Source organism: Azospirillum sp. CT11-132, assembly GCF_047302835.1.
Classification (GTDB): Bacteria; Pseudomonadota; Alphaproteobacteria; order Azospirillales; family Azospirillaceae; genus Azospirillum.
Genome location: NZ_JBGLZA010000001.1, coordinates 167,266 through 224,936 on the forward strand (window position 1 = coordinate 167,266; position 57,671 = coordinate 224,936).

The window sequence follows — 57,671 nt, forward strand, 5'->3', positions numbered from 1 at the left end:
GCGGGGCCAGCCGCCGGTTCGCCTCCGCCCCGATCACGCCGGGCTGCAGGGTGACGGTGGCCGCCCCCGGACCGATGCTGCAGCCACGCCAGCCGTCCCCCAGCACCACCAGCACGCTGTCGCTGACCGCCTGCCCCGACAGGCTGGTGCCGGCGGCGCGGAAGGTCACCGGCACCGTGTGGCCGCGGGTGATGCGCAGCAACCGCACCACCTCCTCCTCCGTCTCCACCAGCGCGACGATCTTCGGGATCAGCCGGTAGAAGCTGGCGTCGGTGCCGTAGGCCAGCGTGCGCAGCGGGTCTGTCACCAGCCGGGCTTCGGGAATGACGGCCTGAAGCTCGGCCAGCACGCGGTCGTAGGGGGCGGCCAGGGGGAGGGACGGCATCGGCAGCGCTTCCTGCTGGTGGTGGGGGAGGTGGCGGGAGGAACCGGCCTCAGCGGCCGATCACCATCTGGGTGAAGGGCCACAGATAGGCCTGGGCCATGATCAGCAGGCCGACCAGCGCCGTCAGCGCCAGCGAGTGCCAGATGACGAAGCGCAGGATCTTGCCCTCATGCCCATGCCACTTGGTGGCGACGGCGGCGACGACGATGCTCTGGGCGTCGATCATCTTGCCCATCACGCCACCCGAGCTGTTGGCGGCGGCCATCAGCACCGGCGGCAGGCCCAACTGCTCCGACGACACCTTCTGCAGGCTGCCGAACAGCACGTTGGACGCCGTGTCCGACCCGGTCAGCGCCACGCCCAGCCAGCCCAGGAAGGTGCCGAAGAACGGGTAGAGGAAGCCGGAGTTGGCGAAGGCGAGGCCCAGCGTGGTGTCCAGACCCGAATAGCGGGTGGTGTAGCCCAGCGCCAGCATCGCCGAGATCGTCAGCAGCGAGTTGCGGATGGCGTAGAGGGTGCGGCCGTAGGTCTTCACCATCTCGACCGGCGAATAGCCCATCAGGAAGCCGGAGATGACGGCGGCGATGAAGATGCCGGTGCCGGTCGCCGACAGCCAGTTCAGGACGTAGACGGCGGCCTCCGGATGGGGCTTGGCCACCACCGGCGGAACGCGCATCACCATGTTGTGCAGGCCGTCGATCGGGAACTTGAAGATCGATACGCCGTCGAGGAAGGTCTTGACCTCCGGGATGCCCCACAGGAAGACCAGGATGCTGAGGATCGCCCAGGGCATCCAGGCGCGGCGGACCTCGGCGGCGCTGTAGCCGTGGCTGCGGCGCGCCTCGCCCTCGACCACGGCGGCGCCGACACCCTGCGTGAGCGCGGACGCTCCGCCGGCGGTGTGCCAGATGGTTTTCGGGTGCCAGACCTTCAGGAACAGGGTGAGCGAGACCAGCGAGACGATGGCGGCGGCGACGTCCACCAGCCAGGGGCCGTGATAGTTCGACACCACAAACTGCGGGACGGCGAAGGATACGCCGGCGACCAGGATGGCCGGCCAGATCTGGATCATGCCGCGCCAGCCGGCGAAGGCGACGATCAGCCAGAACGGCACCAGGACGGAGAAGAAGGGCAGCTGCCGGCCGATCATCGCCGACAGGTCCAGCAGTGGCAGGCCGGTGACGGCCGCCAGCGCCAGCACCGGCGTGCCGAGTGCGCCATAGGCGACCGGGGCGGTGTTGGCGATCAGCGACAGGCCGGACGCCGCCAGCGGGGTGAAGCCCAGCCCGATCAGCATGGCGCCGGTCACGGCGACCGGCGTGCCGAAGCCGGCCGCTCCCTCGAAGAAGGCGCCGAAGCAGAAGGCGATCAGCAGAAGCTGGAGCCGGCGGTCATTGGTGATGCCGGTGATGCTTTCCTGCAGGATCTTGAACTGCCCGCGCTGCTCGGTCAGGTGATAGAGGAAGATGATGTTGACGACGATCCAGCCGATCGGCAGCAGGCCGTAAGCCGCACCCATCAGCGCGGTCTTTCCTGCCATCGCCACCGGCATGCCGAACACGGCGACGGCCACCGCCAGCGCGGTCGCCAGGCCCAGCAGGGCCGCGCGGTGCGCCTTCATGTGGAAGATGCCGAGACCGCCCAGCATCACCAGGACCGGCAGCGACGCGAACAGCGTCGACAGCCAGATGTTGTTCATAGGGTCGTAGACTTGCGACCAGGTCATCCTCGGGGGTCTCCTTCTCGGGGAGTGATGTCGGTCCGAACGGTGTCCCGGGAGAAGGCTGGCCGCATTTGGCTGCACCCGGCCTGCCCGCACCCTGACGGGAGGAGCGGGTGGAAGGCCGGACGTTCGGCAAAGCGGAGGCGTTCACCGCCGCCGGGGTCTTGCGGCCCCGATGCTCGCGGTGCGGATGCGCCCTTGTGGGGCCTGGTCCGTCCTGTCCCGGTACGTGTGGATGCACCTTCCGCCCCGGTTAAGCTTGGGGAAGACCCCTTGCCATTCGGGAAGCGGTGGACATCTCTTATCCATACGGTGGAACTTGGATAAAATATTTTACCAGACTGTGCAACGGCTGAATCGTTTGCCAAGCGGCCCACTTTGGTAGGGGGGTGCGACGTTGCCGGCCAGCCACTGCTCTGGACGCCTGTTCCGTCCATCGGTATTGAAGAGGATCAAGACGTGCAGGGAGAGGCCGCCTACCCAATGCAGGGGACGATCAAACCGGCCAAGCTGGCCGATGCCATTGCCGAGCATCTGGAGCGGTTGATCCTGGAAGGCGCATTGCGCCCCGGCGAGAAGCTGCTGGCTGAACGCGAACTGGCGGTGAAGCTGGACGTGTCGCGCCCGTCGCTGCGCGACGCCATCGCCAAGCTGGAGGAGCGCGGCCTGCTGGTCACCGGGCGCAGCGGCACCCATGTCGCCACCTTCCTGGCGCAGATCGCCGATCCGCTGATGACGCTGATGCGCAACAAGCCGGACGCGTCCTTCGACTATCTGGAGTTCCGCCGCTCCATCGAAGTGGCGGCGGCCGGGTTGGCGGCCCAGCGGGCGACCGACCTCGACCGCGACAGCATCCGCAGCATCGTCGCCCGCATGCAGACCGCCCATGGCAAGGACGACAGCTCGGAGGAGGCGGACTCGGACGCCGACCTGCATCTGGCGATCTACGAGGCGGCGCACAACGTCGTCATGCTGCACATCATGCGGACGCTGTCCGACCTGCTGCGCAACGACGTGTTCTACAACCGCACCGACCTCTACTCCCGGCCGGGCGTGCGTGAGCTGCTGCTGCAACAGCATCTCGCCATCGCCAATGCGGTTCTGGCCGGCGACGCGGCGGCGGCCAGTGCGGCGGCCGAGGCCCATGTGGAATTCACGCTGCAGACCCTGCGCGAGATCCGCGAGCACAACGCCCGTGTCCAGGTCTCGTTGCGGCGGATCGGACGCACCGACCTGATCGACAGCGGAGCTTGAAGGGGGTGGGGCGCCTCCTGCCGGCGTTCTCCGTCAAAAGTCATATGCAGGTAGGCTCAGCCCGACTGGCGGCAGAGCCTTGGCCGGGTTACACTGCGCGGGCAATCTTGCCTGATCGACGCCCATTCACCGACCGTCAGAGTGCCGCCCCGTGTCCTCTCCCAAGAAGCGCCGCATCCTGCTGATCGAGGATACGGTCCCGCTCGCCAAGCTCTACATCGAGTTCCTGCGCGCGGACGCCCATGAGGTCGTGCATTGCACCCGCGGGGGGGAGGCGCTGGACGCGGCGGCGGCATCGCCGCCCGATGCGGTGATCCTGGACCTGAAGCTGCCGGACATGGATGGGCTGGAGGTTCTGCAGGCGCTGCATGCCCGCGATCCCAGCGTTTCTGTGGTCATCATCACCGCCCACGGCTCCATCGATCTGGCGGTGGAGGCGATGAAGCTCGGCGCCTTCGACTTCATCGTGAAGCCCTTCAACGCCGACCGGCTGAACCTGACCCTGCGCAACGCGCTGGAACGGCGGACGCTGGCGCGGATGGTGGAGGGATACCGCAAGGATCTGGACCGCGGGCGCTTCCATGGCTTCATCGGCAGCTCGCCGGAAATGCAGGCGGTCTACCGGACCATCGAAAGCGTGGCCGCCAGCCGCGCCAACGTCTTCATCACCGGGGAGAGCGGGACCGGCAAGGAGGTCGCTGCCCAGGCCATCCACCGCGCCAGTCCGCGGCGCGACGGCGCCTTCGTCGCGCTGAACTGTGCCGCCATCCCGAAGGATCTGCTGGAATCGGAGATCTTCGGCCATGTGAAGGGCGCCTTCACCGGGGCGGCGGGCGACCGGCCGGGGGCGGCGCTGCTCGCCGACGGCGGCACGCTGTTCCTGGACGAGATCTGCGAGATGCCGTTCGACCTGCAGAGCAAGCTTCTGCGTTTCGTCCAGACCGGCACGGTCAGCCCGGTCGGCAGCGGGCGGGAGGAGCGGGTGGACGTGCGCTTCGTCGCCGCCACCAACCGTGATCCGCTGGCCGAGGTGCAGGCCGGCCGTTTCCGCGAGGATCTCTATTACCGTCTGCACGTCATCCCGCTGGCCCTGCCGCCGTTGCGTGACCGCGGCGACGATGTGATCGAGATCGCCCGCTCCTTCCTGATCGACTATGCGCGGGAGGAGGGCAAGTCGCTGTCGGCCTTCGCCCCGGAGGTGGAGGCGCGGCTGCGCGCCCATGACTGGCCGGGCAACGTGCGGCAATTGCAGAATGTCGTCCGCAACGTCGTGGTGCTGAACGACGGGCCGCGGGTCACGCTGGACATGCTGCCGCCGATGGGCGGTCCGGCAATCAGCAGTCCAGACGCCGGCGCCTCCCCGTGCGCCGCCTGCGGTTCGCCGGCCGCCGATGCGCCGGAGGAGGATGGCGCCGTGCAGCCGCTGTGGCGGGTCGAGAAGGACATGATCCAGAAGGCGTTGCGGCTGACCGGCGACGATGTGCCGCGCGCCGCCCTGATGCTGGAGATCAGCCCGTCCACCATCTACCGAAAGCTTCAGCAGTGGCGCGTCGCCGACGCCCGCGGCACCGGGGAGAGTGCCGCTTGAGCGCGGGGGCGGTGCCGGCCGCTCTGCCCCCTGATGAGAGCCGGCGGCAGAGCGTTCTGGACTCCTACTGCATCCTCGACTCCGCGCCTGAATCGGGCTTCGACAACATCACCCGGCTGGCCGGGCATTTCTTCGGCACGCGCATCGCGCTGGTCTCGCTGATCGACCGCGAGCGCCAATGGTTCAAGAGCCGGGTCGGGCTGGAGGCGACGGAGACCCACCGCGATCTGGCCTTCTGCGCCCACGCCATCCTGGACGATGGCGTGCTGGTTGTGCCGGACGCGACCAAGGACCCGCGCTTCGCCGGCAATCCGCTGGTCACCGGAGCGCCGAACATCCGCTTCTATGCCGGCGCGCCGCTGGTGGCGGATGGGCAGAAGCTGGGAACGCTCTGCGTCATCGACGACGTGCCCCGCGCCGGCTTCGACGACCGGGAGGCGGAGACCCTGGCGCAGCTCGCCCGGCTGGTGGTGGACGAGATGACGCTTCGCCGCGAGGTGGCCCGGCGCGAGCGGGCGGAAGCGGAGTTGCGCGACCGTTCGCGCCTGCTGAACCTCGCCGAGGAGATCGGCCAGTTCGGCCACTGGTACATCGATTTCGTCACCGACGCCCGCCGCTGGTCGGACGAGGTCTACCGCATCATGGGCCTGCCGCCGCAGCAGGAGCAGCCGACGATCGAGCTGTCGCGCGCCTGCTACCACCCTGACGACCGGTCGCATCTCGCCGGTCTGGTCGAGCGGGCGCGGACGACCGGCGAAGGGTTCTCGGTCGAGGCGCGGGTCATCCGGCCGGACGGGTCGCTGCGCCATGTCTTCATCCGCGGCATGGCCGAATGCGGGGCCGACGGCCGGCCGGTCGGCCTGCTTGGCGTCGTCCAGGACATCACCGACTCCAAGCGGGAAGAGGCGGAACTGCGGTCGAACCGCGAGCTTCTGGACCTGACCGTCCAGGCGACGCGGGACGGCATCTGGGACTGGAACCTGGAAGGCGGCGGGATCTGGTTCTCCCCCACCTGGAAGGAGCAACTCGGCTATCGCGACGGCGAGCTGGAAAACAGCCTGGACATGTGGGCTGGCCTGATCTTCGAGGAGGACCGGATCGCCGCGCTGGAGATGGTCCGCGCCTACAATGCCGGGCTGATCCCGAAATTCGAGGCGGTTCAGCGCTTCCGCCACAAGCAGGGTCATACCGTCTACATCCTCAGCCGCGCCATCCACATCCGCGATGCCAATGGCCGGGTCGTGCGCATGGTCGGCGCCCATACCGACATCACGCGCGAAAAGCTGGCGGAGGAGGAACTGCGGCTCGCCAAGCAGACGCTGGACGACGCGATCGAGGCGGTGCCGGAGGGGCTGGCCTATTTCGACGCCGACGACCGGCTGATCCTGTGCAACGAGCGCTACCGCGAAGCCCATCCGCTGACGGCGCCGCTGCTGACCGCCGGCCGTCCGTTCGAGGACATCCTGCGCGCCGCCATCGCCAATGGCGAGTTCGCGGGCAATCCGGATGGCCCGAGCGACGAAGCCTGGATCCGGGCCGAGCTGGCCCAGCACCGCAACCCCGGCGCGCCGTTCGAGCGGGAGTTGCCCGACGGCCGCTGGATAGTGGTGGCGGAGAACCGGACCAGCAACGGTTCGCTGGTCTGCACCCGCACCGACATCACCGAGCGCAAGCGCTTCGAAGCGGAATTGCAGCGTCAGGCCGCCGACATGTGCGCGCTGGCCGAAGGGCTCGACGCCGCCCGCGAGGAGGCCGACGCCCTGCGCGCCCGCGCCGAGGCGGCGACGCAGGCGAAGTCGGAATTCCTGGCGGCGATGAGCCACGAGATCCGCACGCCGATGAACGGCATCATGGGCATGACGGAGCTGCTGTTCGACACCGCCCTGACCCCCGAGCAGCACCAGTTCGCCCAGGCCATCCGCAGCTCGTCCAACGCGTTGCTGACCATCATCAACGACATCCTCGACATCTCCAAGCTGGAGGCCGGCCGCGTCACCATCGAGACGCTGCCTTTCGACGCCGCCGATCTGGTGGAAGGGGTGGTGGAACTGCTGACCCCGCGCGCGCACGAGAAGGGGATCGAGATCGGCTTCTACATCGACCCGCTGCTGCGCCGCACGCTGCTGGGCGATCCGACGCGCATCCGGCAGATTCTGGTCAATCTGGTCGGCAACGCGGTGAAATTCACCGACGAAGGGTCCGTTGCGGTGGAGTTGGAGGCGCTGGACGCCACCGATTCCCATCTGGTGCTGCGCATCACTGTGACCGACACCGGCATCGGCATCGCGGCAGAGGCGCTGCCAACCCTGTTCAACAAGTTCCAGCAGGTCGACGGGTCGATCACCCGCAAGTTCGGCGGCACCGGCCTGGGGCTGGCGATCTGCCGCCAGCTGTCGGAACTGATGGGCGGCAGCATCGCGGTGGAGAGCAGCCCGGGTTCCGGCAGCCGTTTCCTGGTCGACCTGCCGCTGGCCCTGTCGGACGAGGCCCTGCCGCCGGCCGAACGGCCGCTGGCCGGGCGCCGCGCGCTGGTGGTGGACGATCTGGCGGTGAACCGCCGGGTGCTGGCGTCGATGCTCGACAGCCTGGGCGCCATGCCTGTCACGGTGGAAAACGGACCCGACGCGCTGGAGGCGTTGCGGCGTGCGGTGGCCGGCGGCCGGCCCTTCGACGTGGTGCTCGCCGACCAGACCATGCCCGGCATGGGCGGCGACGCGCTGCTGGCGGCGGTTGCCGGCGAGCCGGCGCTGGCGGTGACGCGGCGCGTTCTGATCGTCACGCTTGGGCCGGCCGCGCGCACCGATGGCGTGCCCCAGGGGCTGGCCCACGCCACGCTGAACCGGCCGCTGCGCCAGAGTTCGCTGGCCGGCTGCCTGACCGGACTGCTGGCTGCGGCAACCCCCGCCGCTGCCGCCACTGCCGCTCCGGCCAAGGACGCCGGGGCGGAGGAGGCGCCGCGCCGCGGCCGCATCCTGCTGGCGGAGGACAACCGCACCAACCAGCTGTTCGCCACCACCCTGCTGCGCAAGCTGGGCTATACGGTCGAGGTTGCGGAGGACGGGGAGCAGGCGGTCGCGGCGGCCTGCCGCGGTGGCCTCGATCTGGTGCTGATGGACGTCCAGATGCCGGGGATGGACGGGCTGGAGGCGGCGCAGGCGATCCGGGCGCGCGGCGGCGCCCTGGCCAGCCTGCCGATCATCGCCCTGACCGCCGACGCCATGCCGGGCACGCGCGAACTGTGCCTGCGCGCGGGCATGAGCGATTACCTGACCAAGCCGATCAGCCGCACCGGCCTGCTGGCCGCGCTGGACTGCTGGATCGGAGCGTCGGAAACCCGGGCCGGGTCCGCCGGTGTCCCGGCCGATCCGGGTGACGGGAGCGGCGGTGACGGGACCGGCGACGCGCTGGACGAGGCGGTGCTGGCCGATCTGGTGGAGACGGTGGGTGCCGACAATCTGGCGCTGATCGTCGACAGCTTCCTCGACGACGTGTCGCGCCGGCTCGAACGGCTGTCCGCGATGGCGGAGTCCGTTCTGGCCGGCACCGCCGACCTGCGGGCGCTGGCGGGGGAGGCGCACGACCTGTCCAGCCTCGCCGGCAGCTTCGGCGGGATGACGGTCATGCACCACGCCTGGCGCATGGAAGTCCTCTGCCGCAATGGCGACAGGGATCAGGCGGGCCAACTCCTGCCGGTGCTGCTGCACGAGTCCGCCCGGCTGGAGCGCTCCTTGCGCGAGCGCACCGGCGTGCAGCGGCCGGCGGCCTGAGTCTCCCGCCGGCCTTCCGGATTGCGGTCAGCCGGTGCCCGGCTGGGTCGAGCCGTCGGCATCCTCCGCCCGCTCCCGCAGCTCTTTCGACGACAGGCCGGCCGGCGTGGCGTCCTGCAACGTTCCGTCGCCCGGCGTCTTGGTCATGTCCTCCCGTGGGGAACGTTCGCCGGCCGGGGTCTGGTCGTGGGTGTTGGCGCCGGATTTCCGCGGCTGGGCCATTCCTTCGGAGGGGGTGCGTGTTTGAGGCGTGTCGGTCATGATGTCCTCTGCTATCTTCTGGAGGAGTCAACGACCAGGAAGGGTGGGGGTTCCGCTCCCGGCCGATCCTTGCGTCAGACCGGGAGAAGACGGCGCGGCGCCGCAAGGGGCGAACGAGCGCGCGATACAAGCGCGCCGCCCATGCGCGCCGAAGACGGGCCAACCACCAAGGTCCGGCAGCGGAGGCCGCGAGCCGCCGCCCGGCCGGCCAGCAAGGAGTGTGAGAAGGTCATGGAATCGAGCAAGCACACGCCGCACGGCGATGTGAACCAGGTCGGCACCGTCACGCTGACAGACGACGCCACCGGCAAGACCTTGAAGCTGCCGGTGCTCAGCGGGTCGACCGGTCCCAACGTGATCGACATCCGCAAGCTCTACGCCGAGACCGGCTATTTCACCTACGATCCGGGCTTCACCTCCACCGCCGCCTGCGATTCGGCCATCACCTACATCGACGGCGACCAGGGCGTCCTGCTGCACCGCGGCTATGCCATCGCCGATCTGGCCGAGAATTGCGACTTCCTGGAGGTCTGCCACCTGCTGCTGAACGGCGAACTGCCCAACCCGCAGCAGAAGGCCGATTTCGAGCGCACCATCACCTATCACACGATGGTGCATGAACAGCTCGCCAAGTTCTACAGCGGCTTCCGCCGTGACGCCCACCCGATGGCGATCATGTGCGGCGTCGTCGGCGCCCTGTCGGCCTTCTATCACGACTCCACCGACATCTTCGATCCGGTGCAGCGCAAGATCGCCGCGCACCGCCTGATCGCCAAGATGCCGACCATGGCCGCCATGGCCTACAAGTACACGGTCGGCGAGCCCTTCATGTATCCGCGCAACGACCTGTCCTTCGCGGAAAACTTCCTCTACATGACCTTCGGCACGCCGTGCGAGGAATGGAAGGTCGATCCGGTCCTGTCGGAGGCGATGGAGAAGATCTTCATCCTGCATGCCGATCACGAGCAGAACGCCTCGACCTCCACCGTCCGTCTCGCCGGTTCGTCGCACGCCAACCCGTTCGCCTGCATCGCGTCGGGCATCGCGGCGCTGTGGGGTCCGGCCCATGGCGGCGCCAACGAGGCCGTGCTGAAGATGCTGGAGGAGATCGGCTCGGTCGAGCGTATCCCCGAGTTCGTCCGCCGCGCCAAGGACAAGAACGACAGCTTCCGCCTGATGGGCTTCGGCCACCGGGTCTACAAGAACTACGACCCGCGCGCCAAGATCATGCGCGAGACCTGCTATCAGGTTCTCGACCGGCTTGGCATTCAGGACGAACCGCATCTGTCCATCGCGATGGAGCTGGAGAAAATCGCCCTGTCGGACGAGTATTTCGTCGAGAAGAAGCTTTATCCGAACGTCGACTTCTACTCGGGCATCATCCTGAAGGCGATGGGCTTCCCGACCAGCATGTTCACCGTGCTGTTCGCCGTGGCCCGCACCGTCGGCTGGATCAGCCAGTGGAAGGAGATGATCGAGGACCCGGCCCAGAAGATCGGCCGCCCCCGCCAGCTCTTCACCGGCCACGCCGCCCGTCCCTTCGTCCCGCTGGACAAGCGTTGATCGGTCGAATTACGGCGTCCCCTCTCCAAAAGGAGAGGGGCGCCCTGTGACCCAGCCTCTCCAACTCGGCCTGTCGGTCGCCATCGTTGCGGTGACCGGCGGGACGCCGCGCGTCGTGACGGTGCGCAGCGGCTTTTCCGTGCCGGAAGACCACCGGCGCGGAGACGAGCCGTTGCCGCATCGTGACGCGCTGCCCGGCGCGCCCTTCGAGCCCGACCGCTTCCGCACCCTGCAGGACGGCGTGCGCGCGGTGGCGGAAGGACTCTCGGGTTTGGCGCTGCGCTATGTCGAGCAGCTCTATACCTTCGGTGACCGCTACCGCGATCCGCACGAGCTGTTCGGCGGTCCGCGCTCCGTCGTGGTCGGCTATCTGGCCCTGGTCCGCGACGGTCCGCTGGGCGGCGAGGCCTCGGCCGAATGGCGCGACCTCTACGATCATTTCCCGTGGGAGGATTGGCGCGACCAGCGCCCGCCGCTGCTGGACGCCGTGATCGCACCAGCGCTCGGCGGCTGGATCGCCTCGGCGCCTGACGAGGGCACCCGACTGCGAAGGGCCGAGCGTGCCCAAATGGCCTTCGGTTTGGACGGTGCCGACTGGGACATGGAGCGCGTGCTGGAGCGCTTCGAACTGCTCTACGAGGCCGGGCTGGTGGTGGAGGCCTTCCGCGACCGTGACCTCGCCGCACGGGTCGACCCGTCGGTGCGGGCCAGTGGGCCGATGCCGCGGGCGCTCGGCCGGCCGATGGCGCGCGACGGCCGGCGCATCCTGGCAACCGCGCTGGAGCGGCTGCGCGGCAAGCTGCGCTATCGCCCCATCGTCTTCGAACTGCTGCCGCCGACCTTCACCCTGCATCAACTGCAGCTGGTGGTGGAGGCGCTGTCCGGTGAGCGGGTGCACAAGCAGAATTTCCGCCGCCTGATGATCTCCGGCGGCTTCGTCGAGCCCACCGGCCAGTACGAAAGCCAGACCGGCGGCCGGCCCGCCGAGTTGTACCGCTTCCGCCGCCAAGCCATCCACGAACGCACCAGCGCCGGTGCCATCCCATCCGCGGACGGATAAGGGTAAAATCCATCGGAAACTTCGACGCGCGGCATTGGGCGCAGTTGTCAACGGGCGGCTGCAAGCGGATACTGGTGGAACGGTTTTAAACCCGGACTGTCCATAGCCGGAAAGTTTCAAGAAGGCCGATGTCGCACCGCATCCTGATCGCCGACGACCACCCGCTGATGCGCACTGCATTGACCCAGACCATCGGTCAGGCGATTCCCGGCGCCGTGATTTTGGAAGCGTCGCGGTTCGACCATATCAAGCCGCTTCTCGATACCGGGGAGCCGCCGGACATCATCCTGCTGGACCTGCACATGCCGGGGATGAGCGGACTGATCGGGCTGATGATGCTGCGCTCCGAACATCCGGCGATTCCGGTGATCGTGGTGTCGGCGTCGGAGGATCCGGTGACGATCCAACGCTCCATCGACTATGGCGCCTCCGGATTCGTCCCGAAATCCGCCCCCAACACCCAGATCGTCGAGGCGATCCATGCCGTGCTCGACGGCGAGCTTTGGTTGCCGGAGATCAATGGCGGCCCCGAAACCGATGCCCCCGACCCCGCCCAACGCGCCGCCACCCTGACCCCCCAGCAACTCCGCGTCCTCGCCGGCATCGCCGAAGGCAAACTGAACAAGCAGATCGCCTACGAGATGAACGTCGCCGAGACGACGGTGAAGGCCCACGTCACCACGATTCTGCGCAAGCTGGGCGTGCTGACCCGAACCCAGGCCGCGGTGCTGGCGAGCCAGCTGGCGCTGTCCGCGGCACCGCCGCCGCCGGTGGAGTGAAGCAGGCATTGTCCCCTTCCCATCCCTCCCCCGCTAACGCGGGAGAGAGGACTGCCGCCGCTTTGCACAAGGCACCATCTCCCTCGAAGAGGGGGAGGGTTGCGGAGGGGGCACAGTGCGTCAATCGCTCGCCATCCGCTGCCCCTCCGCCAGCAACTGTCCCAGCAGCGCCCTTAGCGCACCCGGACGCACCGGCTTGTAGAGCAGCCGGCAGCCCGCGGCTTCGATGTCCTCCCGCACGGCGGCGTCGCGGTCGGCGGTGACGACCGCCGCGGGGATGTCGCTGCCCAGCCGGGCGCGCAATGTCCGCAGGGCCTCCACGCCGGTCAGGCTGCGGTCGAGGTGGTAGTCGGTCAGGATCACGTCGGGCGTGCGGCCCTCCAGCTTCTCCAGGGCAAGGTCGGGGGCGGCCGCGGTGACGACGCGGCAGGACCAGCTGGACAACAGATCCTCGGTGGCGCGGGCGATGGCTGGCTCGTTTTCCAGGCAGAGCACCAGCACGCCGCGCAGGTCGCGGCCGCGCGGGCGGACCACCACGGCGCGGGCGGCGACCGGCTCGTCGGTCAACGGCACCAGCACGGAGAAGGCACTGCCCCGACCAACCTTTGAGCGCACCTGAACCGTATGGCCGAGGATGCCGGCCAGACGCTCGACGATGGCGAGGCCGAGTCCCAACCCCTTGCCGCGGTCGTCGCCGTCATTGTCCAACTGCCGGAACTCCATGAAGATTTCCGGCACCTTGTGTTCGGGGATGCCCGGCCCGGTGTCCCACACCTCGATCGACAGGAAATGTCCCCGCCTGCGGCAGCCCAGCAGGATGCGGCCGGTGCGGGTGTAGCGCACAGCGTTGGCGAGGTAATTCTGCAGGATGCGTCGCAGCAGCGTCGGGTCGCTGCGCACCGTGGCCGAACAGTCGACCACGCGCAGCCCCAGCCCGTGGCGGCTGGCCAGCACGGTGAACTCCTCGCCCAGCGGCTTCAGCAGTTCCTCGATGCGCATCGGCACCGGGTTCGGCTTCACCACGCCGCTGTCGATCTTTGAAACGTCCAGCAAATCGCCCAGGATCTGCTCCACCGACCGCAGCGAAGCGTCGATCTGGCGGATGGCGCTGTCGCCGTTGCGTTCCGACAGGGCCGACAGGAACAGCCGGGCGGCGTGCAGCGGCTGAAGCAGATCGTGGCTGGCGGCGGCCAGGAAGCGGGTCTTGCCACGGTTGGCGCGCTCGGCCTCCGCCTTGGCTTCCGACAGGGCGTGTGTGCGCTCCTCGATCCGTCGTTCCAGCGACTCGTTGGCTTCGCGCAGGGCAGCGGCGGCGCGGTGGCGCTCCGTGACGTCGGTGTAGACGGCGACGAAGCCGCCGCCCCCTGGCTTTGAACTGGGCATCGGGTTGGTGGCGATCTCCAGCACCGTCCCGTCGGGCCGCACCCGTTCATAGACGTCGGGCCTGTTGCGGCGGCGCGGGTCGGAACGCCGCTCCAGCAGGGTCTCGATTTCGCCATTGCGGCCATATTCGCCGCGCCGCGCGATCAGCCCGACGATGTCCTGCAGCGAGGTGCCGACCTGCACGAAGCCGTCCGGAAGGTCCAGCAGGACCAGGAACTGGTTGTTCCAGGTGGCGACGCGCCAGTCCTCGTCGAACACCGCGATGCCTTGGGGCACGTTCTCGACCGTGGCGCGCAATAGCTCGTGCTGTTTCAGGATGGCGCGCGACGCCTCGTCGATGATCGACCGCGCGTCGGTGCGCGACAGCCGGCGGTCCGACAGCAGCCCGGCCACCACCACGCGGGCCGACGCCGAACCGACCGCACCGGCCAAGAGCCGTTCGGTCAGCTGGATCGCCTCCCCGTCGGTGCGTGTCAGCAACGCGGTGCGTAGATCGCCCTCGGCCACCCCGGTGAACCGGCGGAAGGCGGCGTCGGCGCGCGGCTGCCCGACATAGCGTACCGCCAGATCGTGCAGGTCGGCCAGCGTGGCGCCGCGCGGCCCGTGCGGTTCGCCGTCGGAGGCGCGGCGCAGGCTCATGAAACGGGCGGCCTGCTGGCGCTCCAGCGTCGACGGACGGGTCAGCAGCGACACCACGACGAACAGCAGGATGTTCGGACCCAGGCTCCACAGGGCGGCGTTGGTCAGCGGGTCGATGCCGGCGATGCCGGCCAGCGCCACCGGGCTGAGGCCGGTCAGGCCGAACGGACCCTCGCGCAGCGCGCTGGAGGCCAGCCAGCCGGCATCGGCGAAGGACGGCAACAGCATGGTGTAGGCCCAGCCCAGGAATCCGGCGCAGATGCCGGCGAAGGCGCCGCTGCGGCTGGCCCGGCTCCAGATCAGGCCGCCCAGCAGGGCGGGGGCGAACTGCGCCACCGCGGTGAAGCTCATCATGCCGATGGTCGCCAGCGGAAAAGCGGGGCCGATCAGCCGGTAGCAGCCATAGGACAGCAGAACCAGCACGATCACCGCCGACCGCCGCACCAGCAGCAGGATCCCCGCCGGATCGTCGCGCAGCCGCCGGTCGTCGGGGCGCAGCGCCATCAGCAGCGGAACGGCGATGTCGTTGCAGATCATGGTGCTGAGCGCCACCATCTCCACCAGGATCATGCTGGTGGCGGCGGAAAGCCCGCCGATGAAGGCCGCCAGCGCCAGCCACGGCCGGCCCTGGCTCAGCGGGATGGACACCATGAAGGTGTCGGCGTTGGTCGTGCCGTCGGGAAGCAGCATTAGCCCGGCCAGCGCCACCGGCAGGACGAACAGGTTGATGGCGACCAGATAGGCGGGGAACAGCTTGGCCGACGACCGCACGTCGCCGGCATGGGTGTTCTCCACCACCGCGACGTGGAACTGGCGCGGCAGGCACAGGATCGCCAGGCCGGACAGCAGGCAGGCCACCCACCAGTCGGTGCCGATGCTGTCCAGCCTGATCAGTTCGAGGAATCCGGGATGGCGGACGGCGGCGTCGATGAAGGTGGCGGGGTCGCCGAAGACGGAAAAGGCGATGGCGCCGCCCACCCCCAGCGCCGCGGCCAGTTTCACCACCGATTCGGCGGCGATGGCCATCATCAGCCCGCGGTGATGTTCGTTGGCCGACACGCTGCGTACACCGAACAGGATGGCGAAGGCCGCCATCAACAGCGCCGCCATCAGCGCGGTCCCGCCCGGCATCTGGCTGAGATCGGTGCCCAGCGATGCCCCGGCCAGGATTTCGAAGCTGACGCTGATCGCCTTCAACTGCAGGGCGATGTAGGGCAGTAGTCCGATCACGGCGGCGATGGTGACCAGCGCCGCCAGACTGCGGCTCTTGCCGTAGCGGGCGGACAGGAAGTCGGAAATGGAGACGACGTTCTCCGACTTCGCCACCCGGACGATGCGGGCCAGAATCGGCCAGCCCAGCCCGATCATCAGGATCGGCCCGACATAGATCGGCAGGAAATAAAATCCCCCCGTCGCCGCCCGCCCGACCGCGCCGTAGAAGGTCCAGGAGGTGCAATAGACGCCGAAGCTCAGCGCATAGAGCCAGGGCGTGCGCCGGTCGCTGCCATGATTGCCGGTGCGGTCGCCGTACCACGCGATGGCGAACAGCGACAACAGATAGGCCAGCGATGCGGCCAGGATGAACCAGCTTTCCATGGGGCTTTGCGCATCCCGTTCTTGATTTTCACTCCCTGCGGGAGACAGCCTATCACAAGGCGCGCATGTACGCCGCGCCCGCATTTGCCACCCACCTTCGGCCGCACGCATAAGGTGGATGCCGGCCTTGGACAGGGGCAAAGGTGGCCGCCCGACCGCACCCCCGGCGAATGCGGCACTCTTCCGACCCGTCGTTGTTCTTCCTGCTGGGCTGCAAAGCCTTTGGTCGAAAACGCAAGGCTAAGGAGAGTGCGAATGGTAGCGGTCAGCGCCGGTTCCCAGACCAGCATCAACACCGACGAACTCGGGGTGACCGGCATCCAGGGCGGTACGGTCGCCGTGGCCACGCCCAACCAGCTCGTCATCAACTATGGCGATGGCCGGTCCACCGACTTCCGCGGCAATTTCACCTATGACGCGGCCAGCCAGACTCTGACCGGGGGCACCATCGCCAGCGTCACCAACGCCACGAACGGCGTTCCCGACCTGTCGGTGTCGCAGTTGAACCTGCCGGTTGCGACCGCGCTGAACTGGGCGGCGGCCGGCACAAGCGCGGAGGCGATCCGTGATGCCCTGCTGAGCGGCAACGACAGCCTGACCGGGTCGGACTTCAACGATACGATGCGCGGCTATGCCGGCGACGACACCATCAACGGCGGCCGGGGCGACGACCTGCTGGATGGCGGCAAGGGCGTGAATATCATCGACGGCAGCGACGGCATCGACACGGTGGTCCGCCACGCCTCGCGGGCCGACAGCGGTGCGGTCAAGCATGATGGCGAGATCTACGTGATCGACGCCAACGGCTATGACCGGCTGACCAATGTCGAGTTCATCCAGTACGCCGACCAGACGGTTGCCGGCGCCACCGCCCCGGTGTTCGACGGCCTGTCCTATCTCGCCGCCAACACCGACCTTGCCGCGGCCTACGGCACGGACTCCGATGCCGCCTTCGACCATTACCGGTCCTTCGGCTGGAGCGAGGGGCGCACCCTGACCTTCAATGCCGCGGGATATCTCGCCGACAATCCGGACATCTTTGCCGCCTTCGGCACCGACACCAGCGCGGCGACCCGTCACTATATCGAAATGGGGCGGCTGGAAGGCCGCCAGACCGATTTCGATTCCATGAGCTATCTTGCCGCCAACCCGGACCTGATCGCCGCCTTCGGCACGGACACGACCGCGGCGGCGCTCCATTATGCCCAGTTCGGCCGCAACGAGGGCCGGAACCTGGAGTTCGACGCCTCGTCCTATCTGGCGCGCTATCCGGATCTGCAGGCCGCCTTCGGCACAGATCTGCAGGCCGCGACCAACCATTACGTCCAGTTCGGCTACCAGGAAGGCCGCGACGCCTCGCCGCTCGCCACCGGCACCGCCTTTGCCGCGGCCGACACGACGCAGCCGCACGCGGCGCTGTCGATTGCCTGATGGGGGTCACCTGACGGCGGCCGCCTGACGGAACCCGGACGGAAAATGGGCGGAGGGAAATCCCCTCCGCCCATTTCCTTTGCCGGACCATCGCCGGTTCAGGCGAAGGCCGGCATCGTCAATCGTGCTGGTAGATGTCCACGTCCTTGGTCTCGCGGACGAACAGCAGGCCGATCACCAGGGTCGCGGCGGCGATGACGATCGGGTACCACAGGCCGGAATAGATGTCGCCGGTGGCCGCCACGATGGCGAAGGAGGTGGTCGGCAGGAAGCCGCCGAACCAGCCGTTGCCGATGTGGTAGGGCAGCGACATCGAGGTGTAGCGGATGCGGGTCGGGAACATCTCCACCAGCATGGCGGCGATCGGGCCGTAAACCATGGTCACATAGATGACCAGCACCGTCAGCAGGGCGATGACCATCACCGTGTCGATGCGGGCCGGGTCCGCCTTCGGCGGGTAGTTGGCCGCCTTCAGCGCGTCGCCCAGCCCCTTGTCGAAGGCGGCGCCCGCCGCCTTGGCGTCGGCCGGGGTGGCGGCGGTGGCCGGACCGTGGCTCAGCGACACGGTGGTGTTGGCCTGCGGCAGGGCGGAATAGCCGGGGATGACCGTGCTGCCGACCTTGATCGAGGCGACGGTACCGGCCGGCCCCGCTTCGTTGGTGTAGGGGATGCCGCGCTTCACCAGGGCGCTCTTGGCGATGTCGCAGGAACTGGTGAACTGGCTGGTGCCGACCGGGTTGAACTGGAACGAGCATTCGTTCGGATCGGCGACGACGACGACCGGCGCCGTGGCGATGGCTTCCTCAAGCGCCGGGTTGGCGTAGTGGGTGATGCCCTTGAACAGCGGGAAATAGGTCAGGCAGGCCAGCAGCAGCCCTGCCATGATGATCGGCTTGCGGCCGATCCTGTCGGCCAGCGAACCGAAGATCACGAAGAAGGGCGTGCCGATCAGCAGCGCCGCCGCGATCATCAGGTTGGCCGCCTGGGCATCGACCTTCAGCGTCTGGGTCAGGAAGAACAGGGCATAGAACTGGCCGGTGTACCAGACCACCGCCTGACCGGCGACGAGGCCGAACAGGGCGAGCAGCACGATCTTCAGGTTCTTCCACCGGCCGAAGGATTCGGTCAGCGGCGCGGTCGAATGCTTGCCCTCCTCCTTCATCTTCTTGAAGGCGGGCGATTCGTTCAGCATCAGCCGGATCCACACCGAGATGCCGAGCAGCACGATGGAGATCAGGAACGGGATGCGCCAGCCCCAGGCGTTGAAATCCTCCGGCGACATCGAGACGCGGCAGCCCAGGATGACCAGCAGCGACAGGAACAGGCCGAGCGTCGCAGTGGTCTGGATCCAAGAGGTGTAGTTGCCTCGGCGGCCATGCGGCGCATGTTCGGCGACATAGGTGGCGGCACCGCCATATTCGCCGCCGAGAGCCAGACCCTGCAGCAGGCGCAGCCCGATCAGGATGATCGGCGCGGCGATGCCGATCGAGGCATAGTTGGGCAGGATGCCGACGATGAAGGTCGACAGGCCCATGATGAGGATGGTGACAAGGAAGGTGTATTTGCGGCCGATCATGTCGCCGAGACGGCCGAAGACCAGGGCACCGAAGGGCCGGACCGCAAAGCCGGCGGCGAACGCCATCAGGGCGAAGATGAAGGCCGCGGTCGGGTTCACGCCCGAAAAGAACTGCGCGGCGATGACCGCGCTGAGCGATCCGTAGAGATAGAAGTCGTACCACTCGAAAACCGTCCCGAGCGAGGACGCGAAGATGACTTTCTTCTCCTCGCCCGTCATCGGTCGGACGGCATCAGCCGTCGAAGCCGCATAGGCCATGGTTTTCACCCTCCCAAGTGAATAAGCCAGGACTGTGGTTGGTTTTTTGTGAGCGGCACATCGTGGTCATGCCGTTGAATGACCGAGCCTGCTTCTTGGTCGTTGTGCAGATAGTTGCGTATACAAACTATCGGCGTCACCCCCGACCATGGTCGGGGGGCAACGGGGCGCGGTATTGGGTTACACTGTCCTATTGTGCGAATTCGGCCGCTTGCCAGAACAGCCCTTACTGGAAAACCGGGGCATAGAGCAGCCCGCCCTGCGTCCAGGGCCGGTTCACGCCGCGGTCCAGCTTGAAGGGGGACCGGCTGCCGAGATTGCGGTCGAAGATCTCGCCGTAATTCCCGACCTGCACCACCGCCTGATAGGCCCAGTCCGGACGCAGGCCCGCCTTGGCCGCCACTTCCGGCATGCCGGACAGCAGGCGCCGCATCTCGCTGCTGCCGGTGATGCGCTGGAAATTGGCGTTGGCGCCGGTGACGCCGGCATCGTCGGTCAGGAACAGCGCGAACATGACCCAACGCACCGCCGCCATCCACATGCGGTCGCTGTTCGGCGTCAGCGGCGCCAGCGGCTCGCGGGCGGCAACGGAAGAGGCCACGGGGGTGTCGGCGATTTCCAGCGCGTCCTGCGGCGCGTCCAACATATGCAGCGCCGTGGTCAGCAATGCCCGGTCTGCGCTGACCGCCGCGCAGTCGCGGCTGAGGAAGGCTTCGAGCGTGTCGGGCCAGCCGGGGAAGCTGCGCAGCTTCCAGGGTCGCTTGCCGCCGGCGATCAGGGACTCCAACTCGGCCTGGGTGGTGGTCCCGGCCGGAACGCAGACCGTCAGTTCACCGTCCAGCGCCGACCGGCCGTCGGGCAGCCGCCATGCGGCGATCCCCTGCACGTCGTAGAAGATCGGCGGACCGAAATCGACGGCATAGGTGGCGTCGCGCGTCAGGGTCCAGGAGGTCTGGGCGAAGGAGACGTCGACCTCGCCGGTGGCGACCGCGGCGAACTCCTGCAGCTTGGACAGCCGGCGGACCTCGATGGCGTCGGCCTTGCCCAGTACCGCAGCCGCCAGCGCCCGGCACAGATCGACCATGAAGCCCACCGGACGGCCACCGTCGTCGTTGGCGGCGAAACCGGGATTGAAGGACACCCCGCAGCGCACAACCCCACGCCGCTCGATTTCCGCCAGCACCGGCCGGTCGCCGTTGCGTGCGGCGGCGGGTTCCGGCTGTGCCGCGGTGGCTCCGGTGCCGGCTCCGGTAAAGAACTGCAGCGCCAGCAGCAGGCCGAACGCGACGGCAACAGGCTTCGACCCCATCCTTCTCCCCTTATCCCACGGATTGGCTATGATACGCTGCGATCGTTCTCGCGCAAACGATGCGGGACCGGATAAGCAGGGACAGGAATGGCGGACGGCAGCGGGTCGGGGTCTGGCGGTTCTGAACCGGGCAAGGCCGGGATGGTCAGGATCGGGGTCGGGGCGCGGCTGTTCGGCGCGCTCGCCTTCAACGGGCTGGTCGCCTTCCTGATCGGGCTGGGCGCCTACATCGCCTTCGACGGGCTGCATGCCGGCATCACCAAGGTCACGTCGGAGCAGTTCCCGGCAGTCGTTGCCTCCGCCAAGCTGGAGCGCCAGCACCAGCGCATCATGCGGACCCTGGAACAATTGGCCCTGTCCGAAGAGAATTTCGGACGCGAAACGATCAAGCAGGGGTTGGCCGACCAGTTGGACGGCTATGATCGCCTGCTGGCCGAGTTGGATTCGGCAGACGGCCGGCAGGCCCAACGGATCGCCGGGCTGAAGCTGCAGCGCGACGAAATTCTGCGGCTGCGCGATGCCATCGACCGCGGCGTCGCCGCCCGCATCACCGCCCGCCGCGCCCTGGCCGACCGCACCCGCGACGTGCGGCGGATGGCCGACGCCCTGGCCGAACCGGCGCTGCGCGGGGTGGAGGATGCCGGCGTGCAGCGCTGGCTGGCGATGGCGGAACGCCTGCTGTTCCTGATCGCCTCGGTCCATCAGGCGGAGAACAGCTTCGCGCTTGCCCGGCTGGCCGACAGCGCCGCGGCGCAATTGGCAACGTTGGACGGGTCGGTTCCGGCGGGGGGCGTGTCGGACCGGCTTGCCCGGCTGGCCGAGGGCATGCGGTCGGTGGTGGAAGGCGACCGTTCCGTCTTCCGCCAGCGGCAGGCGGAATTGCAGGCGTCGGAGATGCTGAACGGGCTAGTCGACCGCGCCAATCAGGTGTCGCTGGTCAACACCGGGCTGAACACCGGCATCTTCGTCGAACAGACCAAGGCGGCGGAGGAAAGCCGCCAGCAGGTGATCGAGGTCTCCACCACCTACACCCGCCTGTTCTTCGCCTCGGTCGGCGTGGTCGTGCTGGGGATGGTGCTGTCGGTTCTGTATGTGCGGCGCAAGGTGCTTGCCCGGCTGTGGGCGGTCAGCGAGGCGATCCGCGATCGCACCGGCGGCGGTCGGGCCGAGGTGCCGGTGACCGGCGCCGACGAGATCGGCCAGCTTGCTCGCGCGTTGCGCTTCTACATCCAGGAGACGGAAGACAAGAGCGCGGCGCTCCGCCGCAACGAGCAGTGGCTGCGCACTGTGCTGGAGGCGGCACCCGTCCCGCTGGTGATCTCCGGCCGCGCCGACGGCCAGATCCGCTTCGTCAACCGCCGCGCCGCCGACCTGTTCGAAGTGGACGAGGCCGGCGAGTTGCTCGGCCGCCCCGCCGCCAGTGTCTGGTACGTCCCGCAGGTGCGCGACGAGTTCGTCCGCGACGTCTTCACCAGCGGCATCGCGCTCGATGTGGAGACGGAGCTGGTGACCCATTCCGGTCGCCGGTTGTGGGGCCTGCTGTCCGGCATCGCCTTCGAATTCCAGGGCGAGGAGGTGCTTCTCAGTTCAGTCGTCGACATCACCCGCCGCCGCGAGGCGGAGGAGCTGCTGCGCCGGACACAGGCCTTCCTGGATGCGGTGATCGACAATGTGCCGAGCGTCCTCTACGTGCTGGACGGCGACAGCGGCCGCGTCGTCCTGTGGAACCGGGCGGCGGAGGATTGTTTCGGCACCCGCCGCGCCGACATCGAGAACCGCACCCTGGCCGAGGTGCTGGGGCCGGAAACCGGCCGGGCGCTTGCCGGCGGCGATCCCGGTTCGATGCGCTCGCTGGGGGTGGAGGAGCTGGTGCTTCCCCGCCATGGCGAGAACGCGGTCTTCGCCCTGCAGCGCCATCCCTTCGAATGGTCGGGCGACGGGCGCTGCCGCATCATCTGCGTCGCCAACGACATCACCGCCTCGCGCCGGGCGCGCGAGGAGTTGCGGCAGGCCAAGGAGCGGGCGGAGCGCGCCGACGCTGCCAAGACCGAATTCCTCGCCACCGTCAGCCACGAGATGCGCACGCCGCTGAACGGCATCCTCGGCCTGTGCCGGCTGTTGCTGACCGGGCAACTGCACGCCGGGGAGCGGCGCTATGCCATGTCGATCATGCGCTGCGGTCACGGCCTGCTCGATCAGGTCAACGACATCCTCGATCTGCGCAAGATCGAGGACGGCAAGCTGGACCTCGACCCCGCTCCCTGCGCCCTGCTGCCGGTGCTGGAGGAAGTCGTTGCGACGGTGGAAGGACTGGCGAACGAGAAGGGGATCGACCTCGACCTCGACATCGCGCCGGAGGTGCCGGAGCTGGTGGTGGTCGACCGCCAGCGGCTGCGCCAGATCCTGGTGAACCTCGTCGGCAACGCGGTGAAGTTCACCGAACGCGGCGGGGTGGACCTGCGCGTCGACATCGAACCGGCTCCGGAACGTTCCGGCTCCGGAGAGATGCTGCGTCTGGCCGTGCGCGACACCGGCATCGGCATCCCGGCGGACCGCCGCGCCGCCATCTTCGAAAAGCTGGAGCAGGCCGATCCCACCATTGCCCGGCGATTTGGCGGCAGCGGGTTGGGGCTGGCCATCGTCCGCCACCTGCTGGACGCCATGCAGGGCAGCATCCGCGTCGACAGCGCGGAGGGGCTGGGCAGCGTCTTCACCGTCACCATCCCGTTGCAGCGGGTGATCGAACCGGCGCTTCCCGCCCGGCCCGGCCGGCTTCTGCCGATCAGCCGGGTGCGCTCGCTGGCCCTGCTGCTGGTGGAGGACGACGCGATCAACCGCGAGGTGGCGCTGGGCCTGCTGTCCGACGCTGGCCACCGCATCACCGTTGCGGAGACGGGGGAAAAGGCGCTGGAGTTGGCGACGCGGCGGCGTTTCGATGCCATCCTGCTGGACATCCGCCTGCCCGACATCGACGGGCCGGAGGTGGCGCGCCGCATCCGCGCGCTTGAGGACGCCGACCGCGCGGCGGTGCCGATCGTGGCGGTGACCGCCAACGTCTTCGCCGCCGACCGCGCCCGCTACATCGCCGCCGGCATCGATGCGGTGATCGAGAAGCCGATCTTCCCGGAACGCCTGATGCACCTGCTGTCGAACGCCGTCGCCGCGCGGTCCGACGATGACGAGGAACCGGCGATCGGGATGGATCCGGCCGAGCAGCCGCCCCGTCCGCCGGTGGTGGAGGACGACGTGAATGAGGAAATTCTGGAGCGCTACATCCGCTCCCTGGGCCCGGCGCGCTTCGCCACCATCCGCGGCCTGCTGCTGGAGTCGGCGCAGGACGGGCTGCCTCGCCTGACCGCCGCCGACAGCTCCGACGAGGAGATCGAGGACATCGCCCACCGGCTTGCCGGCGCCGCCAGCCATTTCGGCCTGACCGCCTTCGTCGGCCTGATGCGTGCCGTGGAGGACGGCATGCGCGAAGGCCGCCGCGCCGAAGCGCAGGAGTTGGCAGCCACCGCGGAGTCGGCCTTCAGCCGCGGCCTCGCGGCGATGGATGCGGTGCGGGGTGTGTTGGAGGGGGTTTGAGGCAGGAGTTTGGCGTCCCGCCTCATGCCGACTTGCTCACGCCCCCTTGGCGGCGCGGTAGGCTTCCATCAGCTGGCGCCCGGCGGCGAGGATGCCCTCGCGGTCGCCGTTCTTGACCAGGGTTTCGTCGACCAGCTTGCCGCCGGCGCCGACGCAGGCCACGCCGGCCGCGACATAGGACGCCACGGTGGTGGCATCGATGCCGCCGGTGGGGACGAAGCGGACGCCGGGGAAGACCGACTTCAGCGCCTTGATGTGCGCCGGGCCGACGGTGGAGGCCGGGAAGATCTTGATGGCGTCGGCGCCCGCGGAAATCGCGGCATGCACCTCGGTCGGGGTCAGGGCGCCCATCAGGCAGGCCACGCCATGATCACGGCAGGCGGCGGCCACCTTCGGCACGACGCAGGGCGACACCACGTACTTGGCGCCGGCCTTCACCACGTCGGCGACGGCGGCCGGGGTCAGGACGGTGCCGGCGCCGATCAGGGCGCCGCCCTCGGCCGACAGCTCCTCGATCAGGCCGACCGCGCCGGGGGTGGTCATGGTGATCTCGAAGGTGCCGTAACCGGCCTCGCGCAGCCAAGTGACGGCGGTGCGCGCCAGATCGGCGGAGCTGTTGCGGATGACCGGAACGACGCCATAGGCGACGAGCTGGTCCAGGATTTCGACAGGGCTCTGGGTGGTGGACATCAGGATTCCTCGGATTTCTTCTGGATGATTGGGGATGAGGGGTTTGAAAGGGAAGCCGGCCGCTCCGGCACGCGGTGGTGCCCGGCCAGGACCGCCTTGATGCGCGCCAGACGGCGGTCGAGGCCCGGCGGGGCCTGCAGCCCAACGGCGACGGTCAGCACGTCGATCAGCGCCAGCTGTGCCAGCCGCGAGGCCATCGGGGTGTGGACGGCGGTGTCCTCGTCGACATCGACGGTCAGGCGGATGTCGGCGCGTTCGGCCAGCGGCGTCGCCGACGCGGTGATGGCGATCACCGTGGCGCCGCCGTCGCGGGCGATGGCAGCGACGTCGAAGATCTCGTCGCTGGTGCCGGTCTTTGAAATCGCCAGCAGGGCGTCGCCGGGGCCGAGCGTCGCCGCCGCCATCGCCTGCAGGTGGGCGTCGGTGCTGGCGGTGACCTGCGGCAGCAGGCGGAACAGCTTGTGGTGGGCATCCAGCGCCACCGCGCCCGACGCGCCGACGCCGACGATCTGCACCCGCCGCGCCCGTGCCAGCACCCCGGCCGCCTTTTCCAGCGCCATGCTGTCGAGCCGGCCGCGCAGGCGGACCAGCGCGTCGATGGAGCGGTTCAGCACCTTTTCCGCCGCACTGGCGACGCTGTCACCGGGGGTGAGGTCGCGCACCAGCGGGGTCGGGCGGTCGCCGACCTCCTCCCGCACGGCGGAGGCCGCCAGATGCTGGGCCAACGAGATCTTGAATTCCTGAAAGCCGCCGAAGCCGGCGGAGCGACAGAAGCGCAGGACCGACGGCTCGCTGACCCCCGCCTTACCGGCCAGCTGCGCCAGGCTGTCGCGGACCGCGGCCTCCGGATCGGCCAGAACGGTGCGGGCCACCGCAGCTTCCGCGCGGCGCAGGCTGTCGAGGGACGAGGCGATGGTGTCCAGCATGGGGGGCCAGCGTGGCTGCCGAGAAACGAATGTAGTTTTACTACAGACGCGCCGCTTTGTCGACCCATCTGTGAAGCAACGCTACATTTCGTCCGCGCACCCCCTCTATTTTCCGGGCGCCCGTTGAAGGGTTGACCCAATGCGGGGTGGTGGTCCCAGGGAACAAATTGGGGGGACAAATGAAAAGCCCCTCTCCGTCGGGAGAGGGGCTTTTCGTGTGGGTCAGGTCAGGCCGACCGCACCTGACTGAGGAAGCGGTCGATCTGTTGCTGGAGATGACCGGTCTGGGTCGAGACCTCTTGGGCGACCGACAGGACCTCCTGCGCCGACTGGCCGGTCTGGCCGGCGGCGGTGCGGACCTGACCGATGTTCTGGGAGGCCTGGGCGGTGCCGCCCGCCGCCTGCTGGACATTGCGGGCAATCTCCGAGGTGGCGGCGCCCTGCTCCTCCACCGCTGCGGCGATGCTGGCGGCGATGTCGTTCAGGCGGCCGATGGTCAGGCCGATGCTGCGGATGGCGTTCACCGCCTCGCCGGTCGCCTGCTGCATGGCGCCGATCTGGCCGGCGATCTGGTCGGTGGCCTTCGCCGTCTGGCTGGCCAACTGCTTGACCTCCTGCGCCACCACGGCGAAGCCCTTGCCGGCCTCTCCCGCCCGCGCCGCCTCGATGGTGGCGTTCAGCGCCAGCAGGTTGGTCTGGCCGGCGATGTCGGAGATCAGGTCGAGCACGGCGCCGATGCGGCTGGCGGCCTCGTTCAGTTCGCGCATGGTGCTGTCGGTGCGATCGGCCTCGTTTGCCGCCTTGGCGGCGATGGTCGCCGATTCGGTCACCTGCCGGGCGATCTCGCTGATCGACTGCGACAGCTCATGCGCGGCCGACGCGGCACCGTCGACGTTGACCGACGCGGTCTCCGCCGCCTCGGCGGCGCTGCCGGCCTGACGGGAGGTGTCGTCGGCGGTCGCCACCATGCCGGCGGCGGTCTGATGCATCTGGGTGGCGGCGGCGGATACCGTCTCCACCACAGTCTTCACGCCATTCTCGAACTGGTCGGCCAGCGACAGCATGGTCTGGCGGCGTTCTCCGGCGGCCCGCTGGCGTTCGGCCTCGGCGGCGGCGCGGGTTGTTTCCACCTCGCGCGCGGTGTCGCGGAAGACGAGCAGCGCTGCCCCCATCTCCGCGATCTCGTCATGGCCGTGCAGCGCAATCTCGGCGTCCAGGTCGCCGGCGGCGATCCGGCCCATGCCGGCTTTGAGAGCCATCATCCGACGGATGACGATGCGGCCGATATAGAGCCAGACGACCAGAATCGACACCAGAATGCTGGCGACGGCGACGGCGATCTGCGTCAGCTGGCTGTTGTCCAGCATGCGGGTGGTGGCGCCGCTGGCCTCGGCGATGTTGTGCTTCTGGCCCTCGACCAGGGTGGCGATCCCCTTGGACAGGGTGGTGGTCAGGGCGTGGTTGCTCTCCAGCAGCTGGACGAAATAGCCCTGGATCGCCAGTTCCTTCTGCCGGAGGGTGACCAGCGAGGTCTCGCCGATCGAATAATCCTTCAGCAGGTCCGCCTGCTTCGAGGCGACGGCGGCCAGCCGCTCCGGCAGCCCCCGGGCACCGTTGGACAGGCCGGCGAGCGACACGCCGACCCGCGTCTCGATGATCGCCAGCCGCTGGTCGTCGTTGGTCGTCGCCGCTTCCATCAGCATGTTGCGGATGTTGGCCGCCTCGTTCGTGACGGCAATCAGCGGCTTCTTCTGAGTCGTGATCTTGGACAGGGTGGCCGCCGCTTCGCGCATCGCGGCAGCATCGGCATCCGGCTCCGCCAGTGTCGAGCGGGCCTGTTCCTCGTCATTGTTGAGGACGGAGGTCCACGGGGCGGCGAATTTCTGGATTTCCGCCTCGGCCGCCATCACCTTCGGCAGCATCGCCGTGCGTTCGGCGGCGAGCGCTACCCGTTCGGCCGCCGCCTGGTCGAGCTGCACGAGGTTGTTGAGCAGCCCCTGCGATGCCTGCTCGATGGCGGCGAGCTGATCCCCGGCGGAGCCGGTGGCGCGCAGCCGGGACAGGCGCGTGTTGAATTCCTCTTTCGCCTCCGCAATGCGGGCGGACACCGCTTCCCGCGCGGCGGCGTCGTCGGCGGAGGTCAGGGCCGGTGCCAGCGCCACCAGCCGTTCGGCCTGCTGCGCCACCGCCATGCCCTCGGTCATCGCCGGCACCGCTTCGCCGACGATGGCGTCGATGGTGGTGCGCACATTCGCATAGCCGGTCAGCGCCACGGCGGCGGCGACCAGCGTGCCGGACAACACCACGCCGATGGCGATCATCAGCTTGGCGCGCAGCCCGGAATACCAGGCGGCGCCTTTCGCGGGCGCGCCTTGGAGCATCATGCTCCGGCTATCGTTCGACATACCGTCCTCCCCCCTTGATGCTCTCGGGCACCAGTGCTCCACACGTCACTGCGGCCGGCCGTTCCGGCTCTCGCCGCATCACCGTTTCCTCCGTCCCCTCCCCGGTACGGCCATCGGCGAGGTCACGGGAAAGGAACAGTTGCAAATAATTTGACCGTTCCGTGACTAGGAAAGCGCCAAAATCGCTAAGAAAGAAATAAGGAGAATCCACGATTCTTCCGCATTGCGTTGCGGATCATGCCGCATCGCAATGGATGGCCGGCTGCGTCGCATGAGGATTTCACCGAGAAGGAGCACACTCTGCCGGGGGCAAGTCGGAAGGGTGGCCTATGCCGCGGCAAATCACATCTGATTTAAGTGATATAACAGATTTACTCGCAGCCGCCGGACGCAAAGGCGTCAGGCGGACGGACATCGGCCGAAAAAACGCCGGCCTTTGGGGAAAGGCCGGCTTGCGAGGTTTGGAGGCAACCTTGTTCGCGTGCCGCGTCAGGCGAGTGCTTCCCGCGGGCCGAAGAACTCGTGGATGATGGCCGACTCCGGGAGGCCCAGCGCGGTCAGCGCCTTGACCACCGCTGCCATGAAGGGCTTCGGGCCGACGACATAGGCGGCCACGCCCGGCTCCTTCGGCAGCAGGTTGGCCAAACGCTGCTGGTCGAGCAGGCCGACCATGTGCGGCTGGTCGCCCGGCTGCGGCTCGGCATAGCAATAGACCGGCTTCAGCGCCTCGTTCATGGCGGCCAGCTCGTCGATCTGCTGGCGGAAGGCGTGGACCGAGCCGTTGAGCGCGGCATGCACGTAGATGACCTTGCGGCCGGCGGCCAGCGCCTGTTCGGCCAGCGGCAGGGCGGGGGTCTGGCCGACGCCACCGGTGATCAGCAGCAGCGGGCCGGCGCCCTCGCGCAGCACGAACTCGCCGGCCGGCGGATAGACGTCGATCTCGTCACCGACCTGCACGCGGTCATGCAGGAAGCCGGACACCAGACCCTGCGGCTCGCGCTTCACCGAGATGCGGTAGTCGCGGCCGTTCGGCGAGGCCGAGAGGCTGTAGTTGCGGTGGACGGTGTCCCCGGCGACGGTCAGGCGCAGGCCGAGATACTGGCCGGGATGGAAATCCATCACCCGCCCGCCATCGACCGGCGCCAGCCGGAAGGAGGTGATGACGGCGCTTTCCGGCGTCTTCTCCACGATGCGGAAGCGCCGGGCGCCGCGCCAGCCGCCGGTCAGCGCCGCCTTGCGGGCATATTCCTTTTCCTCCGCCGCGATCAGCAGGTCGGCCAGCTGCCAGTAGGCCGCGCCCCAAGCGTCGGCGACCTCGGCCGTCACCGCATCGCCCAGCACCTTGCCGATGGCTTCCATCAGGCAGGTGCCGACGATCTTGTACTGGTCGGGGGTGATGTTGAGCGAAACGTGCTTCTGCACGATGGCCTCCACCGCCGGGCCCAGAACCTCCAGCCGTTCGATGTTGGAGGCGTAGGCGATGATGGCGTTGGCCAGCGCTTCCGGCTGGGCGCTGCTGCGCTGGTGGCTCTGGTTGAAGACGGCGCGCACCTCGGGGAAGCGCTCGAACATCAGCGGATAGAAGGTGCCGGTGATCTCGTTGGCATTGGCGGCGACGGCGGGAGCCGTGGCCTTGATGACGGCGATCTGTGCAGGCGTCAGCATGAAGAGGGCAATCCTTTTACGCGTCACGTTGTCGCAACCAGATGGCAAACCCTGTGCCAAAGCGACGCAGCCAGCGATTCCGCACTGCACAGAGGGGAGCGTTGTCAAAGCGACCGCGGACGCTATGATGTCGAATGAACAACGATGTGGTCATTTCGACAACGGTGCTGCCGCTCGCAGAGGCAGGGGCGCTTTTGCGGGCGATGGACGATCCGGCGCAACTGTGGCCGCTGCTGCTCGACCTGATGGCGCGCCATCTGCCCTGCGATGCCTGTGCGCTGCTGCGTCACGACAGCCGGCCGGGGGAGGAGGGGCTGCTGGTTCCGCTGGCCACGCGCGGGCTCAGTCCCGACACGCTCGGCCGGCGTTTCGAATTGGGCGAGCATCCCCGCCTGCAGGCGATTGCCGAGGCGGAGGACGGGCCGCTGCGCTTCCCCGCCGGCTGCGAGTTGCCCGACCCCTATGACGGGCTGATCCCCGACCTGCGCGAGCGGTTGCATGTGCATGACTGCGTCGGAGCGCCGCTGAGCGTCGAGGGGCGGCCCTGGGGCGTGCTGACGCTGGACGCGCTGAACGAAGGGCGTTTCGACGGCTGGGACGGGGCCATTGCCGCCTGGGCGCAATTGACTGCAGACCTCGCGACCGCGGTGGAGCGGCGGGCGGCACAGGACGCAGCCGGGGCAGCGGATGGCGGAACGCCCCTGCGCATCCTCGACGATCCGCCGCAGGGGCTCGATTTCGACCCCGTCGGCAGCAGCCCGGCGATGGCGGCTCTGCTGACGGAGGTCGATACCGTGGCGGCCAGCGACCTCGTCGTGCTGGTGCTGGGCGAGACCGGGGTGGGGAAGGAACTGGTGGCCCGCCGGCTGCACGCCCACTCCTCCCGCGCCGCCGGGCCGCTGGTCCACGTCAATTGCGCGGCCCTGCCGGACGCGCTGGTGGAAAGCGAGCTGTTCGGCCATGTGCGCGGCGCCTTCTCCGGTGCGGTGGCCGACCGGCGCGGCAAGTTCGAACTGGCCGACGGCGGCACCCTGTTCCTGGACGAGGTCGGCGAACTGCCGCTGGCGGTGCAGGCCAAGATGCTGCGGGCGCTGCAGAACGGCGAGATCCAGCGCGTCGGCTCCGACCGCCACATCACCGTCGACGTCCGGGTGATCGCCGCCACCAACCGCGACCTCGCGGCAGAGGTGCGGGAAGGCCGCTTCCGAGCCGACGTCTATCACCGGCTCAGCGTCTATCCGTTGCGGGTGCCGCCGCTGCGCGACCGCGGCACCGACATCCTGCGGCTGGCCGGCCTGTTCCTGGAACGCAACCGGGCGCGGCTGGGCTTGCGCAACCTTCGTCTGTCGGCGGCGGCGGAGCGGCGCATGCTGGCCTACCCCTGGCCCGGCAACGTGCGCGAGCTGGAGCACGCCATCGGCCGAGGCGCCATCCGCGCCCGCGTCGCCCGTCCGCCGGACGGCGGCGTGCTGACCCTGACCCCGGTGGATTTGGGCTTGGCCGATCCGGGGCAGGAGGAGGGGAGTGCCGTGACAGCGGCGATGCCGGCGCAGCGCTCCCGCCTGCCGGAACCGCCGGACCTGCCTGAACTGCCGTTGCGCGACGCGGTGGAGGATTTCGAACGCCGGATGATCCGCGAGCATCTGGCCCGCCACGACGGCAACTGGGCGCAGACGGCGCGGTCGCTCGGCCTTGACCGCAGCAACCTGTTCCGCCTCGCCCGGCGGCTGGGATTGCGGGAATGAGCGGGGAGGGGCTGTCCTGGCGCGCGGACATCGACGCGCTGGTCTTCCGCCCGGCCGGTCACGGCGGCTGGTGCGCCGTCCACCGTCTGGCCTTCCGCGCCCTGCTCGGCCGGCGAGCCCCGACGCCGGAGGACTGCCTCGCCTACGCCGCCGCCCACCGCACCGCGTTCGAGGCCGCGGCGGCCGGCAAGATATCAGGGCGTGGCTACGGTGCCGCGGCCAGCCTGCATCTGACCAGCCGCGACATCGAACGCTTCCTCTAGAATCCCATCTGCCGCGGCATCCACAGCGCCAGATCCGGCCAGATGATCACCGCGACCACCACCAGCAGCATGGTGACCAGCGGCCACATCACCCAGCGCAGGGTGCTTTCCATCGAACAGCCGGTCATGCGGCAGGCCACCATCAGGTTGACGGCCATCGGCGGGGTGAACTGGCCGACGGCGATCATCAGGGTCAGGATGACGCCGAACCAGGTCAGGTCCCATTTGTAGGCGGTGGCGATGGGGATCAGCAGAGGCAGCAGGATGATGAAGATCGAGATGCCGTCCAGGAAGGTGCCGATGATGGTCAGCATCACCACCAGCAGCGCCATCACGCCATATTCGCCAAGGCCGGAGTGGATGATGGCGTCGGCGATGGGGTCGATCACCGACAGGGTGCTCAGCGCCCAGCCGAACACGCTGGCCAGCGCGATCACCGTCAGGATGATGGCGGAGATCTCCGCCGCCTCCACCAGCATGGAATAGAGGTCGCGGAAGCGGATGGTGCGGTAGACCACCATGCCGAGCAGCAGGCCGTAAGCCACCGCGATCACCGCCGCCTCGGTCGGGGTGAAGATGCCGAGACGCAGGCCGCCCAGGATGATGACCTTGGCGAACAGGCCGAGCGATGCGTCCCACAGGCTGCGCCAGAAGGGCGGGCGCGGCTCGTGCGACAGCTTGGCGCCGAGATTGTGTTTCCGCGCCAGCCAGAAGACCGGGATGATGAGGGCGAGGCCGGCCAGCGTGCCGGGAATGATGCCGGCGGCGAACATCGAGGTGGTCGGGGCGGCCGGCACCAGGACGCTGTAGATGATGAGGGCGACCGACGGCGGGATCAGGATGTCGGTGGCCGCCGCCGCGGCGATGACGCTGGCGATGTAGGGGCGGGGATAGCCGGCGCGGATCATGCTGGGCGCCATAACGCCGCAGACCGCCGCGGCGATGGCGGGGCCGGAACCGGAGATGCCACCCATCATCATCGCCACCACCACCGCGATGATCGCCAGTGCACCCTTGCCCTGGCCGACGATGGCGGTGGCGAAGCGCACCAGCTTCTGCGCCACGCCCGACCGGTCGAAGATGGTGCCGGCCAGCACGAACATCGGGATGGTCAGCAGCGGATATTTGGCGATGCCGGTATAGACGCTGGTCGGGACCGAAATGACGCCGAGATGGGCAAAGGCGATGGCGGCGGTGCCGGCCAGGCCAAGGGCGGCGGCAATCGGCACGCCCGCCAGCATCATGATCAGGAAGGACCCGAAGAGCAGGCTGGTGATCACGGTTCGCCCTCCGGGATATGTCCGGTTTCCAGCGGTTCGGTGCCGCGGTGGATGCGGATCATGCGGCCGATGGTGCGGGCCAGCACCACCAGCGACAGCACCGGCAGCCAGATCGTGTAGATCCACTGCGGCAGCCCCAGCGCCGGCGAGGTCACCTCGAACCGGTAATCGTCCCAAGTCGTCCAGGTGCCGTAAACCACCAGCAGCCCATACATCAGCGCGACGCAGGCCATGGCGAACTGTTCCGCCCGGCGGCGGTTGGCCGGCGACAGCTTGTCGGTGACGAAGGTGATGCGGATGTGCCGGTCCTTCACAACCGCGGCCGAGGCGCCGAGGAAGGTCAGGATCACCATCAGCGCGATCGAATATTCCTCGGTGAAGGCGAAGGAGACGTCGGTGAGGTAGCGCACCACGACGTTGGCGAAGGTGATCAGCGCCACCACCGCCATGGTGATGGCGACCAGCACCTCTTCGATGCCCAGAGGGACGCGGGGTTTCGGCACCGGCCGGACGACGGTGGGGTCGTGATCGCTCATATTGCCAGGGTCCAGATGGAGGGAGCGGGATTATTCCCTTCACCTGTCAATCAATGCAAGAAACGATCTCTCCGACGGATTAATCCGCCGACATGCCGGCCATCCCGTCTTCGCAGAGCGCGTCTTCACCGAGCGGGATCCGCAGCGTGAAGACGCTGCCCCCGCCCAATCGGCTGTCGACCGTCACCGTTCCACCATGCAGCGCCGCGATGCGGCGGACCATGTTCAGCCCGACACCGCTGCCCGCCGCCGTTCCGGTGTTGGAGGCGCGGAAGAACCGGTCGAACACCCGCTCCCGTTCGCTGTCCGGGATGCCGATGCCCTGGTCGGCCACCGACAACGCCAGTTGCGATTGCCCGTCCGGCCCTTCCTCGCCCCCGTCCTCGCTCCAGGCGCGCAGCCGGACCGGCGTGCCGGGAGGCGAGTATTTCAGCGCGTTGTTCAGCAAGTTGTGGACGCACAGCTCCAGCATCGGGCCGTCGCCGGTCATCCGGGCCGGACAACCGTCCAGCTCCAGCTCGATCCGCCGGCCGGGGGCGGCGTCGCCCTGGGCCGAAGCGGCAGCGCGCAGCAAAGCCGGCAGTTCCAGCGGATCGCGGCGCAACGCGAAAGCCGGGTCGCTCAGTCGGTCGTCGGCAAGGCAGGTATCCAGGATGTTGACCTGCCGGCGTACCGCACGGCGGATCTTCTCCAGCCGCGGCAGCATGCCGGGGGCCTTCACCTCCGCGTCCATCAGCAGAAGCTGGGCCGCGCCGTCGATGATGGCGAGCGGCGTCTTGAACTCGTGGGCCGCCATCGACAGGAAGCCGTTCAGCGCCCGCTTGGCCTCCTGCTCCGCCACCAGCCGCTCCTCCGCCTCCAGCCGGGCGAGGTCGAGGCGCCGCACCATGTCCTCCAGCCGCATTTCGGCCCGGCGGCGATGGGTGACGTCGCGCAGCATCAGCAGGCAGCCGACCTCGCGCGCCGCGGCACGCCCGCCGGCGCTGCCGGAGGTGAGCGGGACGCGGGTCGCCTCGAAGCTGCGCGCTGTGCCGTCACTCTCCAGCGTCAGCGGCACCGGAAGGGTGATGTCCCGCGGCGACAGCGCCGACAGGCCGGGGAGGTCGGCCAGCCGGCGGCCGAGCGGCGTGCCGTCGGGCACCAGCGCCAGGGCCGCCGGGTTCGCCTCCACCACCGTGCCGTCGGCATCGAGAACCAGAACGGGGTCGGGTACGGCGTCCAGCAGGGCGTCGCGGGCGACCGGCAGCAGGACGAACAGGCGCCGCCGGGTGATCAGCCAGTAGAACACCGCGCCCATCAGCAGGAAGCTGAAGGGAGTGGGGTCGAAGTCGAACAGCGTCAGGTTGTTGGTGACGTAGCCGACATTCGCCACCCACGGCACCGCCATCGCCACCAGGAAGCCCAGGTAATGGGTGCGGTAGGCCGGCGTGGCCCGGTGGATGCCGCTGGCGGTGACGACGATGCTCATCACCATGAAGGCATAGAGATAGATGGTGACGACGAAGAACAGCAGGCCGTGGCTGTAGTCCAGCGCGGCGCCAGGCGCGTCGCTGATCGGTTGGACCGCCGTATAGATCAGCCGATGGGCGTCGTTGGTCAGCGCCGCCGCCCAGGTCAGCGCGCCCACCACGACGGGCACCAGCCGCCAGCGCGCCGCCAATTCCTCCTGCGTGTAGGACCACAGGAACAGTGCCCAGAAGCTGGGGGTGCAGACGATGCCGAACCACGCCATCTCGGCCCAGAACAGCTTGTCCGCCGGGGCCGGGACGATGGTTTCGATGGCGGCGGCCGTCGTCCACCAGCAGGCGGACAGCTGCATCGCCACGAAATTGAAGCGTCCGGGAAAGGGGGGCAGAGCCCAACTGCGCCATGCCGTCCACAAGGTCGCCAGCACCGCGGCAAGCAGGAGAAGGGCCGGCAGGGTCAGCATGGCGGAACGGACGGAACGGGCAAGATGGCTCCGGAGGAGTGGCGCGGCCGCTCCGCAATGGAGCGGGAAAGCGCTACGGCACCGCAGCATGGACCGGCCGGCCGCAACTCCGCAAGAGCCTGCGGCACTGTGATCGGCCTTGCCCCGAGGGTCGCTCTAGCATTGCGGAATCCGGGCTCGGTCCCGATAACACCTGGATGCGACGATCATGAGGAGCGGCCAGGGTGACGGAACGAGCGGACGGCGGACGGCGGGGCGGAGCGGACAGGGCGGCGGTTCCCCTGGAAGGCGATGCCTTTGCCGGCAATGCCGCGTTGCTGCGCAGCCGGGCCATCCCGTCGCTGTTCGAGGCGCTGGAAACCCAGTCCGAGGGCACGGTGGCGGTCGACCGCGACGCGCGGGTGGTGTGGATCAACGAGAAATACGCCCGCATGCTCGGCATCTCCGACCCCGCCGAGGCCATCGGCCGCGAGGTGGAGGAGATCATCCCCCATTCGCAGATGCGTCAGGTTTTGGCGACCGGCCAGCCGATCCTGCTCGACCTGATGTTGTTCGGAACCCAGCGGCTGGTGGTGACGCGGTTTCCCCTGACCGACGACCGCGGCGGGATCATCGGCGCCGTCGGCTTCGTCCTCTATGACAGCCTGCACCGCCTGAAACCCCTGCTGGCCGAGTTGTCGCGGCTGGAGGCCGAACTGGCGGCGACCCGGCGCCGGCTCGACGAGGGGAGGCAGCCGCGCTACACGCTGCAAAGCTATGTCGGCGACAGCCCGGTCTGCCTGGAGGTCAAGCGCAAGGCCCGCCTCGCCGCCCGCAGCGATGCACCGATCCTGCTGCTGGGCGAGACCGGCACCGGCAAGGAGTTGATCGCCCAGGCCATCCATGGCCTGTCGGCGCGTAGCGGCCGGTCCTTCGTCGGCGTCAACGTCGCGGCGATCCCGGAAACGCTGCTGGAGGCGGAGTTCTTCGGGGCGATGCCCGGCGCCTATACCGGGATGGACCGCCGGGGCCGGGAAGGCCGCTTCAAGACCGCCGACGGCGGCACCCTGTTCCTGGACGAGATCGGCGACATGCCGCTTGGGCTGCAGGCCAAGCTGCTGCGGGCATTGCAGGAGCAGGAGATCGAACCGCTGGGCTCCGACCGTCCGGTGAAGGTCGATGTCCGGGTGATCGCGGCGACGAATGTCGATCTGGAGCAGCGGATCCGCGACGGCCGTTTCCGCTCCGACCTCTATTACCGGCTGAACGTGCTGCCGATCCGACTGCCGGCCCTGGCGGAGATGGGCGGCGGGCTGGAGGCCATCGCAGAATCCATCCTGCAGGAGATCGCCGCCCGCAGCGGCCTTCCCCTGCGCGGCCTGACCCCGGAAGCGGTCGAGGCGCTGAGCCGCCACCGCTGGCCCGGCAATGTGCGCGAGCTGCGCAATGTGCTGGAGCGCACCTGCCTGCTGACCGACAACCGCCGCCTGACCGCCGCCGACCTCGCCGAGGCGCTGCCGGATTTGGCAGGCGCCGAACCGGCAGAGATGGCGCGTCCGACACCGGCGTCGTCGCTGGTCCATGTGGAACCACAACCCCTGCCGGGCTATGACGAGGCCTTCGACGAGTTCGAGCGCGGGCTGCTCGGCCGCGCGCTCGCGGCCAGCGGTGGCCGGGCGACGGAGGCGGCGCGGGCGCTCGGCATTTCCCGCGCCGCTTTCTACAAAAAGCTCGCCCGGCTGGGGATGCGCGCCGGCGGGTAACGCCGGCGCCTCCCCACTCACATCGGCAGCTGCTTCACCGCCGCGACGGCGGTCATCACACCGCGAATTTCCGCCAGACCACGCAGGCGGCCGATCATCGGGTAGCCGGGGTGGGTCGGCTTGCCCACATCGTCCAGCAGTTCATGCCCGTGGTCGGGGCGGAAGGGCAGGCGCCAGTTGTCGTTGCCGGCGTCCTGGCGGCGCTTCTGCTCCTCCAGCAGGGTGGTGACGACCGAAACCATATCCACGTCGCCGCCGAGATGGTCGGCTTCCTCGAAGGACCCGTCCGGCTCCTTCGCGACATTGCGCAGGTGGACGAAGTGGATGTCCTCGGCGAAGTGCTTGGCCATCGCCGGCACGTTATTGGTCTGGCCCGCGCCCAGCGAGCCGGTGCAGAAGGTCAGGCCGTTGTTCGGCGACTTCACCGCATTGATCAGGTGGGCGAGGTCGTCCTCGGTGCTGACGATGCGGGGCAGGCCGAACAGCGGGCGGGGCGGGTCGTCGGGATGGATCGCCATGCGGATGCCGACCTCCTCCGCCGTCGGGATCACCTCGCGTAGGAAGCGGGCCAGCGTCTCGCGCAGTCCGTCGGCGGACATGCCGTTGAAGCGCGCGATCATCTTGCGCAGGCCGGGGATGTCGTAGCGGTCATAGGCGCCCGGCAGGCCGGCCATGATGTTCGACAGCAGCTTCGCCCGGTCGCTTTCCGACGAGCGGTCGAACCACTCCTTGGCCTTGGCGAGGACTTCGGGTGAATGGTCCTCCTCGGCGCCCGGACGCTCCAGCATGTAGACGTCGAAAGCGGCATGCTCATGGGCGTTGAAGCGCAGCGAGGTGCCACCGCCCGGCAGCGCCGCCGCCAGCTCCGTCCGCGTCCAATCCAGAACCGGCATGAAGTTGTAGCAGATGGTGGTCACGCCGCAGGCGGCGAGGTTGCGCATCGACTGGCGGTAGTTGTCGAACAGCTCCGTCAGGTCGCCTTCGCCGATCTTGATCGCCTCGTGCACCGGCAGGCTTTCGGTGACGGTCCAGCTGAGGCCGAGTTCCTTGTCGGACTCGATCATCGCCTTGCGCTTCTGGATTTCCTCGACCGACCAGACGACGCCATAGGGGATGTGGTGCAGGGCGGTGACCACGCCGGTGGCGCCGGCTTGGCGGATGTGGTTCAGCTTGATGGCGTCTTCGGGGCCGAACCAGCGCCAGGATTGTTCCATGGCTTCGAACTCCTTGGAAAGAGAGGGGCTTTGGATTTGGGTGTCAGCGGAAAAGCAGGCTCGGCAGCCACAGCGACAGGGCCGGGATGTAGGAGACCAGGAACAGGATCACGATGTTGCAGAGCAGGAAGGGCCAGATCGCCTTGGTGATCGCGCCCAGCGAGATCTTCGCGATGTTCGCCGCGACGAACAGGCAGACGCCGACCGGCGGGGTGGTCAGGCCGATCATCAGGTTCAGCACGGCGAAGGTGGCGAAATGGATCGGGTCGATGCCGACCTGCGTCGCCACCGCCAGCAGCGGCGGGAACAGGATGATCAGGGCCGCGATCGTTTCCATGAAGGTGCCGACGATCAGCAGCAGAATGTTGATCAGCAGGATGATCAGGTACTTGTTGGTGGTCAGCGCCAGCATCGAGGCGGCGATGGCCTGCGGAATCTGCTCGCTGGTCAGGATCCAGCCGAAGACGTTGGCAAGCCCCACCAGCAGGATCAGCCCGCCCGCCCCGATGGCGCTTTCCAGCAGGATGCCGGGCAGCTGGCGCAGCTTGAAGCCCTTGTAGACGAACAGCCCGATGACGAAGGCGTAGAGCGCCGCGACGATGGAGGCCTCGGTCGGGGTGAAATAGCCGCCGACGATGCCGAACAGGATGATCGCCGTCATCAGCAGCGCCCAGAAGGCGCCTCGGCTGGCACGCAGCAGCGCGCCGAAGCCCTGCCAAGGCTCCCGGGGATAGTTGCGCACCCGCGCCAGGATCCAGACCGTCAGCATCATGCCGACGCCCAGCAGCAGGCCCGGGACGGCGCCGGCCATGAACATCTTGCCGACCGACAGGCCGGTCAGTGTGCCGACGATGATCATCGGCACACTGGGCGGGATGATCGGCCCGACGGTGGAGGCGGCGGCGGTAACCGCGGCGGCGAAGGGCGCGTCATAGCCGGACTTGCGCATCGCCGGGATCATCACCGCGCCGATGGAGGCGGTCTCCGCCACCGCGGTGCCGGAAATGCCGGCGAATACCATCGACCCCGTCACGTTGGCAAGTCCGAGGCCGCCGCGGATATGGCCGACCAGCCGGTTGCTGAACAGCACGATCTGGTCGGTAATGCCGCCGCCGTTCATCAGGTTGCCGGCCAGCACGAAGCCGGGGATGCAGAGCAGGACGAAGCTGTCCATGCCCGCATACATGAATTGCGGAACCACGGCGAGGTCGATGTCGCTGCCGACCAGATAGACCGCCGACGCGCCGCCCAGCGCGATGCCCACCGGCGCGCCCAGGATCAGCAGGACGGCGAAGGTGACGAACAGTGCGGTGACCATCAGACGGTTTCCCCATGGCTGGGCGGCGCGGAATCGCGCCCGAGCCCGGCCAGCCGGGCGATCGAGAAGAAGGCGAGCGACACCGGGATGATCAGCGTCACGACATAGACCCAGATCATCGGCACGTTGATGGAGCGCGCCCGCTCACCAATGCTGCCGACGACGTAATCCCAGGCGCCGGGGATGATGGCGATGGCAAAGACCAGGATCGCCAGATCAACCAGCCGTGCGACCGCCGTCTGCAGGGGCTTGGGCAGCAGCAGGATGAACATGTCGACGTTCACCAGCTCGCCGCGCAGCAGCGCCAGCCCGCAGGAGAAGGCGACGAGATGGACCAGCGCGAAGCGGGCCACCTCCTCCGTCCAGGGCGGCGAGGGGAAACCGGGAATGCGGCCCAGCACCTGGATGGTCACGACGACGATGAGGACGCCGATGGCCGCCAGGGTTCCCCAGCGGCAAAGGGCGGAGACGGCCGACACCGCGGCGGCAAAGGCGTTGCGCATTGGAAGGGCTCTTGCGGTTGGGGGAGGGGGACACAACTCCGTATCCCCCTCTCCCCCCCGGGGAGAGGGTCGGGGTGAGGGGGATGCATAGGGAGGATTCTCGGAAGGCCCCGCCACGCATCCCCCTCACCCTAACCCTCTCCCCGGGGGGGAGAGGGGATCTCCCGCTCACTTCACCGCGAGGATTTCCTCGTAGATCGGCTTGATCTCGGGCGACAGCGCCGCGACGACGGCCGGACGGCCCTTCTCGGCGAAGGCCGCCTTGTCGACGGTGATGAACTCCATGCCCTTTGCCTTCAGGTCGGCCGCCAGCTTGGTCTCGTCCTCGATGAACAGCTTGCGCTCGGCGGCCTGGGCGGCCTTGGCGGCTTCCATGATCGCGGCGCGCTGCTCGGCCGGCATCTTGTTCAGCTTCTTCGACCCGCCGACCAGATAGATCCAGCTGATGACGTGCTCCGTCAGGTTCACGTATTTCTGGACCTCGTAGAAGCTCGCCGACTTGATGAGGGCCAGCGGGTTCTCCTGCGCCTCGATGGTGTCGTTCTGCAGGCCGGTGAAGACCTCCGAGAAGGCCATCGGCGTCGGCTTGGCGCCCAGCCCCTGCCAGAAGGACACGAACAGCGGCACGTTGGGGACGCGCATCTTCAGGCCGTTCAACTCGTCCGGCGACTTGATCGGGCGCTTGCTGGTCAGGTTGCGCGGGCCGCGGGCGAAGTAGGTCAGCGGGACCAGCTGGGTCTTCTGCTCGATGGCGTCGGCGATCTTCTTGCCCGGCTCGCCGGTGACGACCTTGTCGAGATGGTCGAGGTCGCGGATGGCGTAGGGAACCGCCAGCAGCGCCGCGGCCGGCGCCCAGTTCTGCAGCGACTCACCGGTGATGGTGAAATCGATGGTGCCGAGCTGGATACCCTTGATCAGGTCGGTTTCCTTGCCGAGTTGCTCGTTGGGGAACACCTTGACCTCGACCGCGCCGTTGGTGCGCTTGGCGACTTCCTCGGCGAAGACCAGCGAGGCCTTGTGCCAGACATTGTCCTCGTTGGCGAGGTGCCCGAGCTTCAGCGTCGTCTTGGCCTGGGCGCGGACGATGGCCGGCGCGGCGATGCCGCCCAGCAGCGTCGCACCGGCGGCGATGCCGGCGCCGAGGCCGATGCTTTTCGCCAGCGTGCGGCGGGAGATCGGGGTCTTGCTGTTCATCCTGGTGTTCCTCCGTTATCGGCGGCTCCGGTCCGCCATTGTTCGCTGGTGGATGCCGTTTGCCCGGCGGTCAGCTTTCGAAGTCGAGCTGGACCTTGATCGTGCTGGACGGGTCGGTCTCGATCAGGGCGAAGGCGCTCGCGGCGTCGGCAATCGGGAAGACCTGGGTGATCATCGCCGCCGGCTGCAGCTTGCCGCTCTCCAGCCAGTCGATCACCTGGGGCAGCAGGCGGCGGTTCAGGCGGGAACCGACCAGGGTCAGCTCCTTCTTCACGATCTCCTGCTGGCTGATGTTGCAGGGGGCGGGGGAGAAGCCCAGCAGGCCGATGCGCGCTGCCGGGCTGGCGAGGCGGCAGGCCTCCTCCAGAAGGGCCGGCACGCCGGCGCCGTCGATCACAACCGTCGGCCCGAGTCCGCCATTCTCGTCGCGCACCGCGTCGGGCACCGACACGCGGGAAGAGTTGAGGACCACGTCGGCGCCGAACTCCTTCGCCCGCTCCAGCCGCTTGTCGTCCAGGTCGGCGACGATACAGCGGGCGCCGTGCAGCTTGGCGACCTGCACCACCGTCAGCCCGACTGTCCCGGCGCCATAGACCAGCAGGGTGTCGTCGGCGCCGATGCCGGTGCGCGACAGCACGTTCGCTGCGATGGACAGCGGCTCCGCCAGTGCGGCAAGCGAGAAGGGCAGGTCGGAGCGCACCTTGATGGCATTGGCTGCCGGCACCACGACATGGTTGCGGAACCCGCCGTCGCGATGGACGCCGAACACCTCCAGATTGGCGCAGACATTGGTCCGCCCGGCGCGGCAGGCATAGCAGCGGCCGCAGGACACCACCGGATCGACCACCACATGGTCGCCGACCGCGACGTTGCCCACGCCGTCGCCCACCGCCTCGACCGTGCCGGCGAACTCGTGGCCGATGACGCGGGGATAGACCGCGAAGGGGTTGGAGCCGTGGTAGATGTGCAGGTCAGACCCGCAGATCCCGGCGCGCCGGACGCGGACCAGCACCTCGCCGGCCTTGACCGGCCCGGCATCCGGGGCGTTTTCGGGGCGGAGCGCCAGCACATGCGGCTTTTCGACTGTCAGGGCAACCACGGGAACACTCCCTAAAGAAGATGTCGCTGTGAAGCGGGGTCAGGCGGTGGCGGCGACCACGGCGCGGGCGCCCTCGGCGAACAGGCGCTTGAGCGCGGCAGTGACCGGTCCGGTAAAGCGCGGGTCGCGCGGCAGATCCTCGCCAAACACTGCGGTCAAACCGAACAGAGCCTCGGCCAGCCGGTTGGGGTTGCCGGCGGTGGAGGCAGCGATTTCCGCCAGACGGGTCGCCAGCGGGTCGCGCACGTCGATGGGCTTGCCGGCCTCGTCGGTGCCGGCGACGTAGCGCATCCAGGCGGCGACCGCCAAGGCCAGCCGGTCGATCGGCTGATCGGCGGCCAGCCGGTCGCGGATCGGATTCAGCAGGCGCTGCGGCAGCTTCTGCGTGCCGTCCATTGCGATCTGCCAGGTGCGGTGGCGCAGCGCCGGATTGCGGAAGCGGGCGATCAGCGCGTCCTTGTACTGCTCCATATCCGCACCGGCAGGCATGTGCAGCGTCGGCCCGGTCTCCCGGTCCATCAGGTTGCGGACCAGCGTGGCGAAGGCGGGATCCGCCATGGTGTCCGACACCGTCTCATAGCCCGCCAGATAGCCCAGATAGGCGATGGTGGAGTGGCTGCCGTTCAGCAGCCGCAGCTTCATCGTCTCATAGGGGTGGACGTCGGCGACCAGTTCGACCCCCACCGTCTCCCAGGCCGGGCGCCCGGCGGGGAAGCGGTCCTCGACCACCCACTGGGTGAAGGGCTCGGTTACCACCGGCCAGGCATCCTGCACGCCCAGCGACTGCGACACGCGGGCACGGTCGGCCTCGGTGGTGGCCGGAACGATGCGGTCGACCATGCTGTTGGGGCAGGCGACGGACTCCGCCACCCAGGCGCCGAAATCGGCACCGCGCAGCTCGGCGAAGCGGCACAGGATGCGGGCGACGGTGTCACCGTTGCTCGGCAGGTTGTCGCAGCTCAGCACGGTGAAGGGCGGCAGCCCGGCGGCGCGGCGGCGGGACAGCGCCTCGGCCAGGAAGCCGATGGCGGTGCGCGGCTTGGCCGGATTGTCCAGGTCGTGGCGGATGTCGGGATGGTCCTCGTTCAGCGCACCGGTCGCCGGGTCGTGGCAATAGCCCTTCTCCGTCACCGTCAGGGTGACGATGCGCACCGACGGGCGGCACATCCGCTCCAGCACCGCTTCCGGATTCTCATGCGCCACCAGCAGTTCCAGCAGGCAGCCGATCACCCGCAGCCGCTCCCCCTCCGCGTCGCGCACGGCGACGGTGTAGAGCCCATCCTGTGGCTCCAGGGCATCGCGGGTGTCGGGGCTGCGCAGGCTGACCCCGGCGATGCCCCAAGCCCCGAACTGCGTCTCCAGCAGCGCGTCGGTGTAGGCCGCCTGATGGGCGCGCTGGAAAGCGCCGACGCCGAGATGGACGATGCCGATCTCCAGATCCCTGCGGTCGTAACCGGGCCGCGCCACCGCCGCCGGCAGGGTGGCCAATGTGGAGGCGTCAAGGCGCCGGGACGGGGCACCGGAAGGAGAAGAGGACGATGCGGGCGTTTGCATGGAAACTGTTTCCTTCCTGGCGAGCTGCGGGCTCACATTCTTGTATGGTAGTATGTCACGAATGTTGGGGATGGGCAATCCGGATTGTTCCCTGGGCGAACTGATCTCCCCGACCGCGCCGTCGATGGAGACGGACGAACCATGCCGGACCGCCCCTCACCGTCCCCTGAAAGCTGGGCCGATCAGCGCGCTCCGGCAACCCTCGCGCGGCCCGCATTTCGGGAGGCCGCCTTCTGGGGAGGCGGGGGTGCGGCGTCATCCAGGGTGAACAGGTCGGGAAACTTGCCCTCCAATTCGGGCAGGGAGGTCAGGATTTCGCGCAGATGCAGCCCCATCGCCGCTTCCGCCTTGACGGGGTCGCGGGCGACGATGGCCTCTACCACCGCCTGATGCTGCGAGATCAGCCGGCGGATCGGCGTGGCGTAGGGAACGCTGAGATAACGGACGCGGTCCATCTGGGCCTTCGTCTCCTCGACGATGCGCCACGCATACTCGCACTCCGCCCCAATGGCGATGGTCCGGTGGAAGGCTTCGTCCAGTTCCAGGAAGCGCACCGGAACCGGTTCGTCGGCGATGTCCCACTGGGCCTTCAGGTTGTCGCGCAGTTCGGCGATACCGGCCGGCGTGATGGTTTCGCAGGCCTTGCGCACCACGGCGGTCTCCACCGCCTCGCGCACGAAGCGGGCGTCGAGCACCTGCTTGACCGAGATCTTGACGACGAATGTCCCGCGCTGCGGCCGGATGGTCAGCAGTCCCGACTCGCTCAGCTTGATGAAGGCTTCGCGCACCGGCTGGCGGCTGACGCCGAGCTGATCGGCGATCTCCTGCTCGGACAGGGCTTGACCGGGACGGAACTGCATCGTCACGATGGCTTGGCGCAGCACCCGGTACACGCGCCGCGCGATCGGTTCGCCGGATTCCACGTCGATCTTGTTCAGCATCGGCACGTCATGGTTTATGGCGCCTCGAAACCGGCCCGAAGGTCCGGAGCGAAAATCTGGCCTATCAGGATACTACCATACCAAGCCAGCGGCAAGAGTATTTCCCGCCGCCCCGACTTGGCATGGTACGGATTTGTCAACGAAAGCTCTTTCCAGCCAAACAGTCCCTACCAGAGTTCCACAAATAAACCGTCGGCCTGTGCCGGTGGAAATTGTGGGGACCGACTGCAAGACCATGATGCCGGCATCATGGTCTTGAGCGGAGCCGGGCCGTAACCCCGAGCTTACGCTGCGGGACGCTTGCCGCGGCCGACGATCTGGGTCGGGTTGACGAAGCGCAGGGCGACGATCAGCCAGACCAGCGTGGTCGCCATATAGATGACCGCCATGGCGTCGATCGACTGCACCGCCCGAACACCGGAAGCGAACACCGCATAATAGAGCGCCACCACCAGCGTCTGGCTGCCGGGCCCGGAGACCAGGAAGGTAAGCTCGAACATGCCGATGGTCCGCACCAGCACCAGCAGCAGCGCCGCCAGCACGCCCGGCATCAGCATCGGCACAAGCACATGGACGAACATCTGGAAGATGTTGGCGCCGAAGACGCGGGCTGCCGCCTCGGTGCGGGGGTCGATCTGCTCGATGAAGGGGATCATCACCAGCACCACGAAGGGCACGGTGGGCACCAGATTGGCCAGGATGACGCCGGTCAGCGTGCCGCCCAGCCCCGCCTTGTACAGCACCGTCGCCAGCGGGATGCCGTAGGTGATCGGCGGAACCAGAAGGGGCAGAAGCAGAAGCAGCATCACTGCACGCTTGGCCGGGAATTCGCGCCGAGCCAGCGCATAGGCGGCCGGGACGCCGAGCAGGCCGGACAGCAGGACCACAGCCCCGACCGCCTGGAAGGTGACCCACAGCACGTCTCCCAATTGGAACTCGTCCCAGGCGGCGAAATACCAGCGGGTCGTGAAGCCCGCCGGGATCCAGGTGCCGAGCCAGCGCGTCGCCACCGAAGAAGTCAGCACCGAGGCGATCAGCCCCATCAGATTGATGAGGAACAGCCCGATCACCGCCCAGACGGCGAAGACCCACAGACGGGACATGATGGATTTCTGCATTGCCGCCTCTCCTCAGCCTTTGGCGCCCGCGGCGGGGCCGCGGTAGAACAGCGAGCGGCAGCCGAGAACCGCCACGACCACCAGCAATTGGACCGCCCCCATGATCATCGCGATGGCCGAGGCCATGGAGTAGTCGTACTCCTCGAACGCGGCCTGATAGGCGGCGATGGAGATGACACGCGTGGCGTTGGCCGGATCGCCGACCAGCACCGCCGACGGCAGCACCGAGTAAGCCTGGACGAAGGACAGGCAGAAGGTGATGGCGAGGCCGGGGATCAGCAGCGGCAGGAAGACCTCGCGGAAGCGGGCGGCCGGCCCGGCGCCCAGCGTCGCCGCCGCATTCTCCAGCGACGGGTCGATGCCGGTGACATAGGAAAGCGTCAGCAGGAAGGTGAAGGGGAAGCCCGTCAGCACCAGCGAGATGAAGACGCCCCAATAGCCGTTCAGCACCGAAATCGGGGTGGACAGCAGCCCGACCGCCATCAGGACCCGGTTGAACCACCCCTGCGGCCCGAAATAAAACAGCATGCCTTCGGCGACCAGCACGGTGCCGAGCGTGATCGGCAGCACCAGCAGGGTGGTCAGCAGCCGCTGGCGCCGCATCAGCCGCACCCGGAAGGCGATGGGGATCGCGATCAGCAGGTTCAGCAACGTCACCGGGAAAGCCAGCCGCAGCGTCTTGAAGATGGTGCCGTAGAGGAACGGATCGCTGAAGAATCTGGCATAGTTGCCGAACAGCGACCCGTCCTTCGGCTCGAAGGACAGCATCAGCCCGTACAGGAACGGGTAGATGAACAGCCCCAGGATAAGCGCCACGCAGGGCAGCACCAGCAGGGTCGCCCCGTCGATGCCGCGGGCGGCCAGCCGCTGGCGCAGTGTCGGGCCCTCGGCGCGGCCTTCCATGACGGCGCTCATCGCGCGTCACCGAACACCAGCACGCGGCCGGCATCGGCGCCGAGCCGGATGGCGGCACCCCGTTGCAGCGGATAAGGGGAGGCGAAATGCAGCTCCGTCCCCGACGCGGTGACGCCGACGCCGTGGAAGCCGCGACCACGATACTCCACCGCCTCCACCCGCACCGGAATGCCGGCGTCGGTGCCGGTCGGCTCAAGATCGTCGGGGCGGATCGCCGCGACGGCCGCCTTGCCGGCGGATGTCCCACCCGTGGGCGCGGCCCGCATCCGGCCGCGGATCACCGTGCCTTCGATGTCGAGCAGGGCATCCTCGCCCTCCGTCCCGACCAGTTCGCCGTTGAGGCGGTTGCGGAAGCCCATGAAGTCGGCAACGTCGAGATGGGCGGGCAGGGTGTAAAGTTCCGCCGGGGTGCCGACCTGCCGGATGGCGCCGTCGCGCAGCACGACGATGCGGTCGGCCAGCGACAGCGCCTCTTCCTGGTCGTGGGTGACGTAGATGGTGGTGGAGCCGAGCGACTGGTGGATTCGGCGGATTTCCTGGCGCATCTCCAGCCGCAGCTTGGCGTCCAGATTGGAGAGCGGCTCGTCCATCAGCACCAGCGGCGGTTCGACCACGATGGCGCGGGCGATGGCGACGCGCTGCTGCTGGCCGCCCGACAGCTGGCCGGGCAGCTTCTCCGCCTGGGATTCCAGGCGGACCGCCGCCAGTGCGGCGTCGACGCGCTTTTCCAGTTCCGGCTTCGGAACGCCGCGCATGCGCAGGCCGAAACCGATGTTCTTGCGCACGGTCATGTGCGGGAACAGGGCGTAATTCTGGAAGACCATGCCGAAACCGCGCTCTTCCGGTCGCAGCACGTCGACCCGGCGGTCGTCCAGCATGATGCGCCCGCCGCTGACGGGCAGCAGGCCGGCGATGCAGTTCAGCGCGGTGGTCTTGCCGCAGCCCGACGGGCCGAGCAGGGCGATGAACTCGCCCCGCTCGATGGTGAGGTCCAGCCCTTTCAGCGCCGTGAAGGCGTCGAACTCCCGCCTCACTCCCTGAAGGTGCAGTTGCTTGAAGGTGGTGGGTCCGACGTTCATTCGGGGGTCCTGTGGCTGGATGGAGCGCTGCCGCATTTTGCGCCCTCTCCCGCCCCGGGAGAGGGCTTGTGAATGGGGCGCTGTCGTCAGCTGGAACGCTGTCACTTGCCCTTGCGCGCGCCGATCTCCTCGTCCCAGCGGCGGAAGGCCTGGACCAGCTTGTCGGCGGCGAGCGGCAGTTCGATGGGGTGGTCGGTGATCAGCTTGTCGTAGGACGGGCGGCCGAACTCGGCGATGGCGTCCTGGCTTTCCTTCGGCGCCATGGCGAGCGTCACGCCCTTCACCGCCGGGCCGGGATAGAAATAGCCCTCGTCATAGGTGTAGGCCTGCTGCGCCGGGGTCAGAAGGTGATTCATCAGGTCCAGGATGACGGCCAGCTTTTCCGCCGACACGCCCTTGGGGATGCACATGTAATGGGCGTCGGCGACCCAGCGGAAATTCTCCACCGCGAAAACCTCGGCCGACTTCGGCACCACGCCGAGCACCCGCGGGTTGATGTCCCAGCCGGTGGTCGAGACGATGATGTCGAGCGACCCTTCGCCCAGCGCCTTCATGGTCGGGGTGGTGCCGGCCGGATAGGCTTCGATGGTCTCGCCCAATTCGCGCAGGTAAGCCCAGGTCTTCTCCCAGCCATTGACGGGATCCTTGGGATCCTTGTCGCCAAGAATGTAGGGCAGCCCCATCAGGAAGGTGCGGCCGGGGCCGGAGTTGGCCGGGCGGGCATAGGCGAAGCGCTTCGGGTTGGCCTTCGCCCAGGCCAGCAGTTCCGCCGCCGTCTTCGGCACCTGCTTCACCCGTTCCGGCGCATATTCGAACAGCGGGCCGGAGGGATAGTAGGTGACGACGACGCCCTGGCCTTCGGCGAGGCCCTGCATGCGGGCGGCGGGCTCCAGATAGATGTCGGACAGCTTCGGCAGGTCACCGGCGCGATCCGGCAGCAGATTGATCCACAGCTTCTGGTCGATGCCGGCGGACAGCACGTCGGTGCCGGTCAGCACCAGATCGATGTCGACCCGGTTGGCGTCCTGCTGCGCCTTCAGCTTGCCGGGAAGTTCCGGTGCCGGCGCCTTGGAGAAGACGATGCGCGAGACCCAGTCGGGCTTGGCTTTGCGGTAATTCTCGATCGCCTTCTGGGTCAGCGCCAGATTGCCGGCGACGTCCACCACGTTCAGCGTGACCGGGCTCGCCGGCTTCTGCAATGCCGCGAAAACCGGCCGGCCGGCGGCCAGCAAACCGGCGGTGCCGGCGGAGGCCGCAAGGAAGCCGCGTCTCGAAATCCCGAGGTCGATCATTGGAAGGTCCCTCCCGTTCAAGGCATTTTTTTGGGTGTGGCCGGCAAGCTGGAAGCGGCCGGCGCACCAGGGGCCCCGGCCGGACTGCAATCGATGTAGCGGAAGATGCGGATAATTCGTAACCCGTGCAAATGCTAGTATGGTAGCCGGGTGCCCGCAAGCCGAAACTCGTATGGTAGTGCTGCGCGCGTGCGATTTTGCGCAGGAGGCGAGGAGACCGGGCGGGCCGACGCGCATGCCCTTATGCGACGTCGCATTTCTCAGCGCTGCGAATTATGGAAATCATTTCGCACCAGCACACGGACGGTTGAAACTTCTGACAGAATGGGCATGCTGTCGCCGATGGTCTGACCACTTCGCGTGCAGGGGGATTCTCCTGCCCGGACTTTGATCATCCCCATTCAAGTATCCAGCGTTCGCGCATCGACCCGTATCCGTCCATCCTCGACCAGGAAACCGTCGCCCATGTCCGCCATCCTGCTGCAGGAAAGTTCCGAGACGAAGGACCAGCCGCTCCGCGAAGATATCCGCCTGCTGGGGCGCATCCTGGGCGACACCGTCCGCAGCCAGGAGGGGGAGGCGGTGTTCGACATCGTCGAGCGGATCCGCCAGACCTCCATCCGCTTCCACCGTGAAGAGGACCAGGGCGCCCGCAAGGAGCTGGAGGCGATCCTGAACAGCCTGTCGCCGCCGCAGACTGCGCGGGTGGTGCGGGCCTACAGCTTCTTCTCGCACCTCGCCAACATCGCCGAGGACCAGCACCACATCCGCCGCACCCGCGCCCATGCGCTCGCCGGGTCGGCCCCGCGCGAAGGCACGATGGCCCATGCGCTGGACGAGGCGGCGAAGGCCGGCGTCACCACCCAGCAGTTGAAGGAGTTCTTCGACGGCGCGCTGGTCAGTCCGGTGCTGACCGCCCACCCGACCGAGGTGCAGCGCAAGAGCATCCTGACCGTGCAGATGGCGGTCGCCAACCTGCTGGCGGAGCGCGACCACGGGCCGATGACGCCGGAGGAGGAGGAGACCAACCTCGAATCGCTCCAGCGCGCCGTGCTGACGCTGTGGCAGACCGCGATCCTGCGCGCCACCAAGCTGGCGGTGACCGACGAGGTGGCGAACGGCCTGACCTTCTACGACTATACCTTCCTGCGCGAGATGCCGCGCTTCTATGCCCAGCTGGAAGACCATCTGCGCAAGACCGACCCGTCCTGGGCGACGACGGAGCTGCCGTCCTTCCTGCGCATGGGCAGCTGGATCGGCGGCGACCGTGACGGCAACCCCTTCGTCACCGCCCCCGTCCTGCGTCAGGCGATGCGGATGCAGAGCACCCGCGCCCTGCAATTCTATCTGGATGAACTGCACACTCTGGGGTCGGAGCTGTCGCTGAGCACCCGCGTCATCGACGTGTCGGAGCCGCTGCGCCAGCTGGCCGAACGCTCGCCCGATCCCTCGCCGCACCGCAAGCTGGAGCCGTACCGCCGCGCCATTTCCGGCCTCTATGCGCGGGTCGCCGCGACGCTGCGGACGCTGGACGGGCTGGAAGCGCCGCGCCACGCCGTGGGCGATGCACCGCCCTACCTGACCCCGGCGGAGTTCCGCGCCGACCTCGACATCATCGACCGCTCGCTGACCGTCAACGGTTCGGCTGCACTCGCCAAGGGCCGGCTGCGCCACCTGCGACGCGCGGTGGACCTGTTCGGTTTCCATCTGGCCAGCATCGACCTGCGCCAGAACTCCGACGTGCATGAGCGGTCCGTGGCGGAACTGCTGTCCTTCGCCGATGCTGGCGTGGATTACAAGGCGCTGTCGGAGGACGAACGGATCGAGCTGCTGGTCCGCGAACTGGAGACCAACCGTCCGCTCGCCTCGCGCTACGCCGATTATTCGGAAGAGACCGGGTCCGAACTGGACATCCTGCGCACCGCCGCCGAATCCCGCGCCCGCTTCGGGGCCGATGCGGTGGTGAACTGCGTCATCTCCAAGACCGACGGCGTGTCGGACATCCTGGAGGTCGCCGTCCTGCTGAAGGAAGCCGGGCTGCTGCGGCCGAAGGAAAAGGCGCTGGACCTGAACATCGCGCCGCTGTTCGAGACAATCGGCGACCTGCGCAACTGCGCCGCCACCATGGACCGGCTGCTGTCGATCCCGACCTACCGGCGCTTCCTGGAAAGCCGCGGCAACCTGCAGGAGGTGATGCTCGGCTATTCGGACAGCAACAAGGACGGCGGTTTCCTCACCTCCGGCTGGGAGCTGTACAAGGCCGAGATCGCGCTGGTCGAAGTGTTCGCCAAGCATGGCGTGCGGCTGCGGCTGTTCCACGGCCGCGGCGGCTCGGTCGGCCGCGGCGGCGGCCCCAGCTATCAGGCGATCCTGGCCCAGCCGGCCGGCGCCGTGCAGGGCGCCATCCGCATCACCGAACAGGGCGAGGTCATCGCCGGCAAATATTCCAACCCGGAGGTCGGCCGCCGCAACCTGGAGACGCTGGCCGCGGCGACGCTGGAAGCCACGCTGCTGCACCCGGAATCGGCCGCCCCCTGTTCCGATCAGTTCCTCCAGACCATGGAAGAGCTGTCGGAGCACGCCTTCAAGGCCTATCGCGGGCTGGTTTACGACACCGAGGGCTTCGAGAAGTATTTCTGGGAGTCGACGGTGATCGGCGAGATCGCCAATCTGAACATCGGCAGCCGTCCGGCGTCGCGCAAGAAGTCGACCAGCATCGAGGATCTGCGCGCCATCCCCTGGGTGTTCAGTTGGGCGCAATGCCGCCTGATGCTGCCGGGCTGGTACGGCTTCGGATCGGCGGTGAAGGCGTATCTGGCCCAGCATCCCGACGGGATGGAACGGCTGCGCGCCATGCACCGCGACTGGGGCTTCTTCAGCACGCTGCTGTCCAACATGGACATGGTGCTGTCCAAGTCGAACATCGCCATCGCGTCGCGCTATGCCGGGCTGGTGTCGGATCCGGCGCTGCGCGATGCCATCTTCTCCCGCATCCGGGCGGAGTGGCAGGACAGCATCGACGCGCTGCTGGCGATCACCGGCCAGACGGCCCTACTTGAGAACAACCCGCTGCTGGCGCGGTCGATCCGCAACCGCTTCCCCTATCTGGACCCGCTGAACCATGTCCAGGTCGAGCTGCTGAAGCGCCACCGCACCAGCGACAGCGGAGAGCAGATCGCCCGCGGCATCCATCTGACCATCAACGGCATCGCCGCCGGCCTGCGCAACAGCGGCTGACCGTCTTACCGCACCGCAACACCGCGCGGCTTTCCGCCACACCGTTGCCCACGAATGCGCCTTTCCTCCACCGCGAGGAAGGGCGCATTTTGTTTGCAGACGAAGGGCTTGGTCCGACTTGCCCTTTTCTTGTGCGATGCACGATCAACTCTTCGGCAGCGCAAAACAAGCGGCGGTTTTCGGGGTCCTGGCCAAAATAAGTCACGAGATATCGGCCGAAAATCCAAGTTGATCGCTTCTGAATATTTTGATACCTCATGCCTCCCCGAGAGGAGAAATGGTATGACCACCCAGTCCCAACAGCAGCAGATGGCCCAGCAGCAACAGGCGCGGGCCGGCATCGACACCCAGGGCGGCACCCCCAGCACCCAGGGCGGCGCCACCGACACATACGAGGAATTCTGCGGCGGTGCCTGCGGCGCCGGTGCCGGCGCCGCGGTAATCTGGCGGCCGATCATGGTGGAGCCGCGTCGCCGCTGATCGACCGTCCTGGCATAAGAAAAGCCCCTCTCCGGTAAAGGACGAGGGGCTTTCTTTTTGTGGCCTATCGCTTCTGAGGACCGGTCAGCCCGCCCGCATGCGGTTGACCAAGCCGTCGACCTGGGACCCCAGCGACCGCACCTCGTCGGCGACGGTGGAGGAGGCGGTCAGCACGCGGGTGGCGGATTCGCCGGATTCCGCGGCGGCGCGGGCGACGGAGTCGATGTTGCGGCGGACATGCTGGGTGCCATCGGCGGCCTCGCCCACATTGCGGGCGATCTCGCGGGTGGCGGCACTCTGCTGCTCGACCGCCGCTGCGACGGTGGCGGCGATCTCGTTGATCTCGCGGATGGTGCCGGCGATGGAACGGATGGCATCCACCGCCTCCTGGGTCACCGACTGCATCGCCTGGATCTGGCTGGAGATCTCCTCCGTCGCCTTGCCGGTCTGGTTGGCGAGGCTCTTGACCTCCGACGCCACGACGGCAAAGCCCTTGCCGGCCTCCCCGGCGCGGGCGGCCTCGATCGTCGCGTTCAGCGCCAGCAGGTTGGTCTGGCTGGCGATGTCGTTGATGAGCTGGACCACCTCGCCGATCTTGTTGGCGGACTGCGACAGTCCCTCCACCGTGCGGTCGGTGCGTTCGGCCTCGGTCGCGGCCTTGCGGGCGATCTGGCTGGAGGCGTGGACCTGGCTGCCGATCTCCTGGATGGAGGCGGACAGCTCCTCCGTCGCGGCGGCGACCGCCTTGACGCTGCCTTCGGCCTGCTGCGAGGTGCTGGCTGCGGTGGCCGCCTCGCCGGTGGTGGCCTCGGCATTGCGGCTCATGCGCTGGGCCATGTCCTGCATTTCGCCGGCGGCGCGGGCGACGCGGTCGAGCACGCCGCGCACGCTGCTCTCGAAATTCTCGGCCATCTCGACCATGGCGCGGCGGCGTTCGCCGGCGGCACGGCTGCGCTCCGCCTCGGCACGGGCGTTGGCGGCGCTCGCCTCGTTGGCAGTGTCGCGGAAGACCATCAGGGCGCGGGTCATGTCGCCGATCTCGTCGGAACCGGCAGCGGGAATCGGCGCGTTCAGGTTTCCGGCGGCAATCGCCCGCATGGCATCCGACAGCTGGCTGATGCGCGCGACGATGTTGCGGCCGACGACGAACCAAGCCAGCGCGGCGGCACCGATCAGGCTCGCGACCGCGAACAGGATCAGCATCTTGCGGCCGGCCGACAGCGCATCGGTCGCCCCGGCGGCGGCGGTGTCAGCCTCCTGCTTCATCGCGGAGATCTGGTCGTCGATCATGCCGGCGAACTGCCGGGCGATCTGGCGATTCTCCGCCAGGACTTTCACGTTCTCTTCGGCGGCGGCGAGTTCGGAGCGGCGCAGCTTGAACAGGCTGGTGTCGCCCTTGCCGAAGCCGGCCAGGACCTCGGCGCTCTTGACCAGCTTCGGCAGCCCGTCGTCACCGGCGGACTGCAGCGCCTTCAGCCGCTCCTCCATCGCCTTGGCGGCGGTGGTGAAACGGGTTTCCAGCATCGTCAGCCGTTCGGCGCTGGGCGCCTGCGTCGCCTCGTTCAGCGCGCCGACGGTGGCGGCGGCATAGGTCGACAATTCCAGATAGCTGCGGAAACGGGCCAGCCCGTCGCCCAGCAGATCCTGCATGGAATCGCGGGTCTGCGAGCGGACATTGACGCTCGACAGCTTGATTTCCGCCTTCAGCCGCATCAGCGGCGATTCCATCTGCTCCAGCAGGGACGCCTGCCGGCGTGCGGCGTCGGCCAGGACATCGGCCGTCTTCTGGCGCAGGGCCTCCCGTTCGGCGCTGCCCATCGGCAGTTCCAGGGCCTTGCGGCGCATGTCGAAGATGCCGGTGGCGCCGTCGCCCAGCTGGAAGAAGGCGTCCAGACCGTCGGAGGCCTCCTTGCTCAGGCGGCTGCCGATCTGCGCGGTGGCGCTGACGATGCGGGCGGCCGCTTCCAGGTAGCTCTGCTGGTGCTGGGTGATGGCAAAGGCGGTCTCCGCATTCCCGGCGCGGGTCAGGGACTCCGACGCCACGCCCAGGTCGCCGCGCACTTCAAACATGGTGATCAGGGAGCGGACGGCGTCGCCCAGCGCGTTCATGTCGCGCTCGGTGCTGTTGTCCAGCGTCTCGCCCTTGCTGCGCAGGGTGGCGCCGGCCCGCTCGGTCAGCGGGGCGAGGTTGGACAGGAAGGCGTCGTAGGATTTCGCCAGATCGACGGCCATCGCCTCGCGCGTGCCGCGGACGGACAGGCGCTGGTCGGCCGCGGCGTTGCCATGCTCCAGCGTGGCGATCAGCCCTTCGGTCTTGCTGCGCAGCTCACCGATCCGCGGGTCGCCGGACCGGTGGGAGGCCAGTTCCTCCACCAGGGCGCCCAGCGCCTTGCCGTTGCCCATGATCTCGCCATAGACGCGCTCGCGCTCGCTCTGGCTTTCCGCCGCGGCCAGCACCGGGGCGGCGGCGGCGATGCCGCTGCTTTCACCGGACAGGCGCTTCGCCAGTTCCATCTCCGGCAGGCCGGTGCCGACGATCTGCGTCAGCGGCCGTTCCACCGCCGAGAAGGACGTCAGCCCGACGATGCTGGCGGCGACCGTCATGCCGGCCATACCGGCGAAGGCGAGCAGAAGCTTGCCGCGTACGCCCATCCGTCTGCTGCGTGGGGTGCCGTCCTGGCGGTTCGTCCTCATGGTGTCGTCGCGCGCGTCCATCGTCATATGCGTCCTGCTCCCCGGAAAATGCGTCAGATCGGGCTTTTTGCCCGTTTTGTTCGTTCCTGCCGGCCGCAGACCGCTCCCCCACTCCCGGAGATTGCCACCGATCCGCACTGCTTGGCAGACCAACCATACCGCAGTGTGGTTGACAGATCCTTACGGGGGAACTCTCATTTTCTGCCATTCCGGGTTCTAACCATTTTGGATTACGGCCACCCGACGGCCGATGTGGCATGCGTCATTATGACCATCCGCCACCCCCGAACGTTATAGGGCCTCTCCCCGACTCCGGCCGCGTGATAGTCTGCCCCGGAAATCATCGGCGAGGGGGAGTGGCATGCGGGTCTGGCAGGCGGCGTTCGCACCTCCGGCGGCGGAGCTGTCTCCGCAACCGGCCGATCTCGTCCTGGTCTTCGGTTCATTCGACATCTTCGATGGCCCGAATCTCGCCGCCCGGCTGGCTTCCGCATTCCCCGGCGCGGTGATCGCCGGATGCAGCACGGCGGGCGAGATCGCCGGCGACGCCGTGCTCGACGGATCCTGCACCGTCACCGCCATCCGCTTCGACCGTGGCGGCGATGCGGTCGCGGTCGCGGTCGCGGTCGAGGCCGACATCGCCTCCGCCGACGACAGCCAGCAGGCGGGAGAAATGCTGGGAGAGGCGCTTGCCGCCCGGCCCGGTCTGGCGGGAGTCCTGCTGTTCGCCCGCGGCGTCGGCGTGAACGGCAGCGCGTTGATCGACGGGCTGTCCTCGCGCCTGCCGGCGGGCCTTCCGGTGTCGGGCGGGCTGGCCGGCGACGGCGGCGCTTTCGTCCGCACGCTGGTGCTGGGGCCCTCCGGCGTGTCCGACAGCCGGGCGGTGGCGGTCGGACTTTACGGCGGAAGCCTGCATCTCGGCCTCGGCTCCGTCGGCGGATGGGAACCGTTCGGGCCGGCGCGCAAGGTGACGAAGGCCGTCGGCAACCTGCTGCTCAAGCTGGACGGCGAGCCGGCGCTGAACGTCTACAAGCGCTATCTCGGCGACTATGCCCGCGACCTGCCGGCGTCGGGCCTGCTGTTTCCGTTCGAGCTGCTGAACGGCAACCATGATTCGGTCGGGCTGATCCGCACCATCCTCGGCATCGACGAGGCGGCCGGCGGCCTGATCCTGGCCGGCACGGTGGAGGAGGGCTTCTTCCTGCGGCTGATGCACGCCAGCACCGACGGGCTGGTCGACGGGGCGGAGCAGGCCGGCGCCATCGCCGCCGCTGGTGCGGGTGAGGCGGCGGGCGACCGGCTCGCCCTTCTGGTCAGCTGCGTCGGCCGCAAGCTGGTGATGGGCGACCGGGTGGAGGAGGAGGTGCAGGCGGTGGCGGACCGGATGGGACCCGGCGCGGTGCTGGCCGGCTTCTATTCTTATGGAGAGATCGGGCCGATGCGCGATCTGGTCGATTGCCGGCTGCACAACCAGACGATGACGGTCGCCCTGCTGACGGAACGCTGACCGCATGCATCGCCTGCTGCAAAGCCAGTTCAAGCGGGTGCTGGGCCTGTCGACCGCCGAGGCGGCGGACGCCGTCCTGGCTGAGCTGAAGGCGCTCGCCGGCACCCCCGGCCTGTCGGCCGACGCGGCGCGGATGCTGGACTCGCTGCCGGCACTGTTCGCCCGCATCGGCCAAAGCTATGAGCAG

At 68.2% G+C, this 57,671-nt stretch carries 40 protein-coding genes (2 of these 40 only partly in view); 15 read left to right on the plus strand and 25 right to left on the minus strand.

The features are described from left to right. Both ACCD06_RS00805 and ACCD06_RS00810 read right to left on the minus strand, forming a co-directional pair. Positions 1-385 carry the 5' end (the start) of an FAD-binding and (Fe-S)-binding domain-containing protein gene (locus ACCD06_RS00805; protein ID WP_413338052.1) on the minus strand. Its footprint begins 2,486 nt before the window's first position, so 385 of the gene's 2,871 nt are visible here — the first part of the coding sequence; the start codon lies at positions 383-385; its stop codon lies off the left edge, out of view. Positions 386-434: 49 nt separating this feature from the next. Then, on the minus strand, positions 435-2,111 hold the full coding sequence (locus ACCD06_RS00810) for an L-lactate permease (RefSeq protein ID WP_109074256.1): 1,677 nt from the start codon (positions 2,109-2,111) through the stop codon (positions 435-437). Between the two features lie 480 nt (positions 2,112-2,591). On the opposite strand from ACCD06_RS00810, the gene ACCD06_RS00815 reads away from it, so the two are divergent. From ACCD06_RS00815 to ACCD06_RS00825, 3 genes are all read left to right on the plus strand, one after another. Further along, positions 2,592-3,362 (plus strand): FCD domain-containing protein, encoded by a 771-nt coding sequence (locus ACCD06_RS00815; protein WP_109074255.1) that lies wholly within the window; start codon positions 2,592-2,594, stop codon positions 3,360-3,362. A gap of 151 nt (positions 3,363-3,513) precedes the next feature. Next, a complete protein-coding gene (locus ACCD06_RS00820; protein WP_413338054.1) occupies positions 3,514-4,950 on the plus strand; it encodes a sigma-54-dependent transcriptional regulator in 1,437 nt (478 codons plus the stop codon). Next, on the plus strand, positions 4,947-8,717 hold the full coding sequence (locus tag ACCD06_RS00825) for a response regulator (protein ID WP_413338056.1): 3,771 nt from the start codon (positions 4,947-4,949) through the stop codon (positions 8,715-8,717). The genes ACCD06_RS00820 and ACCD06_RS00825 overlap by 4 nt, the downstream gene beginning before the upstream one ends. A gap of 27 nt (positions 8,718-8,744) precedes the next feature. On the opposite strand, the gene ACCD06_RS00830 is transcribed toward ACCD06_RS00825, so the two are convergent. Further along, positions 8,745-8,978, minus strand: a complete 234-nt coding sequence (locus tag ACCD06_RS00830) for a hypothetical protein (protein ID WP_413338058.1) — start codon at positions 8,976-8,978, stop codon at positions 8,745-8,747. A gap of 231 nt (positions 8,979-9,209) precedes the next feature. Here ACCD06_RS00830 and gltA point away from each other — a divergent pair, with 231 nt between their 5' ends. From gltA to ACCD06_RS00845, 3 genes are all read left to right on the plus strand, one after another. Continuing rightward, on the plus strand, positions 9,210-10,541 hold the full coding sequence (gene gltA, locus ACCD06_RS00835; RefSeq protein WP_413338060.1) for a citrate synthase: 1,332 nt from the start codon (positions 9,210-9,212) through the stop codon (positions 10,539-10,541). 46 nt (positions 10,542-10,587) lie between these two features. Further along, positions 10,588-11,601 (plus strand): NUDIX hydrolase, encoded by a 1,014-nt coding sequence (locus ACCD06_RS00840; RefSeq protein ID WP_109074250.1) that lies wholly within the window; start codon positions 10,588-10,590, stop codon positions 11,599-11,601. 128 nt (positions 11,602-11,729) lie between these two features. Then, on the plus strand, positions 11,730-12,380 hold the full coding sequence (locus ACCD06_RS00845) for a response regulator (RefSeq protein ID WP_109074249.1): 651 nt from the start codon (positions 11,730-11,732) through the stop codon (positions 12,378-12,380). A gap of 120 nt (positions 12,381-12,500) precedes the next feature. Here the strand turns inward: ACCD06_RS00845 and ACCD06_RS00850 are convergent, their stop codons facing one another. Continuing rightward, positions 12,501-15,998 (minus strand): NahK/ErcS family hybrid sensor histidine kinase/response regulator, encoded by a 3,498-nt coding sequence (locus ACCD06_RS00850; RefSeq protein ID WP_413338062.1) that lies wholly within the window; start codon positions 15,996-15,998, stop codon positions 12,501-12,503. 255 nt (positions 15,999-16,253) lie between these two features. On the opposite strand from ACCD06_RS00850, the gene ACCD06_RS00855 reads away from it, so the two are divergent. Further along, positions 16,254-17,429, plus strand: coding sequence for a calcium-binding protein (locus tag ACCD06_RS00855; protein ID WP_413338064.1), 1,176 nt, complete (start codon positions 16,254-16,256; stop codon positions 17,427-17,429). A 118-nt stretch (positions 17,430-17,547) separates the two neighbouring features. Here the strand turns inward: ACCD06_RS00855 and ACCD06_RS00860 are convergent, their stop codons facing one another. Further along, the gene (locus tag ACCD06_RS00860) at positions 17,548-19,263 is read right to left on the minus strand and encodes an MFS transporter (protein WP_109074246.1); all 1,716 of its coding nucleotides are present in this window, start codon (positions 19,261-19,263) and stop codon (positions 17,548-17,550) included. Positions 19,264-19,489: 226 nt separating this feature from the next. Beyond that, on the minus strand, positions 19,490-20,572 hold the full coding sequence (locus tag ACCD06_RS00865) for a transporter substrate-binding domain-containing protein (protein WP_413338066.1): 1,083 nt from the start codon (positions 20,570-20,572) through the stop codon (positions 19,490-19,492). 141 nt (positions 20,573-20,713) lie between these two features. Between ACCD06_RS00865 and ACCD06_RS00870 the strand changes: the two genes are divergently transcribed. Continuing rightward, a complete protein-coding gene (locus ACCD06_RS00870; RefSeq protein WP_413338068.1) occupies positions 20,714-24,157 on the plus strand; it encodes an ATP-binding protein in 3,444 nt (1,147 codons plus the stop codon). A gap of 36 nt (positions 24,158-24,193) precedes the next feature. Here ACCD06_RS00870 and ACCD06_RS00875 read toward each other — a convergent pair whose 3' ends face one another. From ACCD06_RS00875 to hmpA, 4 genes are all read right to left on the minus strand, one after another. Further along, complete coding sequence (locus tag ACCD06_RS00875) at positions 24,194-24,847, minus strand: bifunctional 4-hydroxy-2-oxoglutarate aldolase/2-dehydro-3-deoxy-phosphogluconate aldolase (RefSeq protein ID WP_149200538.1); 654 nt, start codon at positions 24,845-24,847, stop codon at positions 24,194-24,196. Beyond that, the gene (locus ACCD06_RS00880) at positions 24,847-25,773 is read right to left on the minus strand and encodes a MurR/RpiR family transcriptional regulator (RefSeq protein WP_109074242.1); all 927 of its coding nucleotides are present in this window, start codon (positions 25,771-25,773) and stop codon (positions 24,847-24,849) included. The genes ACCD06_RS00875 and ACCD06_RS00880 overlap by 1 nt, the downstream gene beginning before the upstream one ends. A gap of 227 nt (positions 25,774-26,000) precedes the next feature. Next, the gene (locus ACCD06_RS00885) at positions 26,001-28,178 is read right to left on the minus strand and encodes a methyl-accepting chemotaxis protein (RefSeq protein WP_413338071.1); all 2,178 of its coding nucleotides are present in this window, start codon (positions 28,176-28,178) and stop codon (positions 26,001-26,003) included. Between the two features lie 489 nt (positions 28,179-28,667). Continuing rightward, positions 28,668-29,843: an NO-inducible flavohemoprotein gene (gene hmpA / locus ACCD06_RS00890; RefSeq protein ID WP_413338073.1), complete on the minus strand. Its 1,176-nt coding sequence runs from the start codon at positions 29,841-29,843 to the stop codon at positions 28,668-28,670. Positions 29,844-29,977: 134 nt separating this feature from the next. Between hmpA and norR the strand changes: the two genes are divergently transcribed. Both norR and ACCD06_RS00900 read left to right on the plus strand, forming a co-directional pair. After that, on the plus strand, positions 29,978-31,588 hold the full coding sequence (gene norR, locus ACCD06_RS00895) for a nitric oxide reductase transcriptional regulator NorR (RefSeq protein WP_413338075.1): 1,611 nt from the start codon (positions 29,978-29,980) through the stop codon (positions 31,586-31,588). Continuing rightward, positions 31,585-31,851 (plus strand): hypothetical protein, encoded by a 267-nt coding sequence (locus ACCD06_RS00900; protein WP_109074239.1) that lies wholly within the window; start codon positions 31,585-31,587, stop codon positions 31,849-31,851. The genes norR and ACCD06_RS00900 overlap by 4 nt, the downstream gene beginning before the upstream one ends. Here the strand turns inward: ACCD06_RS00900 and ACCD06_RS00905 are convergent. From ACCD06_RS00905 to ACCD06_RS00915, 3 genes are all read right to left on the minus strand, one after another. Beyond that, entirely contained in the window at positions 31,848-33,131 is a 1,284-nt protein-coding gene (locus tag ACCD06_RS00905; RefSeq protein ID WP_136702321.1) for a TRAP transporter large permease, read from the minus strand. The genes ACCD06_RS00900 and ACCD06_RS00905 overlap by 4 nt on opposite strands. After that, positions 33,128-33,667: a TRAP transporter small permease gene (locus ACCD06_RS00910; RefSeq protein WP_109074237.1), complete on the minus strand. Its 540-nt coding sequence runs from the start codon at positions 33,665-33,667 to the stop codon at positions 33,128-33,130. The genes ACCD06_RS00905 and ACCD06_RS00910 overlap by 4 nt, the downstream gene beginning before the upstream one ends. A gap of 79 nt (positions 33,668-33,746) precedes the next feature. Continuing rightward, positions 33,747-35,597, minus strand: coding sequence for a histidine kinase N-terminal 7TM domain-containing protein (locus ACCD06_RS00915; RefSeq protein ID WP_413338078.1), 1,851 nt, complete (start codon positions 35,595-35,597; stop codon positions 33,747-33,749). A gap of 224 nt (positions 35,598-35,821) precedes the next feature. On the opposite strand from ACCD06_RS00915, the gene ACCD06_RS00920 reads away from it, so the two are divergent. Further along, on the plus strand, positions 35,822-37,339 hold the full coding sequence (locus ACCD06_RS00920) for a sigma-54 interaction domain-containing protein (protein WP_413338080.1): 1,518 nt from the start codon (positions 35,822-35,824) through the stop codon (positions 37,337-37,339). A 17-nt stretch (positions 37,340-37,356) separates the two neighbouring features. Here the strand turns inward: ACCD06_RS00920 and uxuA are convergent, their stop codons facing one another. The 11 genes from uxuA to ACCD06_RS00975 form a co-directional block, all read right to left on the minus strand. Next, positions 37,357-38,553 carry a mannonate dehydratase gene (uxuA, locus tag ACCD06_RS00925; RefSeq protein ID WP_413338082.1) on the minus strand — a complete coding sequence of 399 codons (1,197 nt, stop codon included), beginning with the start codon at positions 38,551-38,553 and terminating at the stop codon, positions 37,357-37,359. A 43-nt stretch (positions 38,554-38,596) separates the two neighbouring features. Further along, on the minus strand, positions 38,597-39,871 hold the full coding sequence (locus tag ACCD06_RS00930; RefSeq protein WP_109074233.1) for a TRAP transporter large permease: 1,275 nt from the start codon (positions 39,869-39,871) through the stop codon (positions 38,597-38,599). Further along, a complete protein-coding gene (locus tag ACCD06_RS00935) occupies positions 39,871-40,374 on the minus strand; it encodes a TRAP transporter small permease (RefSeq protein ID WP_109074232.1) in 504 nt (167 codons plus the stop codon). The genes ACCD06_RS00930 and ACCD06_RS00935 overlap by 1 nt, the downstream gene beginning before the upstream one ends. Before the next feature lie 168 nt (positions 40,375-40,542). Beyond that, positions 40,543-41,568, minus strand: coding sequence for a TRAP transporter substrate-binding protein (locus tag ACCD06_RS00940; protein ID WP_136702325.1), 1,026 nt, complete (start codon positions 41,566-41,568; stop codon positions 40,543-40,545). Between the two features lie 70 nt (positions 41,569-41,638). Next, positions 41,639-42,667, minus strand: a complete 1,029-nt coding sequence (locus ACCD06_RS00945) for a Zn-dependent oxidoreductase (protein WP_413338085.1) — start codon at positions 42,665-42,667, stop codon at positions 41,639-41,641. A 39-nt stretch (positions 42,668-42,706) separates the two neighbouring features. Further along, the gene (locus ACCD06_RS00950; protein ID WP_413338087.1) at positions 42,707-44,155 is read right to left on the minus strand and encodes a mannitol dehydrogenase family protein; all 1,449 of its coding nucleotides are present in this window, start codon (positions 44,153-44,155) and stop codon (positions 42,707-42,709) included. Positions 44,156-44,403: 248 nt separating this feature from the next. Further along, the gene (locus tag ACCD06_RS00955; protein ID WP_136702328.1) at positions 44,404-45,162 is read right to left on the minus strand and encodes a GntR family transcriptional regulator; all 759 of its coding nucleotides are present in this window, start codon (positions 45,160-45,162) and stop codon (positions 44,404-44,406) included. A 284-nt stretch (positions 45,163-45,446) separates the two neighbouring features. Next, complete coding sequence (locus ACCD06_RS00960; protein ID WP_109075018.1) at positions 45,447-46,280, minus strand: ABC transporter permease; 834 nt, start codon at positions 46,278-46,280, stop codon at positions 45,447-45,449. Between the two features lie 12 nt (positions 46,281-46,292). Then, on the minus strand, positions 46,293-47,195 hold the full coding sequence (locus ACCD06_RS00965; protein ID WP_109151090.1) for an ABC transporter permease: 903 nt from the start codon (positions 47,193-47,195) through the stop codon (positions 46,293-46,295). After that, the gene (locus ACCD06_RS00970) at positions 47,192-48,274 is read right to left on the minus strand and encodes an ABC transporter ATP-binding protein (protein ID WP_413338090.1); all 1,083 of its coding nucleotides are present in this window, start codon (positions 48,272-48,274) and stop codon (positions 47,192-47,194) included. The genes ACCD06_RS00965 and ACCD06_RS00970 overlap by 4 nt, the downstream gene beginning before the upstream one ends. 101 nt (positions 48,275-48,375) lie before the next feature. Further along, complete coding sequence (locus ACCD06_RS00975) at positions 48,376-49,566, minus strand: extracellular solute-binding protein (protein WP_413338092.1); 1,191 nt, start codon at positions 49,564-49,566, stop codon at positions 48,376-48,378. Positions 49,567-50,031: 465 nt separating this feature from the next. Between ACCD06_RS00975 and ppc the strand changes: the two genes are divergently transcribed. Beyond that, complete coding sequence (gene ppc / locus ACCD06_RS00980) at positions 50,032-52,803, plus strand: phosphoenolpyruvate carboxylase (RefSeq protein WP_109075021.1); 2,772 nt, start codon at positions 50,032-50,034, stop codon at positions 52,801-52,803. Between the two features lie 282 nt (positions 52,804-53,085). Then, positions 53,086-53,283 (plus strand): hypothetical protein, encoded by a 198-nt coding sequence (locus ACCD06_RS00985; RefSeq protein ID WP_109075022.1) that lies wholly within the window; start codon positions 53,086-53,088, stop codon positions 53,281-53,283. An 84-nt stretch (positions 53,284-53,367) separates the two neighbouring features. Here ACCD06_RS00985 and ACCD06_RS00990 read toward each other — a convergent pair whose 3' ends face one another. After that, a complete protein-coding gene (locus tag ACCD06_RS00990; RefSeq protein ID WP_413338094.1) occupies positions 53,368-56,004 on the minus strand; it encodes a methyl-accepting chemotaxis protein in 2,637 nt (878 codons plus the stop codon). Positions 56,005-56,338: 334 nt separating this feature from the next. On the opposite strand from ACCD06_RS00990, the gene ACCD06_RS00995 reads away from it, so the two are divergent. Then, positions 56,339-57,484 carry an FIST signal transduction protein gene (locus ACCD06_RS00995; protein WP_413338096.1) on the plus strand — a complete coding sequence of 382 codons (1,146 nt, stop codon included), beginning with the start codon at positions 56,339-56,341 and terminating at the stop codon, positions 57,482-57,484. 4 nt (positions 57,485-57,488) lie between these two features. Beyond that, positions 57,489-57,671, plus strand: the start of a protein-coding gene (locus ACCD06_RS01000; protein ID WP_413338098.1) for a PAS domain S-box protein. It continues 3,747 nt past the right edge of the window; only the first 183 of its 3,930 coding nucleotides appear in the window; it begins with the start codon at positions 57,489-57,491; the stop codon falls past the right edge of the window.

Coding starts and splice junctions, on each gene's coding strand:
- ACCD06_RS00810 (WP_109074256.1), bottom strand. CDS start 2,111: ATGACCTGGTCGCAAGTCTACGACCCTATGAACAACATCTGGCTGTCG.
- ACCD06_RS00815 (WP_109074255.1), top strand. CDS start 2,592: ATGCAGGGGACGATCAAACCGGCCAAGCTGGCCGATGCCATTGCCGAG.
- ACCD06_RS00830 (WP_413338058.1), bottom strand. CDS start 8,978: ATGACCGACACGCCTCAAACACGCACCCCCTCCGAAGGAATGGCCCAG.
- gltA (WP_413338060.1), top strand. CDS start 9,210: ATGGAATCGAGCAAGCACACGCCGCACGGCGATGTGAACCAGGTCGGC.
- ACCD06_RS00845 (WP_109074249.1), top strand. CDS start 11,730: ATGTCGCACCGCATCCTGATCGCCGACGACCACCCGCTGATGCGCACT.
- ACCD06_RS00850 (WP_413338062.1), bottom strand. CDS start 15,998: ATGGAAAGCTGGTTCATCCTGGCCGCATCGCTGGCCTATCTGTTGTCG.
- ACCD06_RS00855 (WP_413338064.1), top strand. CDS start 16,254: ATGGTAGCGGTCAGCGCCGGTTCCCAGACCAGCATCAACACCGACGAA.
- ACCD06_RS00860 (WP_109074246.1), bottom strand. CDS start 19,263: ATGGCCTATGCGGCTTCGACGGCTGATGCCGTCCGACCGATGACGGGC.
- ACCD06_RS00865 (WP_413338066.1), bottom strand. CDS start 20,572: ATGGGGTCGAAGCCTGTTGCCGTCGCGTTCGGCCTGCTGCTGGCGCTG.
- ACCD06_RS00870 (WP_413338068.1), top strand. CDS start 20,714: ATGGTCAGGATCGGGGTCGGGGCGCGGCTGTTCGGCGCGCTCGCCTTC.
- ACCD06_RS00875 (WP_149200538.1), bottom strand. CDS start 24,847: ATGTCCACCACCCAGAGCCCTGTCGAAATCCTGGACCAGCTCGTCGCC.
- ACCD06_RS00880 (WP_109074242.1), bottom strand. CDS start 25,773: ATGCTGGACACCATCGCCTCGTCCCTCGACAGCCTGCGCCGCGCGGAA.
- ACCD06_RS00885 (WP_413338071.1), bottom strand. CDS start 28,178: ATGTCGAACGATAGCCGGAGCATGATGCTCCAAGGCGCGCCCGCGAAA.
- hmpA (WP_413338073.1), bottom strand. CDS start 29,843: ATGCTGACGCCTGCACAGATCGCCGTCATCAAGGCCACGGCTCCCGCC.
- norR (WP_413338075.1), top strand. CDS start 29,978: ATGAACAACGATGTGGTCATTTCGACAACGGTGCTGCCGCTCGCAGAG.
- ACCD06_RS00900 (WP_109074239.1), top strand. CDS start 31,585: ATGAGCGGGGAGGGGCTGTCCTGGCGCGCGGACATCGACGCGCTGGTC.
- ACCD06_RS00910 (WP_109074237.1), bottom strand. CDS start 33,667: ATGAGCGATCACGACCCCACCGTCGTCCGGCCGGTGCCGAAACCCCGC.
- ACCD06_RS00915 (WP_413338078.1), bottom strand. CDS start 35,597: ATGCTGACCCTGCCGGCCCTTCTCCTGCTTGCCGCGGTGCTGGCGACC.
- uxuA (WP_413338082.1), bottom strand. CDS start 38,553: ATGGAACAATCCTGGCGCTGGTTCGGCCCCGAAGACGCCATCAAGCTG.
- ACCD06_RS00930 (WP_109074233.1), bottom strand. CDS start 39,871: ATGGTCACCGCACTGTTCGTCACCTTCGCCGTCCTGCTGATCCTGGGC.
- ACCD06_RS00935 (WP_109074232.1), bottom strand. CDS start 40,374: ATGCGCAACGCCTTTGCCGCCGCGGTGTCGGCCGTCTCCGCCCTTTGC.
- ACCD06_RS00940 (WP_136702325.1), bottom strand. CDS start 41,568: ATGAACAGCAAGACCCCGATCTCCCGCCGCACGCTGGCGAAAAGCATC.
- ACCD06_RS00955 (WP_136702328.1), bottom strand. CDS start 45,162: ATGCTGAACAAGATCGACGTGGAATCCGGCGAACCGATCGCGCGGCGC.
- ACCD06_RS00960 (WP_109075018.1), bottom strand. CDS start 46,280: ATGCAGAAATCCATCATGTCCCGTCTGTGGGTCTTCGCCGTCTGGGCG.
- ACCD06_RS00965 (WP_109151090.1), bottom strand. CDS start 47,195: ATGAGCGCCGTCATGGAAGGCCGCGCCGAGGGCCCGACACTGCGCCAG.
- ACCD06_RS00970 (WP_413338090.1), bottom strand. CDS start 48,274: ATGAACGTCGGACCCACCACCTTCAAGCAACTGCACCTTCAGGGAGTG.
- ACCD06_RS00975 (WP_413338092.1), bottom strand. CDS start 49,566: ATGATCGACCTCGGGATTTCGAGACGCGGCTTCCTTGCGGCCTCCGCC.
- ppc (WP_109075021.1), top strand. CDS start 50,032: ATGTCCGCCATCCTGCTGCAGGAAAGTTCCGAGACGAAGGACCAGCCG.
- ACCD06_RS00985 (WP_109075022.1), top strand. CDS start 53,086: ATGACCACCCAGTCCCAACAGCAGCAGATGGCCCAGCAGCAACAGGCG.
- ACCD06_RS00990 (WP_413338094.1), bottom strand. CDS start 56,004: ATGACGATGGACGCGCGCGACGACACCATGAGGACGAACCGCCAGGAC.
- ACCD06_RS00995 (WP_413338096.1), top strand. CDS start 56,339: ATGCGGGTCTGGCAGGCGGCGTTCGCACCTCCGGCGGCGGAGCTGTCT.